The following is a 57,671-nucleotide window of genomic DNA, read 5'->3' as shown; positions in this document are numbered from 1 at the left end:
CCTTGTCCCCCGACTCGACCGGGCCCACGCTAAACGGGACGAGCCCCAGGCTACTCGCTGGATCTCCCAAGAGAAGGCTCGACATCCCCGACTCTTCGACAAATCGCTGCGCATAGCCAATTGCGCGACCAGGATCAAACGGCGAAAGTCCGCGCAGCGCACCGACAGCCCTAGCCGGAACCCTAGCCCAAGACAAATCCCGGCTTCGCAGTGTAATGACCATTTCGTGACGACTGGCCACCCCGCCTCCGGGACTTGAAAGCGAGAGCCCGTACGTAACCCCAGTCAGGAGACCGGGGCCCGGCACGTCCCTGTATCCGAGGGATAGAACGCGGCCATCGCTCGGGTCACGCGGCTCGACCTCCTCAATGATCGGGTCTTCACCCGTCACGGCACGCAGGTGCGCCAGGTACAGGGCAAGCCGCTCAGCGGTGTCACGACCAGTCACTTCAGACGCTCCGCAAGGAATAGACAGTGTGGCGAATGATAGCCGCTCCGATCTCTTCTATGGAGCTAGCCGAGATCACCCTCATCCCACCACCCCTGATAGGAAGGCACCCATTTGGTTCGAGAATGATCAATAAACGAATTGAACTCGTCAGCCCGCCCCGCTGGAATCCTGAACTCAGTTACACCCTGGAGGCCATTCTTGTTCTCAAGGGGGAATTCAAGATCTCCGAATGTCTTTTCCATAGTTCCTCCTGCATTCGAATCCAGGAATGCAGAATCCATATAGAATACATGGAATCCGGGATCGTGCCCATTCCCCGCATACTGCGCCGCACCCTCCGGCATGTTGGAGAGGTAAATAGTCGCATGATTTCCGCTGTGATTAGCAGGGTTCAAACCATTGGCTTCACTCGCTTGATTTCCCACTCCAGGAGATCGGTAGAGTGGGATCGTACATCTCTCACCGCCACCCCCTTCGGTATTGTGGACCAAGATCGGCGTGCCGCCTGCCACCACATAGTACGTGTGGAGTTGCTGGACGGTGAGGTTCCAGCGATCGGCAGTACCGGGTGTGGGCCGGGTGGCGACGACAGGGGCGTGGTGACCGGTGGAAGTGTTGAGCCTGTCGCCGGGGTGGAGTTTGCCGGCAGGGACCCAGGTGTGTGTGGTGTCGTCCCAGAAGGGGTGGTTGGCGGTGGTGTGGATGGTGGCGCTGCGGCCGTCCTTGGTGCGGATGGTGACGTCGAGCAGGTCGTGGTCGTGGTTGATCCACACGTGTTGGACCGCGCGCGAACCAGCGTGCTTGCCGGTCTTCTGATCGGCTGATTCGACCTTGTCGCCGATCTTGATCTTGCCGATCGCCTTGGTCTTGCCGCTGGCCATGAGGACGGGCGTGTCAGGGGAGAAGCTGCACCGGGCCGATTCCGCGGGCTTCGTGCCCGCGTTACCCGCTTCCGGCTTGCTCGGCCTGGTCGCCTTCGCGCTCGCCTCCGAGGCATGCTCCTGTGCGTTCGCCCGCTTCAGCGCCGCCAGGTCCCCCACGTCGGATGCTGCCTCGTCGACGGCCTTGGCGCTCGCGCCGGCTGCTGCCGCCGCGTCGGCGTCCGCTCCGGCTCTGGCCGTATTGACCAGCGCGCTTTCCCCCTCGCCCACGGCACCGCGCTCGAGAGCTCCGACGCCGCCACTGTCCATGCCTCCGGAGTAGACGCCGCCGGCTATCTTGCAGGCCTGCTCGTGGTCCGCTCCCCCTCCCGTGAGCCAGAACTCGCAGACGGATAGGGAGCGGATCGCCACACCGAAATCCAAGAAGATGCTGTAGATGGAGTCGCCGCCGGCGTTCGGGTCGGGCGGTGTCGCGGGCGGCGTGACCCCGGGAGACGGCTGCGGAGTGGAGTTGCCATTGCCGTTGCCGCTGGAGGTGCTGGTGGGCGCGGGCGCCGGTGACGGGGAAGGCTCCGGATCGCAGTCGACGGCGCACTTGTTCATCGACGGGTCGTTGTACCAGTCGTCGTAACCCGTGGGGTCGCTGCTGCTGGCGGGGTTGTCGGCGGCGTAGGTGTAGCCGCCCATCTGGTTGGGGTCACCGGCCTGGAAGATCGGGTCCGGGGTGAGGAAGCGGCCGATGACGGGGTCGTAGTTGCGGGCGCCGAGCAGGTTGAGACCGGTGACGGGATCGGCGGGCTGGCCGAGGAAGCCGTGGTTCTCGTCCGGTGCCACCCAGGAACTGGGCTTGGTGCCACGCGTGTTGCCCCAGGGGTCGAAGGAGCGGCGGGTGGCGACCAGCGTGGCGGCGTTGACGGCGGTCAGGGCGGTGCCCTGGCCGTTGGCGACCTGGTAGGTGACCGTGCCGCTGCTGGAGCGGGTCACGGTGGTGCCGTCCGGGCCGGTGATCTTGCGCAGGCCGGTCCAGGTCTTGGCGGCGACGTTGAGGGTGATCTGCTCGGCGCCGCCGAAGAGGTAGAGGATGCGGGTCTTGTCCACGCCGTCGACCGCGGCGGTCTGCTCCAGCAGACCGCCCTTGGCGTCGTACAGGTACTTGCTGGTGTTGGTGTGGGTGCCGGAGGTCGTGGCGACCGTGGCGGTGCGGCCCTCGGCGTCGTAGGTGAAGGTCTGGGTCTGGCCGGCCGGTACGGCACCGGTAGCGGCGTTGGTCCAGGTCTGGCCGCTGCCGCCGCAGGTGGCGATGGTCAGCTGGGTGCCGTTGGTGGCGGAGGCTCCCGGGTCGGTCAGGCACATCGCGCTGTTGGCATTGCTGACCAGGGTGCCTGCGGTGGTGACCTTCCACTTCTGGGTGGCGGTGGTGCTGCTGCAGGTGTCGATCACCACGAGGGTGCCCGAGGCCGTCGCGTTGCCGGACGTGTCCAAGCACATGCCGAGGACCTTCACCGTGCCGTCGGTGCCGATCGTCCACTTCTGGCTGGTGGACCCGTTGCAGGTGTAGATCTGCACCTTGGTGCCCGCGGTGGTCGACCCGCCCGCGTCGTCGACGCACCGCTTGCCGCCGCCGGAGATGGTGAAGGCGCTGGTCAGCGGGCCGGTGGTCGTCACCTTCCGGCTGATGGTGTCGCCGGCGTTCACGTTGCCGTGGGCGGGGTCGGTGTACGTCGAGGTGATGGTCGCCGTACCGGCCGGGTTGGTGAGAGTGGCCTTCCCCGCCTGGTCGGGCAGCGTCGCGCTCGCCGTGCCGTTGACGCCGGGGTAGGCGATGCTCTGGGTGGTGTCGTTGAGCGCGTTGCCGGTGGTGTCGTGGCCCACCATGCCGGTGCGGTCGCCGAGTTGGTCGTAGGTGTAGGTCTGCCAGTACGGGGCCGGACCGCCGACGGTGCCGGCCGTGATGGGGGCAGTGGTGGTGGTCTGCACCCGCGCGGTGTTGCAGCCGCCGACTGCGCCGGGCGTGGCCGCGTTCGGGTCGGTGATGCCCGCGGTGTCCGTCCAGGCGGCGGTCAGGCGCTGGAAGGAGTCGTAGGTGAAGCACTGGGTGTCGTGCGTGGTGTTGTTCTGCAGGTCGTCGGTCGCGGTGAGTTCGCCGGCCTGGTTGTAGCGCAGGTTGACGACGTCCAGAGCCGTGGCCGAGGTCTGCACCATGCTGCTGGTCTGGGTGACGCGCCCGGTGGTGGCGTCGTATTGGGCAAAGGTCGCCAACTCCTTGCCGGTGGGGCCGTAGTTGGCCTGCAGCACGCGGCCGAACGCGTCGTGGACGGCGGTGTCCAGGTAGGCGGGCGTGTTGGCGGAGTTGATGAAGCCGCCGATGCCGTCGAGGTTGCCCTGCTGGGTGTAGCCGTAGTCGATGTCCTCGGCCGGCAGGTTACCGTCCGCCTGGTAGTGCGTGGTGGAGAGCAGGCCGACGTTCGGGGTGTAGCGGGCCGTGGAGGTGTAGGTGACGGTGCCGCTCGTGGGCGCGCTGCTCTGTCCGGCGGCGGCGAAGCCGTCCGCGGCCGGGATCGTCAGTGTGGTGCCCAGCGGCTGGTAGGCCGTGTTGTAGCCGGTGACGGCCTGGGTGTACGCCGATCCCGAGGCGCCCCCGACGTAACGGGTGGCCGAGGTCTCGTAGCCCTTCTCCAGCGTGTCGTACACATGGGACACCAGCAGCTTGGATGCGTCCGGGGTGGCCGACCAGGCGGCGGCGTACTCGGCCGTGGCGCGGTTGTCCCAGTCATAGGTGAAGGACAGCGCCTGGCCGCGCGCGTCGGAGGTCTGCAGCAGGTTGCCGGCCACGTCGTACTTGTCGAACGTGGTCGTGCCGGTGTTCGGGTCGGTCTGGGTCAGCTTCTGGCCGAGCAGGTTGTAGGTGTACGACCAGGTGTTGCCCGCGTTGTCCTTGATCGACTCGACCCGGCCTGCGGGGGTGTAGGTGTAGCGGGTGGTGGCGTCGGCGGCCGGGACGTTGCCAGCGGTGCCCTGCTTCCACGGCATGGCGCCGCCGGAGGCGACGACGGCCACGGTGGAGTCGTTGCGGACCTGGAAGGTGGCGCCGGTGGTGGCCGTCAGGCCGGTCGTCCACAGCTGGGCCGCGGCCGTGCTGTAGATGACCAGGTTGCCGTCGGTGCCGAACTTGGCCCAGGCGCCGGGGTGACCGCCGGTGGCGGAGGACCAGATCGTCGCGCCGGTCGCCAGGGAGGAGAGCACGAGGTTGCCGTCGGCCTGCATCGTCAGGCGCACGCTGTTGGAGGTCAGCGAGGTTCCCGAGGGGATCACCGAGCCGCCGGGCAGGGTGACCGTGGAGCCGGTGTTCTTCACCACGGTGCTGGTGGTCTGGCCGATGGCGTTGGTGAAGGAGGCGGTGGAACGGCCCCCGGCAGGTGCCGTGGTGTCGACCTCATCGGCCCCCGGGTAGCTGGTGGAGGTGTGCCACTGCTCGACGGCCTGGTGCCAGAGGGTCTGCTTGAGGGTCCGGCCCTGGCCGTCGTAGGTGGTGGTGGTCTCCGAGGGGATCTGGTTCTCGTTCGCCGCGTACAGCGTGGTCGAGGGGAAGTTGTTCGGCTCGGAGTACGGGGCGTAGGACGCGACCTGCCAGCCGTGCGAGTCGTAGAAGGTGTCCGAGATGACGCGGCCGGAGTTGGAGTCGCCCATCGCGGTGGCCTGGGTCTGCCGCGGCTGCAACATGCCGTCGTAGATCGTGATCGAGGTGGCGTACGTGCCGTCCTCGCGCAGAGTCTTCGACGTGACGGACGTCGGTGCGCCGGGCTGGGTGATCGTGTCTCCGGGCGCGGGTACGGCGCCAGGGTTGATGGCGTACTCGAAGGTGCGGTCCGCGCTCTGGCCGGCTGCCTTGTCCCGGCCGGGCAGCCACACCGCGGTGCGCCTGCCGAGCGCGTCGTAGGTCATCTCGGTCTTGCGGCCGTTGGCATCGACGTTCTCGGTGGGCAGTCCGCGCAGCGCGTCGAGGGAGGAAGTGACCGTCCAGTTCTGGGAGTTGGTGGTGGTGATGTCGGTCGGGTTGGTGTTGCCGCCCGCGGAGGTCCAGGGCGGGGTGAAGGCCGTGTGGGTGTTCTGCCCGGTGACGTCCAGCGTGTCGGTAATCCGCCCGGCGCCGTCGTACTTCATCGCCGAGTTGGTCTGCCAGTTTTCCGTGGTGCCGGTGTAGCCGGTGGCCGTGCGCACGGCGGTGACCCGGCCGATCGCCGTGCTGCCGGTCTGGTCGAGCTGCCCGAAGGTGCCCAGGTCGGTGAGGCTGCCGTCGCCGTCGTAGTAGAACTTCCTGTCAGCCAGGAGCGTGCTCGCGCTCGGCGCGGTGCCGCACGGGCCGTTGACGCTGGTGACCTGGTCCGGGAAACCGAGGGTCATCGAGTTACCGGACGCCGGCGCCGCGTAGGTCGTGGTGGTGCACTTCTCCTGGTTCGGGTCGACGCCGTCGCCGTGCTCGTTGACGGTGGACAGGCGGCCCTGGCTGTCGTACGCCATGTCGGTCTTGGTGTGCCGCCAGGTCCCGTTGGACAGGAGTGTGTACTTCAGTGAGCTGCTGGACTTGATCCGGCGCGCGGTGAGGTCGGGCAGGGTGGACAGGGCCGGCTCGGTCTCGCCGGGGTTGTCCTCCTGCGTCCAGTCCGTCCACGGGGTCTGGTTGGCGGAGGCGGTGGTGGTGAAGGCGAAGGGGCCGTTGATGTTGACGGCGTCGGCCGTGCCGCCGGCCTGGGTGTAGGTGGCGTCCTGGAGCGCGGTGCCGGACAGCTGGTCCGAGTCGGTGACGCTCAGCACGGTGTTGCCGCCGACCTTCGCGTCGACGGTGACGGAGCGGCGGGTGCCGTCGGCCTTGTAGTCTCCGTCCATGCCCTGCAGATAGGTGGTGGTCCGCTGAGTGACCGGTTCCGGAGCCTGGCCGGTCTGCACGGTGACGGTGCGGAAGCCGCGGAACTGGTCCCAGGTGCGGTACTGGTCGTCGGTCTGGGCCGAGTCGTCGCGGTGCCAGGCCGGGCCGGTGTAGCTGTAGCGGGAGATCTGGGTCTCGGAGCCGGCCGGGTTGTTCTGGGCGTCCGGCTTGTACTGGCCGGCGATCGTCAGGTCGGACACGGCCACGCTGTTGACCGTGACCTTGTTGAACCAGTCCGCGATCGGCTCGGAGGCGCCGGGGACGGTCCAGTAGACGGGATAGCAGGAGTTGGTGTTGCCGTCCGCCTGGGAGATCGAGAGGGTCTTGCCCGCGCACGGGGCCGGGTTGTACTCGACCGCGATCGACTCGCCGGTCTCGGTCTGCACGCTGGAGATGCGCGGCCGGTACAGCGGCGGGGCGGACGGGGAGTCGTCGTTGACCCGGTTGTCGATCTCGGTGCCGGTGAACGACACCTGGTTCAGCGTGATGTCGCTGTTGCCGTTGTCGTAGGTGTCCTTGCCGGTGTGCTTGATGGACTGCAGCCACATGACGGCCTGCAGCATCCCGGCGTCCTTCGGGTCCACCGTGGTGCCGGTGACCGGGTCGACGGTGCCGCCCGCGTCCGAGTAGATCTGGCCCAGCTTGTAGGAGTCGACCGCGGTGAGCTGGTCGGTCGCCTTCACATGGACCTTGGTGACGATGGAGTCCAGCCGGGTGGTGGTCCAGAAGCTGGGCCCGGAGGTGATGCACACGTCGTCGGGGACGGTCGTGGCGCCGTCCGGCAGTTTGGTCTTGTCCGTGGCGTCGCAGTGCAGGTCCCACGGCACGTCCGGCCAGTGCGTGGCGGTGCTGTCCTTCAGGTTCGAGGCCGAGCAGTCGGTGAACGTGTCGGTCGTCTGGCACCGCTGGGCGAGGCCGAAGTCCACCTGGGCCGCCGGGGTCCGCCCGGCCTGCTCGTCCGCCAGCGTGTATCCGTACGAGATCAGCGTCAGCGCGCCGCCGCGGGTGTACGGGGTGAGGGTGCCGGTGTCGTCGGGGTCGTCGGTGGCCGCCGTCTGGCCGCCGCCGAGGTCGTAGTAGTTGGATTCGGTGGTGTAGTCGTAACGCTGCACGAATCCGCCCGGCGACACCACGAAGTCGAGGTTCCAGCGCCAGCCCTCCGGCTTGTCGCACTGGGACGCCTTGCCCTTGGCGTCGTCGTGGCAGGGGTCCGTCGAGCGCGGGTGCAGGACGGGGACGCCCCAGGCGGAGTGCGTGGAGGAGTCGGCAGGGTTCGCGGGCATGGTGGCACCGGTGCCCGCACCGCTCGGGGAATGGTCGGCGCCGAAGTAGGCGGCGGTGCCGTCCGTGGTCAGGACCCGGTAGTAGACACCGTCGTGCAGGCCGTTGTCGGCGCCGGACAGCTCCTGCACGAGGGTGCCGTCGTCACCCTGCAGCCGCCACTGCCTGATCTCCCCCGGCACGTTCGAGTCCACCCCGTCGGGCACCAGCACGCCGGAGTGCGAGCCGAAGGACAGCGTGGCGTTGTCCCCGCCCCAGCACTCGTCGCCGGAGCCCTTGAGGATCTTGCTTCCGCCGGAGTCGAGCAGGGAGCCGCACTTGCGGTAAGCCCGCTCCACAGAACCGACCTGGTAGCTCCAGCCGTCCCCGACCCACGAGGTCTGGGAGTTGCGGGCGGTGGTCTCGCCGTCGACGGTCTGCGAGTCGTAACTCAGGCCGACGGACGGCGCGTTGCCACCGATCCCGGCCGGCACCGAGATCGGGTAGGAGTAGGTGAACGAGCCGGTGGCGGAGGCCTGCCAGGTGCCGGCGGCCGACAACTCCGTCGCCCCGTAGTCACCCTGGGAGCCAGAGGTGCCCGAGGTCACGGCGAGCGCCGTGGTGCCGGCGGCAGCGGCCGCGCTCAGCGGCGCGGTGCGGGCCGACATCGCCTCCGGCCCGTTCGCGCTCTCGGACGGCTTCGGGGATCCGCTGCTCCGGGCCGGCTCGGGAGACTGCGCACTCGGGGTCGGCGTGGCGGTGGCGGCGCCGTCCGGGGACTGGGACGGGGAGGCGCTCGCGGTCGGCTTGGAACTGGCCGTGCCATCAGCCGACTTGGAGTCGCCCGCGTCATCGACGGAGGCGGAGCTCATGGTGACGGTCGCCGTCAGCTGCTCGGCGGAGGCACGGTTGGTGAACTTCAGCGGGGTGGCCTTCTGGCACTCCGCCTTCTGCGGGGTGGTCAGCGCGCATCCGGGCAGCTGAACCAGCCGCAGCCGGGAGCCGTAACCGCCGCCGTAAGCACGGGCGATCGCCGAGTAGTCGATGACCACCTTGACCCGGCCGTGGGCGGACGTCGTGCCGGAGGGGGTGATGCCCAGGAGCATGCCGTTGGCGCCGGTGCGCAGCGTCTGGGTGTGGGACGCGGCCTGCACCCGCACGGCGTCGACGCCGTGCTTGGTGCCGGCGGGCGCCACCCAGACGGGCAGTGAACCCGCCTTGACCGGCTTGGCCATGCTCTGCGGGCCGAGGTCGACGACGGCGGTGCCGGCCTTGGGCCACCGGGCCGACGTCGCCCGGTACGTGCTCAGCGGCTTGTAGCCCTTGGGGTGTCGTTGTGCCTTCGGCTGCAGGAGATGCGCCCCTACGGCCTTGGTGGCGGGCAGTTTCTTGGGGCGCCACACCTCGCCGTCGAACGTGAAGCCGCCGTGGTGGCCGAAGCCGTCACCGCCGTCGTGGCCGGCAAGGAAGCCCGGCATGCCGAAGCCCGAGGCGATCGCCACCGGCAGCAGCAGCGCGAGCAGAGCAACCGGAATGGTCCACAGCCCCAGCACGCCGAAGAATCTCCGGTGCCATGTGCCCGCGAACCAGCGCCGTCTGCCACTCACGTGTAACCCCCCACAGAACGGCCCACTTGAGGGTCCGTCACACAGTCAGATCACAGGTGAGTGATCGACCGGAGGCTAGGTAGGGCCGTGATCACTACTCAAGACCCTTTGCCATTTCCAGAAGGAGACCATGCGTGTTCATGACAGATGCTGTGTAGGTTCTGTGCCGAAATTGATCACTTCTCAGATCTCTGTGGCAACCGGGCTTCCCCCACCCCGCTGCCCGCGACCCGAAGGAAGCCCGCCTACGTGCACAGACCACCGATACGCACCGGTCACAGACGCGCCGCTCCGGGGCGCAGACTGGCCCTATTCGCCGCCGTTGTGGGCCTGTTGACGATCCTTCCGGCACTGCCCGCCGTGGCCGACGACTTCAGTGCCACCCCGGCCGATCCGCTCCTTGCAGCCCAGGCGCAGGCCGAGTCCACCGGCCAGTCCGTCCCGGTGGACGCGCTGACCACGGAGGTCTCCGCCACCGAGGCGCTGCCGGACGGCACCTTCACCAACACCACCAGCGTGCTGCCGACCCGGGTGTTCAAGGACGGCGAGTGGACCCCGCTGGACGCCACCCTGGCCTCCGACGGCCACGGCGACTACGCGCCCAAGGCCACCCCGAACGGGGTCACCCTTTCCGGCGGTGGCGACGGCCCGCTGGTCACCCTCACCCACGCCGACGGCCCCAGCATGGCTCTGACCCTGCCGTTCACGCTGCCGAAGCCGGACGTCAGCGGCGACACCGCGGTGTACCCATCGGTGCTGCCCGGCGTCGATCTGTCGGTGTCCGTCACCGACCAGGGCGGCTTCAGCGACGTCCTGGTCGTGCACGACGCGGACGCAGCGGCGAACCCTCAGCTGAAGAAGCTCACGCTGGCCGCCGACACGCACGGCCTCTCTCTGGCCACCGCTGACGGCGACACCATGACCGCCACCGCGGCCGACGGCGATCTGACCTACACCAGCCCGCAGCCAGTGATGTGGGACTCCGGCCCCACACCCACGAAGACCGACGGTCCGGCCGCCGGCACGGCCTCCTCCGTCGACGGCCCGGGCCCCGGAGCCGACACCGAGCCGGTCGCCATGACCGCCACGAGCAAGGCCGTGACGCTGACCCCGGACGCGGGCATGCTCACCGACCCGGACACCACCTATCCGGTGTACATCGACCCGTACACCAACCCGGTCTCCTCCACCGCCGGCCACTACACCGAGGTCTACTCCAGCTCGGCCTGCGACAACTCACCGCAGTACGACAAGGCGCAGACCAACGGCCAGGGCGTGGGCTACCAGCGGTGGGGCGGCGCCTGCGGGGTCGGTCTGGAGCGTTCGTACTGGGCGATCAACACCAGCGGACTGCACTCCTCGTTCGTCGTCTACGACGCCTACGTGAAGATCTCCACCACGTTCGCGGCGAGCTACAACTGCAGCCAGAACCAGCCGCTCACGCTCCACACCACCAACGCGATCGGCTCCAGCACCGACTGGCTGTCCCGGCCCGGCGTCCACGACACCGCCTTCCCGCCGGTGACGGACACCGTGCCCAGCGGCGCCAACTCCGGCAGCTCCTGCAGCAACAGCACCGCCACCTTCCACGTCAAGGACCAGGCACAGAAGATCGCCGACCAGGACGGCAACGGCTATGACGCGGGCGGCACCTTCGGCGACGGCACCAACACCTGGACCATCGGCCTGTACGGCAACGAGTCGCAGACCTCGGGCAACGACGACTACCTGCGCATGTCGACCACGCTGACCCTCACCACCAAGTTCGACATCCCGCCGGGCATACCGAGCAACCTGCACACGACCCCGGCGGCCACCGGCGCCTCGGCCGCCTGCACCACCAGCGGCGTGGGCTGGATCGGCGCCACCACCTACTCGGACGCCGGCAGCGACATCACCCTGCACTCCACCGTCACCTCCCAGATCTCCGGCGAGAACGTCAGGGCGCACTACTACGTCTGGGACCGCACGGTCGACCCCGACGGCGACGGCAACGGCGCCTCCGTCTCGACCCCGGACAGCGGGTGGCTGGCCTCCGGCACAGACGCGGCGATGCAGATCGGCGCCACTCTGAAGGACGGCCACCAGTACGGCTGGGACGTCTACGCCGAGGACGACTCGCCCGACCAGAACCTGACCTCGGGCAAGTCCGAGCACTGCTGGTTCAACACCGACTTCACGGCGCCGCCCACCCCGGACATCTCCGGCAACCCCGCCTTCCCGCAGGTCGGAACCGCGCGTGAGGGCGACCCCGTCTACGCGGGCCCCGGCAAGACCACCGACTTCACCGTGGCCGGCACCGACAGCCCGGCCTCCGACGACAGCTGCGACCCCGGCGCCTGCAAGTACAGCGGCATGAAGTCCTTCCTGTGGCAGTTCGACTCGCCGCCCACCGACGCCGACGGCCAGACCGCCGCGGTCTCCGGCACCGACAGCCAGGGACGCTCCACCGCCACCATCCCCGTCCCGATCCGCGACTGGGGCGTGCACACCCTCTACGTCGCCGGCGTCGACAAGGCCGGGAACATCTCCACCAGTCCCGCCGGCTACACCTTCACGGTGCCGTGGGATCCGGCGACCAAGATCAAGCCGGGTGACATCTCCGGCGACGGCGTGCCCGACCTGCTCGCCACCACCAAGACCGGCGACCTCGACCTCGTCCCCGGCAACCAGGACCCCGCCCAGGCCACCGCCCCGGTCCACAGCGACCCCGTCACCGGCACCCCGCCGGCCGTCACCGGCCCGGTCACCGTGTCCACCAAGGAGGACTCCCCCGACGGCACCGGCTGGAACAACTACGTCATCGCCCACCGCGGCAACCTGCACGGAGCGAACGGCGACGACCTGTGGGCGTACAACAAGACCAGCAAGAACCTCTACATCGTCAAGAACGACCTGGACCCCGTCGACGACGCGTCCTTTCCGGCATCGCCCTGGTCCACCTTCGGCGGCTTCGCAGGCAAGCGGTTCGACCTCGTCGTCAAGGACACCTGCGCACTGCCTGACGTCGTCGCGGACGACACCCGCTGCCGCAGCACCGACTACGACAGCAAGAACTGGAACGTCAGCCAGCTCATCGCACCGGGCAACGTCTTCGGCAACACCAACGACTACCCCGCCGTCATCACCGTCGAGAACAAGGAGCTCTGGATCTACCAGTCCGACGGCGGCTACCACCTGAAAAACCCGATCCTGCTCGGCGACGGCGACTGGACGACCCAGACCCTCATCGCCGCGGGCACCTTCGACAACAAGCCGGTCCTGTGGTCCCGCGACAACGCCACCGGCCAGCTGTACAGCTACCCGATCACCATCGACCCGACCACCCTGGTCCCGACCCTGCTCCACCCGGGCACGCACACCAGCCTGGGGCTCACCCTGTCGCCGGCCCTCTACCCCGTGGTCGCCTCCCCGGGCGACGTCAACAGCCCGGTCCAGACCGGCGACACCAACCCCGGCGCCCCGGACGGCAACCCCGACCTGTACGCCGTCGGCCCCTTCGGCCAGCTCGTCGAATACAACTACCGGCAGAGCCCGGTCCTGACCTCCCCGCCCACCTACGGCTTCGCCCCGCCGGTCTCGCTGGGCTCGGTCACCGACACCGCCACCCACTGGTGGAAGCTCGCCGAAGGCAGCGGTGCCACCACCGCCGACAGCACCGGCACACTGAACGCCACCCTGTCCGGCGGCTACTCCTGGACCACCGACACCACCCGAGGAAACGCCGTGACCCTGAACGGCACCACCGGGTACGCCGGCACGACCGGCCCGGCCGTGGACACCTCCAAGAGCTTCACCGTCTCCGCCTGGGTCAAGCTCAACTCAACGACCGCCAACAGCACCTTCCTCTCCCAGAACGGCACCACCAACAACGGCTTCCAGCTGTACTACTCCTCCGGCGCCCAGGTCTGGGCCTTCGGCCGGCACAGCACCGACGCCTCTGGCGCCGTGTGGCGAGCCGCCTACGGCAGCAAGGCCACTACCGGTCAGTGGACCCACCTGGTGGGCGTCTACGACGCCAACGCCAAGGAGCTCCGCCTGTACGTGAACGGCAAGCTCACCGGCACCAGGGACTGGGCCTACACCCCCTGGAACGCCACCGGCCCCGTGCAGATCGGCCGCAAGCTCTCCTCCGGCACCTACGGCGAGTACGCCAACGCAGCGATCAGCAACATCCGCGTCTATCCCACCGCCCTGCCCCCCGCCGACGCAGCGACCACCGGTGACAACCCCAAGGTCGTCCAGCTCGACTGAGCACCACGGTCGGCGCTCGCCCAGGGCCCGTCCCGGCTTGACCGGGGCGGGCCCGCGTCACGCCAGGACATCCGCTGCGGCCGGACTCGGCTCGAGCGGAGGTGATCCAGATCCCCCAGCAACCCTGTCCCAGGTCGCAGCACCGTCTCCCCGGCAGCCGGAGCAGGATCTGCCGAGCTGGCATCGCAGGCAGCTCCTCGCCAGACCTGTGTCCTCACAGCGTCCCCAATGGCGCCTTCGGCTCCTCGTTGACGCCGCGAGTGCCGCTCGCTCACTCCGTGATCCAACGTATTCACGCAGGTCAGCCTGGTGTCGACCCACCGTGAGTGGAGGTGCCGTTGAACTCGCGAGCAGCGGATTCGGTCCGTTGGGGCGGAGTTGATGCTCCAGCACGCAGGAAGAACGTTTCCGCAGGTCAGGGAACGTTTCTGGTGGGGCGGGTGGGACTCGAACCCACGGCCGACGGATTATGAGTCCGCTGCTCTAACCGGCTGAGCTACCGCCCCATAGCGGCGTGTCGCGTACATGTGTGCGCGCCGTCTGCCGCAGCATAGCCGCTCATACGATCTCCTGCTTCGCATGGTCGGCTTCACATGACCTTGAGGACTCCGCCCCGGGCCGGGTGGTTCCCTCGGACATGAAAAAGGACCCCGGCGGGGTCCTCGTTCAGCATGCTCCCCCGACTGGACTCGAACCAGTAACCTGCCGGTTAACAGCCGGCTGCTCTGCCAATTGAGCTACGGAGGACCGAGCTCCCCCGACTGGACTCGAACCAGTAACCTGCCGGTTAACAGCCGGCTGCTCTGCCAATTGAGCTACGGAGGAATGCCTCGTTGCATCGAACGTACCTACCTGGGTATTCGCCAGGGGGCGCGCGCTCGCTGCGACACATACATTAGCGCAAGCAGGGGGGTGCTCCGCCAATCGGTTCCCCCCGCGCCAACGCCGCACCGCAGACCTACACAAGGGAAGGGTGGCCGCCATGCGCTACCGGCTCACGTTCATCGCCGGACTCGCCCTGGGTTACGTCCTCGGCACGAGGGCCGGGCGCGAGCGCTACGAGCAGCTGAAGAAGTCCGCACGGCAGGTCGCGCAGAATCCGGCGGTCCGCAACACCGCGGAGTCGGCCGCCCAGCAGGGGCGCGTCCTGGCGGGCCGGGCGGCCCACGCGGTCGGCGAGAAGGTCAGCGATCACGTACCCGACGCGGTGACCCAGCGCATGCGCGCCATGCGAGCCCACCACCCGAACGGCGCAGGCACGGACGACTGGGGCACGAGCAACACCTAGCGGTCCCTCTCAGCACCGGGCACCCCCATATCCCCAGGGCGCGCGGCTGTGACATTTGCGGCTCCGCCGCGGGGCGCGACCGGCCCAGGACGGCCCGCGCCCGAGATACGACGTCACCCCAACGGCGCCCAGCGGCGAAACCCCGCGGCGCGGTACGGCAGAATTTTCCCATGGGGATAGTCGCCGGGTTGGACAGCTCGCCCGATTTCACACGCATCGTCGTCTGCGACACGGACACGGGAGCCGTGCTGCGGCAGGGCTATGCGCCGCACCCGGTGGACAACCCCGAGAGCGGCCGGCCCTCCGACATCGATCCGCAGGCCTGGCTGCTCTCCCTCGGCGAGGCCGCCGGCGGCGGGCTCCTGGAGGGTGTGCAGGCCATCGGGGTCTCCGCCCAGCAGAACGCACTCGTACCGCTGGACGCACAGGGCAACACCGTGCGGCCCGCCATGGTCGGCGGCGACAAGCGGGCGCAGGTCGCGGCGGCCGACCTGGTCGACGCGCTCGGCGGCCGCGAGGCGTGGGCGCAGGCGGTGGGCTCGGTGCCGCAGGCGGCGCAGTCGGTGACCAAGCTGCGCTGGCTCGCCAAGAGCGAGCCCGAGAACGCCCGGCGGACGGCGATCCTGCTCCAGGCGCACGACTGGCTCGTCTGGCAGCTGCTCGGGCGGCCGGTGCGAAGGACCACCGACCGCGGCGGGGCCTCCGCCACCGGGTACTGGTCCGCGGCCATCGGTGGCTACCGGCCCGAACTGGTCGAGCTGGCGCTCGGTCACCAGGCCATGCTGCCGGAGGTGATCGGTCCCTCCGACGCGGCCGGTACGACCCCGGAGGGGCTGCTGATCTCCGCGGGGACCGGCGAGACGATGGCCGCCGCGTTCGGGCTCGGCCTCGGGCTCGGCGACGCGGTGGTGTCGCTCGGCGCCTCCGGGTCCGTGATGGCGGTGCACCCCGAGGCCCTCGTCGACCAGACCGGCATGATCACCTCGCTGGCCGACGCCACCGGCATGCACCTGCCGGTCGTGACCACCCTGAACGCCGTACGGACCCTGCGCGGCACCGCCGAACTCCTCGGGATGCCCGACCTGGAGAGCCTGTCCGACCTGGCGATGAAGTCCACGCCCGGGTCCCACGGACTGGTCCTGCTGCCCTATCTGGAGGGCGAGCGGACGCCGAACCTGCCGCACACGGCAGGCACCCTGGCGGGCCTCAGACGCGAGTCCATGAGGCCCGAGCACCTGGCGCGGGCCGCCTTCGAGGGCATGCTCTGCGGGCTCGCGGACGCGCTCGACGTGCTGCGCGGGCGGGGCGTCGACGTGCGGCGGGTCTTCCTGCTGGGGCAGGCCGCCGAGCTGTCGGCGGTGCAGTCCGCCGCGCCCTCGCTGTTCGCTGCGCAGGTCGTCGTACCGCAGCCCGCCGACTACGCGGCGATCGGCGCCGCCCGCCAGGCGGCCTGGGCGCTCGGCGTCTCCCAGGGCGCGCTCGATCCGCGCACCCCGCCGGCCTGGCAGGGCGCGGCGGCTCAGATCCTGGACCCCGGTGACCAGCTGGCGGTGGGGCAGGCGGTGCGGCAGCAGTTCATGTCGGTGCGCGAGCAGACCCATCCCGGGGCGTTTCGGTCGTAAGGTCCGCAAAGGAGTCGCAAGAGGCCCGCTGGAGCCGGACTGTCGGGTTAATCGGTTGAGGTAACGCGGGTGGAGTGTCCGACGATAGGGGCCACGGGCAACCACCTCGCCCCCCACCGCCGACTCCGAGAGACGTAGCGTGCTCATACGACTTCTGCGGACCTATCTCAGGCCCTACAGGAAACCCATCTCCGTCCTGGTGCTGCTGCAGTTCCTGCAGACCTGCGCCACCCTCTATCTGCCCACCCTGAACGCGGACATCATCGACAACGGTGTCGTGAAGGGTGACACCGGTTACATTCTGTCCTTCGGTGTCCTGATGATCGGCATCTCGCTGGCGCAGGTCGTGTGCAACATCGGCGCCGTGTACTACGGCGCGAAGACCGCGTCGGCGCTCGGCCGGGACGTCCGGGCCGCCGTCTTCGACAAGGTGCAGTCCTTCTCCGCACGTGAGGTCGGTCACTTCGGCTCCCCCTCCCTCATCACCCGTACGACCAATGACGTCCAGCAGGTCCAGATGCTGGCCCTGATGACGTTCACGCTGATGGTGTCGGCGCCCATCATGTGCGTGGGCGGCATCGTCCTGGCCCTCGGCCTGGACGTACCGCTGTCCGGGGTCCTGGTGGCGGTCGTACCGGTGCTGGGCATCTGTGTGACGCTGATCGTGCGCCGACTGCGCCCGCTGTTCCGGTCCATGCAGGTACGCCTGGACACGGTGAACCGGGTGCTGCGCGAGCAGATCACCGGCAACCGGGTGATCCGCGCCTTCGTCCGCGACGAGTACGAGCAGGGCCGCTTCGGGAAGGCGAACGGCGAGCTCACCGACATGCAGCTGGCGACCGGCCGGATGCTCGCGCTGATGTTCCCGATCGTGATGACGGTGGTGAACCTGTCGTCGATCGCGGTCGTGTGGTTCGGCGCGCACCGCATCGACAGCGGCGGAATGGCGATCGGCGATCTGACCGCCTTCCTCGCCTATCTGATGCAGATCGTCATGTCCGTGATGATGGCCACCTTCATGTTCATGATGGTGCCGCGCGCGGAGGTGTGCGCCGAGCGCATCCAGGAGGTCCTGGAGACCGAGTCCAGCGTGGTGCCGCCACTCGCGCCGGTCACCGAGCTGCGCCGGCACGGCCATCTGGAGATCCGCGGGGCCGGGTTCCGCTACCCGGGGGCCGAGGAGCCGGTGCTGAAGTCCGTCGACCTGGTGGCCCGGCCGGGTGAGACGACCGCCGTGATCGGCTCCACCGGCAGCGGCAAGTCGACCCTGCTCGGACTGGTCCCGCGGCTGTTCGACGCCACCGACGGCGAGGTGCTCGTCGACGGCGTCGACGTGTCGGGCCTCGACCCGGTGCTGCTCGCCAAGACCGTCGGGCTCGTCCCGCAGAAGCCGTACCTGTTCGCCGGCACGGTGGCCACCAATCTGCGCTACGGCAATCCGGACGCCACGGACGAGGAGCTCTGGCACGCGCTGGAGGTCGCGCAGGCCAAGGACTTCGTGCGGAAGCTGGAGGGCGGTCTGAACGCCCCCATCTCCCAGGGCGGCACCAATGTCTCCGGCGGTCAGCGCCAGCGCCTGGCCATCGCCCGCACGCTTGTGCAGCGCCCGGAGATCTATCTGTTCGACGACTCCTTCTCCGCGCTCGACTACGCCACCGACGCGGCCCTGCGCACCGCGCTCGCCCGGGAGACCGCCGAGGCGACCGTGGTGATCGTGGCCCAGCGCGTGGCGACCATCCGGGACGCCGACCGGATCGTGGTCCTGGACGAGGGACTGGTCGTCGGCACCGGCCGGCACCACGAGCTGATGGCCGACAACGAGACCTATCGGGAGATCGTGCTCTCCCAGCTGACGGAAGCGGAGGCCGCCTGATGGCAGGGCCCATGGGACGCATGATGGCCGGGGGCGGCCCCGACCAGCGCTCGATGGACTTCAAGGAGTCGGGCAAACGGCTCATCGCCCGGTTCAAGCCCGAACGGCTGACCATCTACGCGCTGCTGCTGTGCGTCGTCGTCAGCGTGACCCTGAGCGTCATCGGGCCGAAGATCCTCGGCAAGGCCACCGACCTGGTCTTCGCGGGCATCATCGGCCGGCAGATGCCGGCCGGGGCCACCAAGGAGCAGGTCCTCGACTCCATGCGCGAGCGGGGCCAGGGCTCCGTCGCGGACATGCTGCAGAGCACCGACTTCACCCCCGGCAAGGGCATCGACTTCGACGCCGTCGGGAACGTGCTGCTGTTCGCGCTCGGCACCTTCCTCGTCGCCGGTCTGCTGATGGCGGTGGCGACGCGGCTGGTCAACCGGGCCGTGAACCGCACGATGTACCGGATGCGCGAGGACGTGCAGGGGAAGCTGTCGCGGCTGCCGCTGTCGTACTTCGACAAGCGCCAGCGCGGCGAGGTGCTCTCCCGGGCCACCAACGACATCGACAACATCGGCCAGACGCTGCAGCAGTCGATGGGGCAGCTCATCAACTCGGTGCTCACCATCATCGGTGTGCTGGTGATGATGTTCTGGGTGTCATGGCTGCTGGCCCTGGTCGCGCTGGTCACCGTGCCGCTGTCGTTCGTCGTGGCGACCCGTGTCGGCAAGCGCTCGCAGCCGCACTTCGTGCAGCAGTGGCGCTCCACCGGCAAGCTGAACGCGCACATCGAGGAGATGTACACCGGGCACACCCTGGTGAAGGTGTTCGGCCGGCAGCAGGAGTCGGCGCAGCAGTTCGCCGAGCAGAACGACGCGCTGTACGAGGCCGGGTTCAAGGCGCAGTTCAACAGCGGTGTGATGCAGCCGCTGATGATGTTCGTGTCGAACCTGAACTATGTGCTCGTCGCCGTGGTCGGCGGTCTGCGGGTGGCGTCCGGCGCCCTGTCGATCGGTGACGTGCAGGCCTTCATCCAGTACTCGCGGCAGTTCTCGATGCCGCTGACCCAGGTCGCCTCGATGGCCAACCTGGTGCAGTCGGGCGTCGCTTCGGCCGAGCGGATCTTCGAACTCCTGGACGCGGAGGAGCAGGAGGCGGACCCGGTGCCGGGCGAGCGGCCGGCGGAATCGGCCGGACGCGTGGCGCTGGAGCACGTGTCGTTCCGGTACGAGCCCGAGAAGCCGCTGATCGAGGATCTGTCGCTGAAGGTGGAGCCGGGGCACACGGTCGCGATCGTCGGCCCGACGGGCGCGGGCAAGACCACGCTGGTCAATCTGCTGATGCGGTTCTACGACGTGTCCGGCGGGCGGATCACCCTCGACGGCGTCGACATCCGCAGGATGTCCCGGGACGAACTCCGGGCCGGGATCGGCATGGTGCTGCAGGACACCTGGCTGTTCGGCGGCACGATCGCGGAGAACATCGCGTACGGCGCCTCCCGCAAGGTCACCCGGGGCGAGATCGAGGAGGCGGCGCGGGCGGCCCACGCCGACCGTTTCATCCGTACCCTGCCCGACGGCTACGACACCGTGATCGACGACGAGGGCACAGGCGTCAGCGCCGGTGAGAAGCAGCTCATCACCATCGCGCGGGCGTTCCTGTCCGACCCGGTGATCCTGGTGCTCGACGAGGCGACCAGCTCCGTCGACACCCGTACCGAGGTGCTGATCCAGAAGGCGATGGCCAAGCTGGCGCACGGGCGGACGTCGTTCGTCATCGCGCACCGGCTGTCCACGATCCGGGACGCCGACACGATCCTGGTGATGGAGAACGGCTCGATCGTCGAACAGGGCGCGCATGCGGAGCTGCTGGCCGCGGACGGTGCCTATGCGCGGCTGTACAAGGCGCAGTTCGCGCAGGCGGTCGCGGAGGTGGACTGAGCGGTGCCCTCGGCTTGCGCGGGCGGGTGGGTTCGCTCGCCCGCGCACCCGTGCCGCCTGGGGGTGCCCCCTGCTCGAAGAGCTTGGGGGAGGCACGACTGCCCGCAGCCACGGCGGCCGACAGCTCAGTCCAGGTAGCCCCGCAGCTGGTCGGCGAATGCGTGGTCCCGGAGCTTGTTGAGGGTCTTCGACTCGATCTGGCGGATCCGCTCCCGGGTGACGCCGAAGATGCGTCCGATCTCCTCCAGGGTGCGGGGGCGGCCGTCGGCGAGTCCGTAGCGCAGTTGTACGACCTTGCGCTCGCGCTCCCCCAGGGTCGACAGCACGGCCTCCAGATGCTCCCTGAGCAGCAGGAAGGCGGCCGACTCCACGGGGCTGGTGGCGTCGCCGTCCTCGATGAGGTCGCCGAGGGCGACGTCGTCCTCCTCGCCCACGGGCGCGTGCAGCGAGACGGGCTCCTGGGCGAGCCGCAGCACCTCGCTGACCCGCTCGGGCGGCAGGTCGAGGTGGGCGGCGACCTCGTCGGGCGTGGGCTCGTAGCCGCGCTCCTGGAGCATCCGGCGCTGCACCCGCACGACCCGGTTGATGAGTTCGACGACGTGCACGGGCACGCGGATGGTGCGGGCCTGGTCGGCGAGGGCACGGGACATGGCCTGCCGGATCCACCAGGTGGCGTAGGTGGAGAACTTGTAGCCGCGGGCGTAGTCGAACTTCTCGACGGCCCGGATGAGCCCGAGGTTCCCCTCCTGGACCAGGTCCAGCATGGTCAGCCCGCGCCCGATGTACCGCTTGGCGACGGAGACCACGAGCCGGAGGTTGGCCTCGATGAGCCGGCGCTTGGCCATCCGCCCCATGACGACCAGCTTGTCCAGGTCGAGGGCGAGCCGTTCGTCCAGGTCGGGGGTGCTGCCGAGCTTCTCCTCGGCGAACAGCCCGGCCTCGACCCGGCGGGCGAGCTCGACCTCTTCGGCCGCGGTGAGCAGCGGGATACGGCCGATCTCGCGCAGGTACTGGCGGAACAGGTCCGAGGAGGGGCTGCCGGTGTCGGGGCGGGGAGCGGGCGGTTCGGCGGGCTCGGGGGCCTGTGCGGCCAGTGCCTCGGCGGGTGGCTCCGCCGGTTCGGACGGGGCCTCCGGCTCCGTCTCGGGGTGCAGCGCGACACGGCCCTGCGGGGGCACGGCCGCGAAGACGTCGGTCTCCGCGTCCGGCTCCTCGGTCGTGCCGACGCCGGTCTGTGTGAGGGTCTGGGTCTGCACGGGGGCGACCTCCAGGATGATCGCTGCCAAGGAGTACGGCAGCGGTACTTCGGGGACGGAGTCGACGGCCTCGCCGCTGTCCGTCCCGTACGCGATGAGAGGAACCGCGGGGGTGTGGGACCCGTGGGGGACGGATCGGCCGCGCTCCGAGGACTCAGGCACCGGAACCCAGTGTGGGGTAAGACACATCGCCGCCACGAGGGGCGTGCGGTGACTTTTTGCGTCCGAGTCGTGACCGCGTGGTAACCCTGGCGTATGCGAACCACTCAGAGAGCGGCCGCACCCTGCTCTTGAAGCGCCTGGCCGTACTGCTGCAACACCCACAACTCGTTCTGTACGGCGGCCAGATGGGCCGGGTCGGCGTTGCTGCCGAGGCGGGTGAGGGTGATCTGGATGTCGTGGATGCGGCGGTCCACGGCTCGGCGGCGGACCGTCACGAGTTGGTCGCCCGCGTACGCCTCGTCGACCGTGCGGCGCATGATCGCCTCGACAGCCAGCTCCGTGACCATCGCGCGGACCGTGTCGTCGGGGGCCGCCTCACGGACCCGGACCAGATACTCCTGCGGGTCCTGTACGCCGTACTCCGCGCCGCCCGCGTCCAGGACGGCCTGGCGTACGGCGGCGTAGGGCGGGGCGGTGAACTCGTCCACGCCGTACGCGTCGAACGCCGGGGAGACCAACTCCGGGCGCTGGAGTGCCAGTTTGAGCAGCTCGCGTTCGGTGGCGTACACCGGGTTGCGGAGGTTCAGGGCCGGGCCGGGTCCTGCGGGGCGGGCGGAGGCCGCCGCCTCGTACTGCTGGGGGGTGCGGGAGGCCGGGGCCTGGCCCCTGCCGCCGCCGCCCCGTTCGCGGGCCCAGCGGGCCAGCTGGGCGACCCGCTTGACCACGAACTGGGTGTCCAGGATGCCCAGCATCCCGGCCAGCTCCACCGCGACCTCGTGCTGCGCGCCGCTGTTCTTGATGCGGGCGACGATCGGGGCGGCCTCGTCCAGCGCGGCCGCCCGGGCCGCCGGGGTGTCCAGGTCGTAGCGGTTGACGATCTGGCGGAGGGCGAACTCGAAGAGCGGGGTACGCGGTTCGACCAGGTCGGCGACCGCCTCGTCGCCCTTGGCCAGGCGCAGCTCGCAGGGGTCCATGCCGTCGGGCGCGATCGCGATGTACGTCTCGGCGGCGAACTTCTGGTCGTCCTCGAAGGCGCGCAGGGCCGCCTTCTGGCCGGCCGCGTCGCCGTCGAAGGTGAAGATCACCCGGGCGCTGCCGTTGTCCATCAGCAGCCGGCGGAGGATCTTGATGTGGTCGCCGCCGAACGCCGTGCCGCACGTGGCGATCGCGGTCGTCACCCCGGCGAGATGGCACGCCATGACGTCCGTGTAGCCCTCGACGACGACCGCGCGGCTGGCCTTGGCGATGTCCTTCTTCGCGAGGTCGATGCCGTAGAGCACCTGGGACTTCTTGTAGATCGCGGTGTCGGGCGTGTTGAGGTACTTGGGGCCGTTGTCCGCCTCGTACAGCTTGCGGGCGCCGAAGCCGACGACCTCGCCGCCGATGTCGCGGATGGGCCACATGAGGCGGCCGCGGAAGCGGTCGATGGGGCCGCGGCGGCCCTCCTGGGAGAGGCCGGACAGGAGCAGTTCCTTGTCGGTGAAGCCCTTGCCGCGCAGATAGCGGGTGAGGTGGTCCCAGCCCTGGGGGCTGTAGCCGACGCCGAAGTGGACGGCGGCGGCCTGGTCGAAGCCGCGCTCGGCGAGGAAGACCCGGCCGGTCTCCGCCTCCGGGCCGGTGGCGAGCTGTTCGGCGTACCACTGCGCGGCGATCTTGTGCGCCTCGACCAGGCGGATGCGCTCGCCTCGCTGGTGGGCGGGGTTGTATCCGCCCTCCTCGTAGCGCAGGGTGATGCCGGCCTGGGCCGCGAGGCGCTCGACCGCCTCCGAGAAGGAGAGGTGGTCGACCTTCATCACGAACGTGATGGTGTCGCCGCCCTCCTGGCAGCCGAAGCAGTGGAAGAGTCCCTTGCTCGGGCTGACCTGGAAGGACGGCGACTTCTCGTCGTGGAACGGGCACAGCCCCTTGAGGTTGCCGCCGCCCGCGTTGCGCAGCTGGAGGTACTCGGACACCACGGCGTCGATCGGGACCGCGTCCCGAACCGCCTTCACGTCCTCGTCGTTGATCCGTCCTGCCACGTGGTGATTCTACGGGGCCGAACTGACACTCCTGGGGCGTGACGTCCTCACGGACCGGCACTCACGGGACAAGGCTTTCGAGTGGAGTGTGCGGGTCCGCCAGGGCCTCCGTGTTCACCCGGGTCGTGGACCGGATCAGCCGCTGGATCGGCTCTGTGACGTCCCACACATTCACATTCATCCCGGCCAGCACCCTCCCCTCCTTCACCCAGAACGCGATGAACTCGCGCTTGCCCGCGTCGCCCCGGATCACGACCTCGTCGTACGACCCCGGGGGCGCCCACCCGCTGTACTCCATCCCCAGGTCGTACTGGTCGGAGAAGAAGTAGGGCACGCGGTCGTAGAGGACGTCCTTGCCCAGCATCGCGCGGGCCGCCGCCGGGCCGCCGTTGAGCGCGTTGGCCCAGTGCTCCACCCGCAGCCGGGTGTCGAACAGGGCGTGCGGGAAGGACGCCACGTCGCCTGCCGCGTGGATGTCGGGGTCGGAGGTGCGCAGCCGCTCGTCGACCGCGACGCCGCCGCCGTGGGCACGGCCGGCGATCTCCAGCCCCGCGGCCTCCGCCAGACCGATGCGCGGCGCCGCGCCGATGGCCGCCAGCACGTCGTGCGCCGGGTACTCCTCGCCGTCGTCGGTCCGCGCGGCCAGCACCATGCCGTCCTGGCCGACGATCTCCGTCAGCCGGACACCGAAGTGGAAGCGGACGCCGCGCTCGCGGTGCAGTTCCTCGAAGAGATTGCCGAGCTCGGGGCCGAGGACGCTGTGCAGCGGGGTCGGCAGCGGCTCGATGACGGTCACCTCCGCGCCGTACTCGCGGGCCGCCGCCGCGACCTCCAGGCCGATCCAGCCGGCGCCCGCGATCACCAGATGGCCGTTGTCCCGGCCGAGGGCGGTGAGGACGCCCTTGAGGCGCTCGGCGTGCGCGAGACGCCGCAGATGGTGGACGCCCACCAGGTCGGTGCCGGGGATGTCGAGGCGGCGGGGCTCGGCACCCGTGGTGAGGAGCAGCTTGTCGTAGTGGACGAGGGTGCCGTCGTCGCCGAAGCGCACGGTCTTCGCGGTGCGGTCGATCGCGTCGACGGTCTGGCCGAGGTGCAGCTCGATGTCGTTCTGCGCGTACCAGGCGGGCTCGTGCACGAAGACGCTGTCGCGCTCCTCCTTGCCGAGCAGATAACCCTTGGACAGGGGCGGGCGTTCGTACGGGTGGTCGCGTTCGTCGCTGATCAGTATCACCCGGCCGGTGAAGCCCTCGGCACGCAGCGTCTCGGCCGCCTTCGCGCCGGCCAGACCTCCTCCGACGATGACGAATGTCTGATCCGCGTCGACCACTTGATGCCTCCTCGTAAGGGTGCCGCCACATCCGAGCGTCCCGCACGCAGCGTGATGCGGGAAGAGGGAGTGCCCCGATCAGGCCACGGAGGGTCACTTCCTTGTCACACGTACCTCGTCAGTCTCACGTGTCGGTCACACGCGCCCCGTCAGGCGCGCGTGGAGCGAGCGGGCCGAGGCGTCGGTGAGGGAGGCGATCTGGTCGACGATCACGCGTTTGCGGGCGTGATCGTCGGGTGCCCCGTCGAACAGGGCGCGAAACTGCGGATCCAGTCCGTCCGGCGCGCGGGCGGTCAGCGCCTCGGCGAGTTCGGCGACGACGACCCGCTGGTCGGCACGGAGCAGCTCCTGTTCGGCGCGCTGCATGACATACCGGTCGGCGACCGCCTTGAGGACCGCACACTCCATGCGGGCCGGTCTCGGTACGACGAGTTCGGCGCCGTAGCGGGTGAGGCCGCCGCTGCCGTACGCGGCGCGCGTGGCGCCCTCTGCGGCCAGGCAGAAGCGGCCGATGAGCTGGCTGGTGGCGTCCTTGAGGCGGGCCTGGGCGACCGCCGTGCCGTCGTACCCGTGCGGCCACCACTCCTGGTCCTGGAGCCGGTCGAGGGCCTCGGCGAGTTCGGCCGGGTCGGTGTCCGCCGGGACGTACCGGCCGACGGCGACCGCGAAGACCGCCTGCCGCTCGGGCTCGGCATGCAGGCAGTTGGGGTCGATGTGGCCGGCGTGCAGGCCGTCCTCGACGTCGTGCACCGAGTACGCCACGTCGTCGGCCCAGTCCATCACCTGGGCCTCGAAGCACGTGCGCGTGCCGGGGGCCTCCTTGCGGACCCAGTCGAAGACGGGCCGGTCGTCCTCGTAGACCCCGAACTTGCGGGACTTGGGGTCGGTGGGGTGGGCGCCGCGCGGCCAGGGGTACTTGGTGGCGGCGTCCAGCGCGGCGCGGGTGAGGTTGAGGCCGACGGAGCCCTGCGCGGTGAAGCGCTTGGGCTCGATGCGGGTGAGGAGCCTGAGCGACTGGGCGTTGCCCTCGAAGCCGCCGCAGTCCTCGGCGAACTCGTTGAGCGCCTGTTCGCCGTTGTGACCGAAGGGCGGGTGGCCGAGGTCGTGGGAGAGGCAGGCGGCCTCGACGAGGTCGGGGTCGCAGCCGAGGGCCGCGCCCAGCTCGCGGCCGACCTGGGCGCACTCCAGGGAGTGGGTCAGCCGTGTCCTGGGACTGGCGTCCCACGCCTGGCTGCTGGTTCCCGGGGTGACCACCTGCGTCTTGCCCGCGAGGCGGCGCAGGGCCGCGGAGTGCAGGACGCGTGCGCGGTCTCGCTGGAAGGCGGTGCGGCCTGGGCGTTTGTCCGGCTCGGGCGCCCAGCGGTCGGCTGACGCCGGGTCGTAGCCAGGGAGGGGTTCGGGTTCGGTGCCTGTGCCTTCCATGGTTCGACAGTAAGCGTCGGCAGTGACAATTGGGTGTTGATGTGCCTACTCGTCTGCCACGTTGTGCTGGTTTGCGGCTGCGCGTCGTTTGTGGCGTGTCGCGCCCACGCGGCGGAGCCGCATACCGACACAGCCCCGCGCCCCTCAGGCGGCTGTCGTTGCCGGTGTCGACAGTGCCTGGTCATAGCGGTGCAGGACCAGGCGGGTCATCGCCTCGTGGGCGCCCAGGGGGGCCGAGGCCAGCCACGGGGCTGCTTCGGCGCACTGTGTCGCGAAGCGGCCCGGGGCCGTGAAGCAGGAGGCCACGGCTATGCGGTGGCGGCCTCGGGCGGTCAGGGAGTGTACGGCCGCTTCGACGGTCGGTGTCGCGGCGGAGGCGTAGGCGGGCACCACGGGCACGCCCAGGCGCTCGGCGAGGAGGCGGGCGGTGCGGCGGGTGTCGGCCGCGGAGTCGGGGTCGCGGGAACCGGCCGCGGCGAGGACGACGGCGCCGTTGCGGCGGACGGGGTCGTCGGCGCCGGTGCGCCAGCCGGCCTCGACGAGGCGGGCGTACAGGGTCTCCACGAGGAGCGGGTGCGGGCCGAGCGGGGCTGCCACGCGCGTGCGTGCCGCGGCGGCGGCCGCCATCTCGGGAATGTCCCGCTTGACGTGGTAGCCGCGGCTGAGCAGGAGCGGTACGAGCACGGCGGGCGCGTCACCGAGGGCGGCGAGGGTGTCGGGGAGCAGGGGCTCGTTCAGCTCGATGTGCCCGAGGTGCACCGGCACGCCGGGGCGCAGCTCCCGTACCCGTTCCATGAGCAGACGGACGGTCTTCAGCGCGCGCGGGTCCCGGCTGCCGTGCGCCACGAGCACGAGGGCGGGCGGGGCGGGGCGGCGCCTGCCCTGGAGCGAGACGAGGCTGAGCCGGCCGGCCAGCTCGCTGCCGATGCTGCTCATGATGTCCGCCGTGCTGTCGAGGTGGATGCGGGACTCGTCGCGAGGAGGGTTCGACGCCGTCATGGAAGGATCCTGGCGGCCGGAGATTGCACCCCCGTTGCGCCGCGGTGACAGGTATTTTCCGCGGGTTCACCGCACGGGCCCCGGCGGTGTGAGGCGAACCGGATCACTGCGCGCCGCGTCTTCCATGGTCGAAGGGGACCGGGGAGCTGAGGGGACCGCATGAAAATCCGTCGACCGCGCCTGCCGCGCACCCGTGCCGGGCGGCGGCGGCTGGTGCAGGGTGTCATGGCCGGGTGCGTGCTCGCGCTGCTGCCGGCGACCTGGCTGTACGTGTCCACGGCCGACCGGCTGCGCACGACGGCCGACGCGCCCCGTACCGAGGTCGCCATGGTGTTCGGGGCGGGCCTGTGGGGGGACGGCAAGCCGTCGCCGTACCTCGCGCACCGGCTGGACGCGGCGGCGAAGCTGTACCGCGCGGGCCGTATCGAGGTCGTGCTCGTCACCGGGGACAACAGCCGCAAGGACTACGACGAGCCCGACGCGATGCGGACCTATCTCACCAGGCACGGGGTGCCGGACGCCCGCATCGTCAGCGACTACGCCGGCTTCGACACCTGGGACTCCTGTGTCCGGGCGAAGAAGATCTTCGGCGTCGACCGGGCCGTGCTGATCAGCCAGGACTTCCACATCCGCCGCGCGGTCGCCCTGTGCGAGGCGGCGGGGGTCGACTCGTACGGCATCGGGGTCGACGCCAAGCACGACGTCACCTGGTACTACGGCGGCACCCGCGAGATCTTCGCGGCGGGCAAGGCGGCCCTGGACGCGGTGTTCGAGCCGGATCCGACCTTCCTGGGCCCGAAGGAACCGGGAGTGGCACGGGCGCTGGCGAGCGGACGCTGAGCCGGGGCCGGGCTCGCCGCGCCTCACGGTGGCGGGGGCGCGGCGGGGAGGCCGGGTTCGCGTCCGTGTAACAAAGGGCCGTCATGGGACGTAACACGCCCGAAGCACGCTGAGCGGTATGCAGACCGCCTCGACGCCCACCCACTGCCCGTACTGCGCCCTGCAGTGCGGGATGAATCTGTCGCCCCTGCCGCAGGGGGGCGTCGAGGTGACCGAGCGGGCGGACTTCCCGGTGAACCGGGGAGCGCTGTGCGGCAAGGGGCGTACGGCTCCCGCGGTGCTCTCGTCCGGGGTGCGGCTGACCTCGCCGTTGGTGCGCTCCGGCGGCGCGCTCGTGCCCGCGAGCTGGGACGAGGCGCTCGACCGTGTCGCCGCGGGCCTGTCGTCGGCGCGGACCGGGTACGGTCCCGACGCCTGCGGGGTGTTCGGCGGGGGCGGGCTCACGAACGAGAAGGCGTACTCGCTCGGCAAGTTCGCGCGGGTGGTCCTCGGCACCTCGCAGATCGACTACAACGGCCGCTTCTGCATGTCGTCCGCGGCGGCCGCCGGGACCAGGGCCTTCGGCCTGGACCGGGGGCTGCCCTTCCCGCTGGAGGACATCCCGCGGACGGGGTGCGTGATCCTGGTCGGCTCCAATCTCGCGGAGACGATGCCGCCGTCACTGCGGTTCTTCGGCGAACTGAAGGAGAACGGCGGCACATTGATCGTCGTCGACCCGCGCCGCACGAAGACCGCCGAACAGGCCGACCTGCACCTGGCACCGCGCCCGGGGACCGATCTCGCGCTGGCGATGGGGCTGTTGCACCTGGTGGTGGCGGAGGGCCGGACGGACGAGGCGTTCATCCAGGAGCGCACGGCCGGCTGGGAGGACGCGCGGGCCGCGGCGATGGCGCACTGGCCGGAGTATGTGGAGCGGATCACGGGGGTGTCCGTTCCACAACTCCGGGAGGCCGTACGGCTGTTCTGTGAGCCGGAGACCGCGATGGTGCTCACGGCGCGCGGGCCGGAGCAGCAGTCCAAGGGCACCGACACGGTCGGGGCGTGGATCAACCTGTGCCTGGCGACGGGCCGGGCGGGCCGTCCGCTGTCCGGGTACGGCTGTCTGACCGGGCAGGGCAATGGGCAGGGCGGGCGTGAACACGGGCAGAAGGCCGACCAGTTGCCCGGCTACCGCAAGCTGACCGACCCGGCCGCGCGGCGGCATGTCGCCGAGGTGTGGGGCGTGGACCCGGACAGCCTGCCCGGGCCGGGGCGCAGCGCGTACGAACTGCTGGACGCGCTGGGCACCGACATCCGCGCGCTGCTGCTGATGGGTTCCAACCCGGTGGTGTCGGCGCCGCATGCGGCACATGTGGAGGAGCGGCTGCGGTCGCTGGACTTCCTGGCGGTGGCGGACGTGGTGCTCTCGGAGACGGCGGAGCTGGCCGACGTCGTCCTGCCGGTCACCCAGTGGGCGGAGGAGACGGGCACGACGACCAGCCTGGAGGGCCGTGTGCTGCTGCGCCGGCGGGCGATCACACCGCCCGCGGGGATCCGCAGCGACCTGGAGGTCCTGCACGGGCTCGCGGCCCGCCTCGGCGTGGAGAAGGGCTTCCCGACCGACCCCGAGGAGGTCTTCGACGAGTTGCGCCGGGCCAGTGCCGGGGGCCCCGCGGACTACTCGGGGATCACCTACCGGCGGCTGGCGGAGGAGAACGGGGTGTTCTGGCCGTGCCCGTCCGTCCCAGGTGGCGAACCGGACGACGGCGAGGACGCGGCGCTCGACCCGGCGGAGGCCGACCCGGTCGGAGAAGCCACGGAACCGGACGACCTCACGGGCCCCACCATTCACCCCGGCACCCCGCGCCTCTTCCTCGACGGCTTCGCCACCGATGACGGACGGGCCCGGTTCGTCGCCGTCTCCCACCGCGACTCGGCCGAGGAGCCGGACGCCGAGTACCCGCTGCTGCTGACGACCGGCAGGGTCGTGTCCCAGTACCAGTCGGGCGCCCAGACGCGCCGCGTGGACGAGCTGAACGCGGCCGCCCCCGGCCCGTTCGTGGAACTCCACCCACGGCTGGCCGCCCGGCTCGGAGCAGCCGACGGCGACCTGCTGGCCGTCGTCTCACGCCGGGGCCGCGCGGTGGCCCCGGCCCGCGTCACCACCACGATCCGCCCCGACACGGTCTTCATGCCGTTCCACTGGCCGGGCGAGGGCCGCGCCAACACCCTCACCAACCCGGCCCTCGACCCCACCTCCCGCATGCCGGAGTTCAAGGCATGCGCGGTACGCGTGGAGCCGGCGAAACCCTGACCCCACGAGCGCCGCGCGCGACACGCGGTACGACGTCTCAGCGCAGATCGTCCGGCTTGCGTGCCCCCGGTACCCCGTCGTCGTCCCCGAGCATCGACTCCGTTCCCGTTGCGTCCTGTGTGGTGATCAGGTCCGCCGTCTCGACGTCGGAGAGCGCGGTGTCCGTGCCCTGTGCCTCCATGGTCAGTTCCTGGCGTCCCGGGCCCGTGGAGAGCTGTTGGTCGGTGCGGAGCTGGCGCAGGCGGGCCAGGAGGTCCTGCATCGCGGGCAGGGGCAGGGTCTGGATGTAGGCCGAGATGTCGCCGCCCCCGCCGATGTACTGCGGGACGTCGAAGCCGGCGAACTCGCGGACGATGCGGATCATCGCCACGTTGTCCTTGCCCAACGCCTCCACCTCGGCCTTGAGTTCGAGGCCGGCGCGGCGGGCCTCCGCGCGCGCCCGGTAGGCGTCGATGAGGTCGTCCAGCTTGGCGTTCTCGACGGCCACGCCGAGCTTTTCGCCCCGGCCCTCCTCGATGAACTTGGCCTTGAGCGTGTCGAGCAGGGCCGGATCGCTCGGCGTGAACCGACCGAGGCTGGTGTCCAGCGTCTCCACGCCCCACTTCTCCAGCGCGTGCCTGACCCGGTCGGTGAGGTCCTTGCGGACGTGCTCGTAGCTGGCGAGGAACTCCAGCACGGAGTTGGTCATGACGATCTCGTTGAAGTACCCGGCCACCGCCGCGCCGAGGACGTCCCGCACGAACCGCTTCATCGGCGCGGGGTCGTCGACCAGCCCGCCCAGTCCGGCGGTGCTCACGCCACCGAACCGGCTGACCAGCTTCGGCGCCACGTCCGGCGGGATCTGCAGGTTCTGCCAGAGGTCCACGGACAGGTCGAAGCCCTGGACGTTGACGGTGATCCGGCCGAGGTCGGCGTCGTAGTTCTCGGCCTCGGACGCCCGCTTGTCGTGCCACTTGAGGATCAGCACCCGGGTGGGGATCACCATCACCCGTACGAACCACGGGTTGAGCGCGCACGTCGTGCCCTTGCCCAGGGTCTCCTCCTGGACGCCCCGCTGTCCGCCCTTCTCCAGGAAGACCCAGGGCAGCCGGAAACTGCTGTGCCCCGCCACCCTCGGCGCCACCGCACCGTCCACGTCCTGGCCGGGCTCGGCGCCGTCCAGGGTGATGACCACTCCGGTGTAGTCCTCCCCGATGGAGATCTCCCGGAGATGCGCCTCGGTCAGCCCGTCGCGGGCGGCGGTCACATTGTCGACCGTGACGACGTCGAAGAGCTCCGGATTGATGTCGTAGTACGCCCCGCCGCCGAGGATGGCCAGCTGCCTGCCCTGCTCGCCGCCGCCCGCGAGGAAGGCCTCCCCGTCCTGGAAGCTGTCGCACTCCATGTGCCGGCCGAACCTACGGTCCGGCGGCCGCACGGCACCCTCCTTCGCCTGCACCAGGCCGATCGTGCCCGGCGGCACAAAGGTGCGCGGCCTCATCTCGACGCGGAACAGCCGGGGGTTGATGTAGTACGACTGACCGCCGCTCAAGGTCGTGACCTGGACGCCCTGTTCGCCCTTGCGCCTGCCGTCGCCGAGCAGGAACTTCTCGCCGTCCTGGAAGTCGTCGCAGTCCACGTGCCGGGCGAGCCTGCCGCGGTCGGACCGGTTGTGCCCCTCCAGGGCCGTCACCACGCCGATCATGTCCGTCGGCACATGCACCCTGGGCACGAGGTCCACCGAGTTGACCACCGGCCACATCCAGTGGGTCCCCGGGAGCAGCGTGCGGGCCAGGACTCCGCGTGCGTCGGCCGGGTTGACCTGCTTGAACGTGCGGTCCGGATGCGGGGCCACATAGCGCCGGGTGATGATCCCGACGTGGTCGGCGGGCACCACGACCCGCCCCCTCAGGGCCGCCGCCCCGGCGATGGCCAGCAGGATCAGGATTAAGAACACCAGAACGATCACAGGTCGATCCCCCATTCCCGTAGCCGCGCGTGCAGCGCCAGCACGGTCGAACTCCAACGGTCGTACCAGTCCGGGTCGTTCTCGTGACCCGGGTCGCGCAGCGTGGGGTAGAAGCCGGCCCGTCCGCCGGGTCCCACCCGCCGTGCGAAGTCGCGGTAGCGCCGGGGCACGGCGTCCTCGGCCGTGTCGCGCCAGCCCAGTGCGGCGCCCAGCTCGGGGAAGCGCGGCCCCCGCGGCCCCCCGGCGGGGGCGAGCGCGAGCTGGCGCCCAAAGCCCTGCCGGCCGTGGGAGCGGTGGGCCCACAACGCGTCGATGCCGGCCAGCAGTTCCCGGGGCACGGTGGCGGCGTGCCGTGCGCTCAGCCAGCCCTCGGCGAGCCGGCCCGCCGACTCCATGACGAGCCGGGTGGTGAGCAGGTCGGCGTGCTCGTACTCGTCCTCCGCGAGGTGGGCGCGCAGCCGTTCCAGACCGGCGGAGGCCGTCAGCCGCACCGGGGACGTGCCTCGGCCGCCGCGTGCCCGGCGCGGTTCGGGCAGCCGCGGCGGCCGGCCGCGGGCCGCGTCCTCGTGCAGCCGGCGCAGCAGGTCGAGGTGGGCGTCGTCGAGCGGCGCGCCGTCGCGGGCGTCGATGTGCCAGGCGGCGGCGAGGTGGTAGTTGACCTCTCCGTCGAGCAGGACGGGGACGAACGGCCGCCCGTGCACCTGGCCTTCGAGGATCATGCGGGTGATGTCGTCGGAGTCCTGCGACCGGGGCGTCATCACGACGACGACGGCGACGGCGTGCCGCAGTTGCTGCCGGATGGTCCAGAAGTGGGCGTCCCCGGGCCGCAGATCGCCGATCGACCAGACCGGCAGCCCGGCCTCGCGCAGCCGGCCGGCCAGCGCGCGGCCGTACACGGCGTCGGCGGGGGCGTAGCAGACGACGAAGGACGGGCGGTCGGGTGCGGTGAGCGGGCGGGGCGGGGAGGGGCTGGCGACGTCTTCGTTGTCCCGGGCGGCCGCGGCACCGGGCGCGGCGGGGCGGCCCGCGACGACGGCGGCGAGTTCGGCGGCCTTCTCCGTGAACTCCTCGTCGGTCACGTCGCTGAAGTCCCGCCAGACGCGGTTGGCGGCGAACGGCGGTACGGCGACATGGCCGAGCAGCACCGGGATGAAGCGCAGTCCGCGCTCGGCCGATGCGGTGGCCAGCGCCGCGTACTCGTCCATGGCGCGGCCGGAGCGCACGGACGCCGGGCTGATCACGGCGATGCCATGGGCGGAGGCCAGCAGTTCGGCGTCCAGGCGGTGGACGACGACCTCGCTCGGCTCGATGCTCCACTCGGCGAAGAAGGGCCGTAGTCCGTGCGCGGCGAGCTCCTCGGCCAGCCGTTCGGTCCAGGCGGCGTCGTCGGCCGCGTAGGAGAGGAACACGTCGCTCGACCGGTTGTTCAACAGCGTGGACCTCCTGGGCACGGCCGCCCGGGGCCGTACGGCCACCGGACCGGGCCGCCGGTTGCGAGGGGGACCAGGCTAGGGCTGGAACCACCCCCTCCACCCAGGCATTGAGTAAGTCGCACTAACCCGATTCCTTCGCGTACGGGACTTTGCGGCGCGAGGGCGGGCCGAGGGCAGCCGCGGGCCGGGCGGGTCGGATGGGCCGGAGCGGCGGCCGCGGTGCCGGGGGCGTGCGCGGCGGGGTGCGCGGCAGCGGCTCGACCAGCGGTGCGGCGAGTGCGCCCAGCCCCGCCCTGCCCGTCTCCTCCCAGTCGCTCTTTGCCGACCGCTGCATCTCGGCCAGCAGGGCGGCTGCGCGCGGGCGCGGTTCCGGGTCCTTCGTCAGACCGGCGGCCAGCAGTTCGCGCAGGGGGCGGGGTACCCCCGTCAGCGGTACCGGTGCCGTGGTGTGCCGGGCCATCAGACTGAACAACTGCGGTACGGGAAAGGGCGGCCGCCCGGTCAGGCAGCGGTACAGGACGCATGCGGCCGCGTACACGTCGGCCTGGTGGGTCGCGTCCCCGGTGCCCTGCCACAGTTCGGGGGCGCGCAGTTCCGGGGCGCCGGTGGTGAGCGCCGCGAGTCCCAGGCCGGTCACCGTGACCGTCCCGTCGGCGCCGACCAGCACCTTGCCGGGCCGCAGGTCGCCGTGGGCCGTGCCCCGCTCGTGCGCGGCCGCCAACGCGCGCAGGACTGCCCGGAAGAGCACCGCCGAGGCGGGCCCGGACAGCGCTCCGTGCCGGTCCAGCAGGCGCGCGAGGGTGACGCCCTCGACCGCGTCGCTGATCAGTGCCCCGCCGGCGGCCACGGCCGACCGCTCGTACGCCGTCCGGAACGCGGGGGCCTGCACGAACCGGTACGGCACGGCCGCCTCGGGGATCCGCAGCCCGGCCAGCCGCCGGACGTCCGCCCGGAACGCGGCCTCGCGCGGCCGGTGGATCAGCGGCCGGGCGGGCACGTATCGCACCACGGCCAGGCGCGCGGGCCCGTGGGCGGCGCCGGTCGCACGGGGCACGGCAGGGGACCGGGCCGACACGCCGCCCTCGTTCCCCGATTCGTAGGCGGGCCACGCCAGTACGACGCGCCCGCACCGCCCCGTGTGCAGTTCACGCACCTCCGTCCAGCGCGGCAGTCGCCACGGCCGGGTGACCACCATCTCAGGCCCCCGCCGTGCGCCGCGGTGTGCGGACGACCCGGACCAGGCGGGCGACCTCGCGGTCGTAGTGGGCGGTGCCGGGCCGGGTGAGGTCGAGCGGCTGGTGGATGGCGGCGAGCGGGGGCAGCGCGACGTCCGCGATCCGCGCCGGTACGAACCGCAGGCCGCCCTCGTACTTGCGGTGCAGCAGCGCGGCGTACTCGTCCCGGGCGCGGGGGTCGGCCGTCGTGCCGGAGCCGAACAGCAGGACTCCCAAACCGGCCTCGGTGAGCGCCCGTTCGGTCTCCAGGAGCGAGACCAGTCCCGGCGCCACCCAGCACACCAGGAACACATCCAGATCCGCCGCGCGCAGCCGCCCGGCCAGCAGCTCCGCCGCCGCCGTGTCCCCGTCCGCGTACGACACGAAGACGTCGTACGGGCCCTGTCGCTCGGGCGGCTCGGACGCTCCGCCGCTGCCGGCGCCGCCGTCGTCGGCACGGGCGCCCGCTCGCCGTTGGCGGTATTCGTGGAATCCGAAGTACGTGCCCGCCACCGTGAGCAGCAGACCGGCGAACGCGATCGCCAGGTTGACCCCGTCAAGCCCCGTCATGGCTGGAGTGTAGGGGCGATACCCGCACTAGGGACGGGGTTTGCCCTCAGTGGACCCGGTTCAGCCAGTCGCCGCCCGCGATGCGCGTGCCGCGTGCACGCAGGAGGGCGGCGACGTGCGGCGCGGCCACGTACACCCAGGCGCGCACGGTGGTGCCGTCGCCGCGTACGACATTCCGGTCGACCCGTTCGTAAAGGCTGCGCGGGTCGCCCGGAACGTACTCCTCCAGCCGGTCGAGCTCGGCGAGCAGTTCGGGGTACGCCTCGGGCAGCGCGGCGACGAGTTCCCCGCTGACGACTCCCCCGGATTCCTCGACGGCGTAGGGATATCCGGGGCCGTCGTACAGCACCGCGTCCGTCAGCCGGCCGGGTTCCTCGGAGCGCGTACGGCCGCGAAGGAACAGGTCATGGTTGGGCTCGCCGGGGCGGAGCGTGCCGTAGACGAAGAACGGAAGGGTCACAGGAACGATTCTGCATCCCCTCCGACCCCTCACACATCTCCTTGAAGGCGCTATGGACATGACATGTCATGGCCCTTTAAATCGTCTGTCGACATCAGCGCCACCCCCACGCCTTCGAGGCGCCTTCCCAAGGAGACCGATGAGTCGGACACGACACATCCGAGGATCCCGTCTCGCCACGGCCGGCATAGCCGCCACCACAGCGACCCTGCTGGCCGCCGCTCTCTCCCCCGCCGCCCACGCCGACGGCAGACCGACCCGGGCCACCGCGATCGAGAACGCGGCCTCGGCGCTCGTACAGCACGCCACGAGCCTGGGCCTGACCTCCACGCAGGACACCAGCGTCCGGGACGTGATCGTCGACAAGGACGGCACCCAGCACGTCCGCTACGACCGCACCTACCGCCAACTGCCGGTTCTCGGCGGTGACTTCGTGGTCCACCTGACCCCGAACGGCACGTTCCGCAACGCGAACCGCGCCACGAAGAGCCAGATTTCCCTGTCCTCGATCACCCCGAAGCTGTCCGCCCCCAAGGCCGCCGACCTCGCGGTGAACGCGCTGCGCGCCGCGAACCTCGGCGACAGTCTGAAGCGGGTCAAGGCCAAGCCGGAGCTGGTCGTCGACGCGCTGCACGGCGCCCCGAAGCTGGCCTGGCGCACCAACGCGGTCGGCCAGGACTCCCTCGGCAACCCGGTGGCCCGCACGGTGCTCACCGACGCCCGCACCGGCGCCCAGATCGACGCCTGGGACAGCATCGAGACGGCGACGGGCGACGGCCAGTCGCTGTACAGCGGCACGGTGCCGCTGGAGACGACGCAGTCGGGGTCGACGTACCAGCTCAAGGACCCCACCCGCGGCAACACGTACACCGGCGACGCCGCCAACAAGACCGACCTGTGCATCTTCGGCATCTGCTTCGTCCGTGCCCCCGCGACGCTGTTCACGGACGCCGACAACCACTGGGGCACGGGGGCGAACGCCGACCGCTCCTCGGCGGCGGTGGACGCGCAGTACGGCACCAACGAGACCTGGGACTACTACAAGAACGTCCACGGCCGCAACGGCATCGCCAACGACGGCAAGGGCTCGTACAACCGCGTCCACTACGGCAACAACTACAACAACGCCTTCTGGGACGACAGTTGCTTCTGCATGACGTACGGCGACGGTGACGGCTCGGTCTTCGGTCCGCTGGTGGCGCTGGACGTCGCGGGCCACGAGATGTCGCACGGCGTGACGTCCAAGACGGCGGCGCTGACCTACTCGGGCGAGTCCGGCGGCCTGAACGAGGCCACCTCGGACATCATGGGCACCCTCGTCGAGTGGTACGCCAACAACTCCTCCGACCAGGGCGACTACCTCATCGGCGAGGAGATCGTCCGCCCCGGCTTCGGCAAGCCCGCCCTCCGCTTCATGGACCAGCCGTCCAAGGACGGCAACTCCGCGGACTACTGGAGCTCCTCGGTCGGCAACCTCGACGTCCACTACTCGTCCGGCGTCGCCAACCACTTCGCCTACCTCCTCGCGGAGGGCAGCGGCGCGAAGGTCATCAACGGCGTCAGCTACAACTCGCCCACGTACAACGGCTCGACGGTGACCGGCATCGGCCGGGACAAGCTCGGCAAGATCTGGTACCGGGCGCTGACGGTCTACATGACGTCCTCCACCAACTACAAGGCCGCCCGCACGGCCACCCTGAACGCGGCCAAGGACCTCTACGGCGCGGGCAGCACGGAGTACAACGCGGTGGCGGCGGCGTGGAGCGCGGTCAACGTGAACTGACCGCCACGCGCGGCAGGAAGGCCGGTGCCCTGGCGGGCACCGGCCTTGTTGTGTGCGGTGGGGTCAGGCGGCCAGTTCCTGCTCCCGGTCCGGGGACTCGGCGGGCTGTTCCTGCTTGTCGTCCCGCATCACCAGCGTGGCCAGGAGCGCCGCGGCAAGGACGCCGAGGGCGCTGAGGGTGAAGGTGGTGGACATCGAGGAGGTGAAGGCCTCTCGGGCCGAACGGAGGAGGGTCGGGTGGGCCGCGGCGACGGCTCCGGCGATGGAGTGGCGGGCCTGGTCGGGGGCGTCCGCGGGCATCCGGTCCGTGTAGCCGCTGGAGAGCAGCGAGCCGAGGATCGCGATGCCGAGGGCGGTGCCGGCCTGCTGGACGGTGTCGTTCAGGGCCGAGCCGACGCCCGCCTTGTCCGCCGGGATGGTGGCCATCAGCGCGCCGACCGCCGCCGGCATGGCCGCACCGGCACCGAGACCGAGGAGCCCCAGGGCGGTCGCCGGGACGGTGAGGCCGGAGCCGGCGTCGACGGTGGTGAGCAGGGCGAAGCAGGCCACCATGATCAGCATGCCGGTCAGGATCACAAAGCGGTTGCCGATCTTCGCGGCCAGCTTCACACCCGCCGTGTTGCCGACGATCGCGGTCACGGCCAGCGGCAGGAAGGCCAGGCCCGCCTCGATGGCCGAGTAGCCGAGGACGAACTGCAGATACTGGGTGAGGACCAGCAGCAGACCGCCGTTGCCGATCTGGACCAGGGCCAGGGAGAGCGAACCTCCGCTGAAGTTGCGGTGCTTGAAGAGGACCAGCGGAACCATCGGGGAGGAGGTCACGTTCTCCCAGATCACGAAGGCCGCGAGGGCGAGGACCGCGACGGTCAGGCCGATCAGGGAACGGCCCTCGAACGCGCCGTGCTGCGGGATCTCGATGATCCACCAGACCAGCGCGGTCATCCCGGCCGCGGACAGCACCGCGCCCAGCGGATCGGCCTTCTGCCAGGGCGCCTTCGACTCCGGCATCAGGGTCACACCGGCGAGGACGGCCAGGACGACCACGGGGACGTTGAGGAAGAAGATCGAGTGCCAGGTGAAGTGGTCGACGAGGACACCGCCCAGCACCGGGCTGCCGACCAGACCGAGCATCGACACCGAGCCCCATGCCGCCATCGCCCTGCCGCGCTCCGCCTCGTCGAAGACCGTGATGAGGATGGAGAGGGTGGACGGCATGATCAGCGCCCCGCCGACCCCCATCGCCACCCGCACGGCGACGACCTGTCCGGGGTCGGCGGCGAACGAGCCGGCCAGTGAGGCCGCGCCGAACAGCATCAGGCCGATCAGCATCACCCTGCGGCGGCCGAAGCGATCACCGAGGCTGCCCGAGGTGAGCAGCAGACCGGCGAAGACCAGGACGTAGGAGTCGAGGATCCACTGGACGTCCTGGGCGCTCGCGCCGAGGTCCTCGGTCATCGCGGGCACCGCGACGGTCAGCGCCATGCTGTCGACCACCAGGACCAGCGTGCTCAGGCACAACACGACGAGGATCCACCAGCGACGTGGGTTGCGGGTTTCCATCGGGGTTCTTCCTTTCGGGCTTCACCGTCCGCGCACAGGCCGAGCGGCTGCGCACGCTGTTCCTGCGATGCGAACACCGTTCCTAGCGATGCGAACACTGTACGCAGCTCGGAACAGTGTTCGCAAGCCCGTTCGCTGTACGCTGGTTGCGCACGACGTACGCAGGAACGCACACCCGCCCCTGAGCACCCAGAGGAGCGCCATGGCAGCCAAGGCCAAGCCGAACCCGATCCCCTCCGTCTGGGCCCGGCAGCAGCCCGAGCCCGACCAGCCCGCGCTCAGCCGGGCCGTGATCGTCCGCGAGGCGATCGCCATGCTCGACGCGGAGGGCATCGAGGCGCTCAGCATGCGCAAGCTCGGCGCCCGCCTGAACGCGGGCGCGACCTCCCTCTACCGGCACGTCGCCACCAAGGACGAGCTGATGGAGCTGGCCGTGGACGAGGTCGCCGCCGAGATCCACGTACCGCCCTCCGACAGCCCGGACTGGCGGGCAGCGGTCACCGAGGCCGCGGCCTCCTTCCGCGCCACCGCCCTGCGGCACCCCTGGCTGTCCTCGGTCCTCGGCCAGGCCGGTCTCGCCTATCTCGGCCCCAACCTGATGGCCTTCTCCGAGCGGCTCGCCGCGCTGTTCACGGCGATCGGCTTCCCCGAGCCCAGCGGGGCGATCGACGCCGTGCTGTCGTACACGATCGGCATGAGCAGCACGGAGGCCGCCTGGCTCACCACGGTCGCCCGCTCCGGCGAGACCGAGGCCGAGTTCATCAACCGGCTGCTGCCCGCCGCCCAGCAGGCCGCGGCCGGCCACGACCATCTCTCCGGCGCCTACACCGACGCCGTCGCGGCGACCACGGACCCGGCCGCGGTCCGCGACGACAAGTTCGCGTACGCCCTGGAGATCGTGCTCGACGGCCTGGCGATGAAGCTGCCCCACTAGCCGCGCCGTCCCAGGCGGCCCGGTGCACCCCGGTCACCCGTTCACACCCGCCGCCCGCGCCGTTCGTGTTCTCTTCCACGGCAGCCCCGCCCACGCCCATGACCTGCCGGAACACCTTCCTGGCAGCCCTTGCGCACCCGACCGGAGACACCCGTTCATCCCATTTCTGACGCCTTGTCAGGAAGCGGGCCCGACCGACTCCCACTTACCTCGGAAGGGCAGGGACGCGACCGACTCGGCGGCACATGGGGGTGCCGCGGGCGTGCCCCCGTGAACTCGAGGGAGCATCATGCGCCGCACCGCCCGCATGCTGACCGGTACCGCGCTCGCCGTCGCCGCGGCGGGGCTCGCCGCCGCCCCCGCCCACGGTGGCGTCCGGGTGTCCTCGGTGGCCGAAGGCCTGGAGGTGTACCCCTCCACGGTGGTGCCCGGCGGTCAGGTGACGGTGAACACGAAGGCGTGCGGCGACAAGGGGACGGCGGCGGGTGACGCGAGCGCGGTGGGCGCGGGCGCGTTCATGCTGGCGCCCAGCGCGCACGAGGGCGATGCGATCGGCCAGTTCCGGGTGCCGCCGAGCGCACAGCCGGGGACGTACGAGATCGTCGCGCGGTGCGCCGTGGGCGGTCGGCAGGTGGCGGGCGACCTCATGGTGACGCTGAGCACGGCGCGCGAAGGGGCGCAGCCGCGCGGAAGTGTGAAGACGGGGGTCGGCGGCGCGTTGGGCCCCGACCCCGTGCAGACCGCGGCGGGCGTGGCGGCTCTGGCCGTCGCCGCCGCGGGCGGTACCTGGCTCCTGCATCGCCGGGCGAGAGGCGACGGGATCTGACGGACACCCTCCGCTGTCCGTCCGCCGGTACCGCAAGTCCCGCCCCCTCCGGGTCCGACGCCCCTCGCGGCCCGGAGGGGGAGGGGGTCAGTTCCGGGAGAGGGGTTCGCATGCGCAGGATCGGCGACACCGCCATAGCCGCCGTCACCGTGGTCGCCCTGGGCTCCGGTGTGTTCCTGCTGGGAGGCGGCGCCGGCACGCACGCCCCGCCCCAGCCGTCCGTCGCGGAAGGCCGCCCGGACCCCGCCGAGGAGCGGCTCGCGTCCGCGGCGCTGCCGCCCTCCCCGCCCACCCGCATCCGCATCCCCGCCATCCGTGTGAACGCACCGCTCATGGGTCTCGCCCTGACGAAGTCCGGCAGCCTCGACGTCCCGCCCGCCGGCCAGAAGAACCTCGCCGGCTGGTACGAGTCCGGCACCACCCCCGGCGAGAGAGGCACCGCCATCGTCGCGGGGCACGTCGACAACACCGAGGGCCCCGCCGTCTTCTACGACCTCGGCGCCCTGAAGCGGGGTGCCACCATCGAGGTGGACCGGCGCGACGGCGGTGTCGCGGTGTTTACGGTGGACGCGGTCGAGGTCTACCAGGCGCGGAACTTCCCCGACGACAAGGTGTACGGCGCGGCCGAGCGTCCCGAGCTACGGGTGATCACCTGCGGCGGCACCTACTCGAAGGCCACCGGCTACCAGGCGAACGTGGTCGTGTTCGCGCACCTGACCGGGAGCCGCTGAGCGGCCGAGCGGTTGAGCGGCTGTGAGCTGCTGTGAGCTGCTGTGAGCTGCTGTGAGCTGCTGAGCCGACTCGGTCACGCCCGCCTCACAGCCCGCACCGGCCCGCCCCCGGTACCCTCACACCCCTTCCCCGCTCCCGCTGAGGGCAGCGTTCCTCGCGGGAAACAACGGTGATGCTGCCGGGTAACGTCGGCACCGCACGCTGCGTTGCATGACCTCGAATACGCGTGTGGTGGTGATCGGCGCCGGCCTCGCGGGCGTACGTCTCGCCCGCCGGCTCGGTGAGCTCGGCACGCCCGCGCTGCTCGTCGGCGAAGAGGAGCACCGCCCGTACAACCGGGTCCTGCTCGCCGAGGTGCTGGCCGGCCGGTACAGCCCGGAGGTGATCGCCCTCCCGGCACCCGCGGAGCTGACCCGCGCCCGGGTCACCGGCATCGACCGCGCCCGGCGCACCGTCGAGTGCGCGGACGGCTCGGTGATCGCATACGACCGGCTGGTCCTGGCCACCGGCTCCAACCCGGTGCTTCCGCCCCTGCGCGGTCTGTTCAGCGCGGGCGGGCACGAACTCCCCGAGGGCGTGCACGCGTTCCGCACCATGGACGACTGTCTGGGCCTGTCCAAGGCGGTGCGGCCGGGCGTACGGGCGGTCGTCATCGGCGGCGGGCTGCTCGGTGTGTCCGCGGCCCGCGCGCTCGCCGTGCGCGGCGCCCAGGTGGTCCTCGCCCAGCAGGCCGAGCGGCTCATGGAGCGCCAGCTCGACCCGAACGCCTCGAAGCTCGTGCTGCGGCACCTGAAGGACCTGGGCATCGAGGTGCACACCGAGTGCCGGGTGCGGGACGTGCGCTGTGTGGGGGGCGCGGTCCGTTCGGTGGAGATGGCCGACGGGTACGCGCTCGACGCCGACCTGGTGGTCCTCGCCTGCGGCATCCACCCGCGCGCCGGCCTGGCCCAGGACGCGGGACTCACCGTCCACAAGGGCATCGTCGTCGACGACGAACTCCGTACGTCCGACCCGTACATCCACGCCATCGGCGACTGCGCCCAGCACGACGGCACGGTCTACGGCCTGGCCGCTCCGGCACTCGAACAGGCCGATGTGCTGGCCGAGTTGCTGGCCGGGAGGGCCGACTCCCGCTACACCGGCACCCGTTCCCTGACCCGGCTCACCCTGACCGGGCAGGACCCACCCTTCGACCTCGCCGCGTTCGGCGAGACCGAGCCCCGCCCCGGCGACGACGTCGTCCAGCTCACGGACGCCACCCGGGGCACGTACCGCAAGGTCGTCGTCCGCGACGACCGCCTGGTCGGCGGGGTCCTCGTCGGCGAACTCGGCACTGTCGGCGCGCTCGCCCGTGCCTGGGAGGGAGCAGAGCCGCTCCCGTCCGACGGCGGCCCCCTGCTCCACCTGCTCACCAACGATGGAGGCTCCTGATGTCCACGACCGCACTCGGTGGGGACCGGTCCCACCCCACGATCGTGCTCGTCGGCCATGGCATGGTCGGCCAGCGCTTCCTCGAAGCGCTGGCCGAGCGCGGCCTGACCGCCACGCACCGCGTGGTCGTGCTGTGCGAGGAGCCGCGTCCGGCGTACGACCGTGTGCAGCTCACGTCGTACTTCTCGGGCCGGACACCCGACGAACTGTCCATGACCGACATGCAGTTCATCGAGGACCACGGCATCGAGCTGCACGTGGGCGACCCGGCGGAGAAGGTCGACCGTGAGGCGCGCAGGGTGACCGCCCGCTCCGGTCTGGTCGTCGAGTACGACACCCTCGTGCTGGCCACCGGCTCTTACCCCTTCGTACCGCCGGTCCCGGGCAAGGACGCCGAGGGCTGCTTCGTCTACCGGACCATCGAGGACCTGCTCGCGATCGAGGAGTACGCCGGGTCGCGGGCGACGACGGGTGCGGTGGTCGGCGGCGGCCTGCTCGGTCTGGAGGCCGCGGGCGCGCTGAAGGGCCTCGGACTGACCAGCCACATCGTGGAGTTCGCGCCGCGTCTGATGCCGGTGCAGGTGGACGAGGGCGGTGGCGCGGCGCTGCTGCGCACGATCGAGGACATGGGCCTGGCCGTGCACACCGGCGTGGGCACGCAGGAGGTCATCGTCGGCCCCGATGGCGCCGTCACCGGCATGAAGCTGTCGGACGGCTCCGAACTCGCCACCGACATGGTGGTGTTCAGCGCCGGTGTGCGCCCCCGCGACCAGCTGGCCCGGGACTGCGGCCTCGCGGTCGGCGAGCGCGGTGGCATCAGCGTCGACGAGCAGTGCCGTACGGTCACCGACCCGCGTGTGTTCGCGATCGGCGAGTGCGCGCTGGCGGCGGACGGCCGGGTGTACGGCCTGGTGGCGCCGGGTTACGAGCAGGCGGAGACGGCCGCGGCGACCATCGCGCGGGACGAGGCGGCGTTCACGGGCGCCGACCTGTCCACCAAGCTCAAGCTCCTCGGTGTCGACGTGGCGTCGTTCGGCGACGCGCACGGCAAGGCCGAGGACTGCCTGGACGTCGTCTACTCCGACTCCCGCGCGGGCCTGTACAAGAAGCTGGTCATCGGCCGGGACGGCACGCTGCTCGGCGGCATCCTGGTCGGTGACGCGGAGGCGTACGGCACGCTGCGCGCCTTCACCGGCTCCGTCCCGCCGGTCTCGCCGGAGTCGCTGGTGCTGCCCGCCGGCGCGGGCGCCCCGGCGCAGCTCGGCCCCTCCGCCCTGCCCGACGAGGCGGTCATCTGCTCCTGCCACAACGTGTCGAAGGGCACGATCCGCGGCGCGGTGACCGAGCACTCCTGCACCACCGTGCCCGAGGTGAAGAAGTGCACCAAGGCCGGTACGGGCTGCGGCAGTTGCGTCAAGGTGCTCGGCCAGCTGGTCACCGCCGAGCTGGAGGCGAGCGGCGTCGAGGTCGACAAGGGCCTGTGCGGCTGCTTCTCCCAGACCCGCGAGGAGCTGTACGAGATCGTCCTCGCGCTGCGCATCAACACCTACCGGGACCTCCTGGACCGCTACGGTCGTGAGGGCGCCCGGGGCGGTGACGGCTGCGAGGTCTGCAAGCCCGCGGTGGGGTCGATCATCGCGTCCCTCGCCCCGACGATCGGCGCGAGCGGCTATGTCCTGGACGGCGAGCAGGCGGCGCTGCAGGACAGCAACGACCACTTTCTCGCCAACCTCCAGAAGAACGGCTCGTATTCGGTCGTCCCGCGCATCCCCGGCGGTGAGATCACCCCGGAGGGGCTCATCGTGATCGGGGAGATCGCCCGCGACTTCGGCCTGTACACAAAGATCACGGGCGGTCAGCGGATCGACATGTTCGGCGCGCGCGTCGAACAACTCCCACTGATCTGGACGCGGTTGGTGGATGCCGGCTTCGAGTCCGGGCACGCGTACGGCAAGGCGCTGCGCACGGTGAAGTCCTGTGTGGGCCAGACCTGGTGCCGCTACGGCGTCCAGGACTCCGTGCGCATGGCGATCGACCTGGAGCTGCGCTACCGGGGACTCAGGTCGCCCCACAAGCTCAAGTCGGCGGTCTCCGGCTGCGCCCGCGAGTGCGCGGAGGCCCAGTCGAAGGACTTCGGCGTCATCGCCACCTCCAACGGCTGGAACCTGTACGTCGGCGGCAACGGCGGCGCCACTCCGCGCCACGCGGACCTGCTGGCCCAGGATCTGTCGGACGCCGAACTGATCCGCCTGATCGACCGTTTCCTGATGTTCTACATCCGCACCGCGGACCGTCTGGAGCGCACCTCGACCTGGCTGGAGCGGATCCCGGGCGGCCTGGACCATGTGCGCGACGTGGTCGTGGAGGACTCCCTCGGCATCTGCGAGGAGCTGGAGTCCCTGATGAAGGACCACGTCGCGCACTACGCCGACGAGTGGGCGACCACCATCAACGACCCCGAGAAGCTCGCCCGGTTCGTGTCCTTCGTGAACGCGCCTGACACCCCCGACCCGGTCGTCGGCTTCGTCCCCGAGCGCGACCAGATGAAGCCCGACCTCCCCCTGCTGACCATCGGCCACCGTCCCCTGGAAGGAAGCGCCCAGCGATGACCCTGGCACCCGAGACGACCGCCCTGAAGATCCGGCTGCGGCTGGACGAGGACTGGTTGACCATCTGTGATCTGACCGCGCTGACGCCGGGCCGCGGGGTTGCGGCGCTGCTGCCCGACGGGCGCCAGGCCGCGATCTTCCTGGACCGCGAGGGCCGAATCTACGCGATCGACAACCGCGATCCGTTCGGCGGCGCGGCGGTCCTCTCCCGCGGCCTGACCGGCACCCACCAGGGCCGCCCGTTCGTCGCCTCACCGCTGCTCAAGCAGCGCTTCGACCTGACCTCCGGGCAGTGCCTGGACGACGAGGCGGTGCGGGTGGCGACGTACGAGGTGCGCGCGGCCTGACGCAACGGGGGGTCACCCCTTGAGCGCGTCGTAGCGCACGCCCGTCAGCCGCTCCGAGGCGTCCCAGAGCCGCGTCCCCGCTTCGTCGTTGCGCGTCCAAGGCGCCCGCCGGGACGGCTCCGGGGCACCGCGCCACATCGCGAACGAGGGGCCGAAGAAGGAGTCGGGCCGGACGTCGGGGGCGGTCGCCGCGTACAGCGTGGGCAGGGCGCCCGCCTCCGCCGGCTGGGCGAAGAGGCGGTTGCCGAGCTCCATGAGCCGCTCGGCACCCCGCCGCCCCTCGGAGCGCGGCCCGGCGGTCTGGAGATTGGTGGCGGCGTAGCCGGGATGGGCGGCGGCCGCGACCACGTCCGCACCGGTGGCCGCCAGCCTGCGCGCCAGCTCGTGCGTGAAGAGCAGGTTGGCGGTCTTGGAGCGGGCGTAGGCGATCCAACGCCGGTACCGGCGCTCGCTGTTGAGATCACGGATGTCGATGTTGGCGAGCGCGTGCATCATGCTCGACACGGTCACCACGCGAGCGCCGGGCGCGGCGAGCAGCGCGGGCATCAGCAGTCCGGTGAGGGCGAAGTGCCCGAGGTGGTTGACCCCGAACTGCGTCTCGAACCCGTCCGCCGTCGTCCCGTACGGCGGCGCCATCACCCCGGCGTTGTTGACGAGCAGATCGAGACGGTCGTACGACAGCCCGCCCGCGAAGTCCCGCACCGACGCCAGGTCCCCCAGATCCAGCCGCCCGAACCGGGCGTCGGCCCCGGGCACCTCCGCCAGGACACGGTCCACGGCCGCCCTCCCCCGCGCCTCGCTCCGGCACGCGAGCACCACCCGGGCCCCCTTACGGGCGAGCTCCCGCGCGGTGACGTACCCGAGCCCGCTGTTGGCCCCGGTGACGACGGCGGTACGGCCGGCGAGGTCGGGGATGTCGTGCGCGTTCCAGCCTGTCATGGGGCTCCTCCTCGACCGCTCGGGACCGGCTCGCCTCTGGCCGCAGGGCTTCAGCCTAGGGGCGGCGGCGACTCGGCCGCACTCGGCACGGTCCGATTGCCCAGGGAGAACCACCCGGCCGCGCGCTACAACTTTTCCCGCCGAAGGTGCATCCAACATGACGACCTGCATCCACCCATTCGCCCGATGGAGGCGGATTGGCCATGTCTCTGCATACTCGACTCCTCTCCCGGCGCGGCCTGACGGCCGCCCTGACCGCCGTCGCGGCGGCGCTCGCGACCGCGGGCGTCGCAGGGAGCGCGACGGCAACGACGACGGCTCAGGCGTCGGCCGGTCCGCGCACCTGTGCCGTGAAGGACCTGTACCTGTCCATGGGCCGCGCGGAAGGCGCGGCCGGCTCGCTCTACCAGCCCATCCGGTTCACCAACACCAGTACGAGCAAGTGCGCCCTGCGCGGCTACCCGGGCGTCAGCGTCCTCGACACCGCGCACCGGCAGATCGGCCCGGCCGCCACCCGTTCCGGCTCACATTACGGCACGGTCACGCTCGCCCCGGGCCACTCCGCGTCGGCAATCGTCCGCACCACCAACGGCCCCATCGGCGGACCCTGCCTGCGCACCGGCACCTATCTGCGGATCTACCCGCCGGGCTCGTACACCTCCACCCTCGTCCCCACACGCTGGACCACGTGCTCCCACCTCTTCCAAGTCGGCCCGATCAACACGGAGGGCACCTTCTGAGCGAGCGTGTCACCTGAGAGGTGGGGCACGTCATGTTGGCATCGACTGCTGACAACTGCACCTGGTGTGAGCGAAGTTGGCTACCTTGATTCACCACTCCGCTCGGGCATCGCGCCTTCCACATCACCCGGTGTAGCCCGTCCCGATCGGGACGGGCTACACCGGGTGTTGCCTCTGCTGACTGGTCGCCGCAGAGGCAATCCGTCTCAGACCAGGTGCTGAAGGAAGTGGCAGATCAGAGGAGCCACCTCCTTCACGAAGTCCCATGCAGGATCAATGGCCTTGTGAACGATTCCCTCCACGGTGCCGCCCACGATGGCCACCTTCAGATAGCTCGGCTCGGAGCGGGGCACCAGCGGGGGAACGTAGACCGCTCCCTGGCTCTCTCCCCGCTTACGGCGCGTAACCTCTTTGATCTTCGTAGTGATCTTTTTGAACATCGCCAGCTGAGCCTCTCGCCTCATCTGAGGGGGGCTCAGGCGCGCGCTTTAGCAGCGCTCCCGGTAGGCGCACACGCCTGAGACACCACCCCTGATTCCGCACGGGAGGGAGCGCTCAGCAGTGCGCAGGCAGGCTGGCAGCGCGCTTGAGCAGGGCGGCAAGGATGGCGTTCAAGGCATCGGAACGCCGCAACGCATGGGGAGATGACGAAAGCTCGAACCCGAAGACAAGGAGCAGCGCCAGCACGACGAAGGAGTCGGTGGACAGCGTCGCGAAGAGGTGGGGGCGCCGTGCCGCCCGCCCTCGCTTACCGTCTGGCTTACTCATGTAGCCGAGTGTGGCAGGGCGTTGGCGCTCCGTGCAAATCGCATCGCGGCGGGCTACCGGAGACGTCGCGGTCTGTCTCATTTCCGTCTCGTTCAGCGCCGTACGCGAGCGTTCGGGGGCGTTTCGTCAGCCCCAGCCGACACGGCCCAACACCTGCCTGAATCCACCTGCCCCCGGTCCCCCTAGCCGCCCCTGGATGGCACAACGAGGGCACAACGCCTTCATGCGGGCGTCATTTTTGCCTGGTCAGCGCCGTAACTAGACAGCCCCCGCAGATGATGCCCGAAGGGGCGGCACCCCCGCACAGGGTGCCGCCCCTCCTTTTTCGTGCGCCGGAGCCGTCGTCGATCGGTCTTGAGGGTCGGGGACCGACGACGGCTCCGGGGTCCGGTGGCCGTGAGGCCTGGGCCTAGCGGTGGTCGCTGCCCGCCGACTGGGTCGCCGCGCGGCCGGCTTCGAGGCGGGCGACCGGGATGCGGAACGGGGAGCAGGAGACGTAGTCCAGACCCACCTCGTGGAAGAAGTGGACCGACTCGGGGTCGCCGCCGTGCTCGCCGCAGACGCCGAGCTTCAGGTCGGGGCGGGTCTCGCGGCCCGCCTTGGCCGCCGACTTCACCAGGGAGCCGACGCCGTCCTTGTCGATCGTCTCGAACGGGGAGACTCCGAAGATGCCCTTCTCCAGGTAGGCCGTGAAGAAGGAGGCCTCGACGTCGTCGCGGGAGAAGCCCCACACCGTCTGGGTCAGGTCGTTGGTGCCGAAGGAGAAGAACTCGGCCGCCTCCGCGATCTGGCCGGCCGTGAGGGCGGCGCGCGGGAGTTCGATCATCGTGCCGATGGCGAGCTTGAGCTGTGTGCCCGTCGCCGCCTCCACCTCGGCGATGACCTGGTCGGCCTCCTCGCGGACGATCTCCAGCTCCTGGACCGTGCCGACGAGCGGGATCATGATCTCGGCGCGCGGGTCGCCCTTGGCGTTCTTGCGCTCGGCCGCGGCCTCGGCGATGGCCCGGACCTGCATGGTGAACAGACCGGGGATGACCAGGCCGAGGCGTACGCCGCGCAGGCCCAGCATCGGGTTCTGCTCGTGCAGGCGGTGGACGGCCTGGAGCAGTCGCAGGTCGTTCTCGTTGGAGTCCTTGCGGGACTCGGCGAGGGCGACGCGGACCGACAGCTCCGTGATGTCGGGCAGGAACTCGTGCAGCGGCGGGTCGAGGAGACGGACCGTCACCGGCAGCCCGTCCATCGCCGAGAACAGCTCGATGAAGTCCTGCTTCTGGAGCGGGAGCAGCTGCTTGAGGGACTCCTCGCGCTCCTCCTCCGTGTCGGCCAGGATCAGCCGCTCCACCAGCTCACGCCGGTCGCCCAGGAACATGTGCTCCGTACGGCACAGGCCGATGCCCTGCGCGCCGAAGCGACGGGCACGCAGCGCGTCCTCGGCGTTGTCCGCGTTGGCCCGCACCCGCAGCCGGCGCTTGCGGTCGGCGAAGGCCATGATGCGGTGCACGGCCTCGACCAGTTCGTCGGCGTCGTGGGCGCCCGCGTGCATCCGGCCCTCGAAGTACTCGACGACCGGGGAGGGGACCACCGGGACCTCGCCCAGGTAGACCTTGCCGCTCGACCCGTCGATCGAGATGATGTCGCCTTCCTCCACCACATGCCCGCCCGGCACGGTCATCCGGCGGCGCTTGGTGTCGACCTCCAGCTCCTCGGCGCCGCAGACACAGGTCTTGCCCATGCCGCGCGCGACGACGGCCGCGTGGGAGGTCTTGCCGCCGCGGGAGGTGAGGATGCCCTCGGCCGCGATCATGCCGTCCAGGTCGTCGGGGTTGGTCTCGCGGCGGACCAGGATGACCTTCTCGCCCGAGCGGGACCACTTGACGGCGGTGTACGAGTCGAAGACCGCCTTGCCGACCGCCGCGCCCGGCGAGGCCGCGATGCCCCGGCCGACCTGCTCGGTCTTGGCGGTGTCGTCGAAGCGCGGGAACATCAGCTGGGCCAGCTGGGCGCCGGTGACGCGCTGGAGCGCCTCGGTCTCGTCGATCAGGCCCTGGTCCACCAGCTGGGTCGCGATACGGAAGGCGGCACCGGCGGTGCGCTTGCCGACGCGGGTCTGGAGCATCCAGAGCTGGCCGCGCTCGATGGTGAACTCGATGTCGCAGAGATCCTTGTAGTGGTTCTCCAGGGTCTCCATGATCTGCATCAGCTGGTCGTACGACTTCTTGTCGATCTGCTCCAGCTCCGCGAGCGGGACCGTGTTGCGGATGCCCGCGACCACGTCCTCGCCCTGCGCGTTCTGCAGGTAGTCGCCGTAGACGCCCTGGTGGCCGGAGGCCGGGTCACGGGTGAAGGCGACGCCCGTGCCGGAGTCGGGGCCCAGGTTGCCGAAGACCATCGAGCAGACGTTGACGGCCGTGCCGAGGTCGTGCGGGATGCGCTCCTGGCGGCGGTACAGCTTGGCGCGGTCGGTGTTCCACGAGTTGAAGACCGCCTCGATGGCGAGGTCCATCTGCTCGCGCGGGTCCTGCGGGAAGTCCCGGCCGGCCTCGGTCTTGACGATCTTCTTGAACTTGGTGACGAGCTTCTTGAGGTCGGCCGCCTCCAGGTCCGTGTCGACCGTGACCTTCTTGGCCGCCTTGGCCGCGTCGAGGGCCTCCTCGAAGAGCTCGCCGTCGACGCCGAGAACCGTCTTGCCGAACATCTGGATGAGGCGGCGGTAGGAGTCCCAGGCGAAGCGGTCGTCGCCGGCCTGCTTGGCCAGGCCCTGCACCGACTTGTCGGAGAGGCCGATGTTCAGGACGGTGTCCATCATGCCGGGCATGGAGAACTTCGCACCCGAGCGGACCGACACGAGCAGCGGGTCGTCGGCCTGGCCGAGCTTCTTGCCCATCCGCTGCTCCAGCGCGTCGAGGTGCGCACTCACCTCGTCACGCAGTGCCACCGGCTCCGAGCCACTGTCCAGGTAGACCTTGCAGGCCTCGGTGGTGATCGTGAAGCCGGGAGGGACCGGGAGACCCAGGTTGGTCATCTCGGCGAGGTTGGCACCCTTGCCGCCCAGGAGGTCCTTGAGGTCCTTGTTTCCCTCGGTGAAGTCGTAAACGAACTTCGCTACGTGGGGTTCTTTGTTTTCCGACACGGGTCTCGACTCCTTGAGGCCGCGGTGGCTGCCCTGACGGCGAGGAACATACCCAGATCGAAGGCGCCTGGGTACGTCTACTTGTGCGTCATGCGCCTGTAACCAGTCGTCCGCCAGTGGATCGAAAGTCAAAGCTTGGCAAGCGAAGACACGCTGATGTTTTCACTTCTTGAACGCATCCATGCCCATAGGCGCTGTTTTCTGCTCAGATGAGCGCCTCCTGGCACGTCTGTTTTCGATCGATGAACGATCACGGGGTGGCACCGAGTGCCACCCCTTGGAGAAGTGCAGTCGCCCAAGATTCGCTCATCTGAGCGCAACCCTTATCAAGGGTGGCGAGAATCACGCTGTCACAGCGCGCCGGATTTCACCATGCGGACGTGACGTGGGACGGAAACGCGGACGTCACAGGGGTGCGACGCGGAGCGCGGCGCTCACACCCCGAGCGCCGTCAGCCGCTGCTCCACCCGCTCAGGTGCGTACAGGTGCTCCACGACCAGCGCACCCGCGCCGACCAGCCCGGCCCGATCCCCGAGCCGCGAGGTGACGACGTCCAGATGAGCCGTCGAGCGGGGCAGCGCCCGCTGGTACAGCAGTTCCCGGACACCGGTGAGGAAGGGAGTTCCGGCCAGATCGCCGGCGATCATCAGCACACCGGGGTTGAGCAGGGTCACGACCGTCGCCAGGACGTCCCCGACCCGGCGCCCGGCCTCCCGGGCGAGCGCGGCCGCCTCCGGGTGCCCGGAGGCCAGCAGATCCCGTACGTCCGAGCCCGAGGCCGCCGGGACACCGGCCTCCGCGAGCCGCCGGGCCACGGCGCCACCGCTGGCGACGGCGGCGAGACAGCCGTACGAACCGCACCGGCACAGCGCCTCCGCACCCACCCGTATGTGCCCGATGTCCCCGGCGCCGCCGTCGACGCCCCGGAAGATCGAGCCGCCCACCACGACGCCGGCACCGATACCGGTCGACACCTTGATGAGCACGAAGGCCGAGCAGCCGGGGTGTCCGGTGCGCTGCTCGCCGTACGCCATGAGGTTCGCGTCGTTGTCCACGAGCACCGGCACGGCGGCGGCGCCGGTGTGCTCGGTGAAGGCGCGGGAGAGGCGGCCGCGTATGTCGTAGCCGTCCCAGCCCGGCATGATCGGCGGCTGTACGACCCGGCCGGTCTCGCTGTCGACGGGACCCGGCACCGCGAGCCCGATCCCGCACACCTCGTCGGCCCGGTGCCCCGCCTTCTCCAGCAACTCGGCGAACCAGTGGCCGAGTTCGCCGAGCACGACCTCGGGGCCGTCCTCGATGACCAGCGTGCCGGAGTGCTCGGCGAGGATCTCGCCGGTCAGGGACAGCACGGCCGCGCGGGCGTGCCGGGTGTCGAGGTCGGCGGCGAGGACGACGGCGTGGGAGTCGTCGAACTCCAGGGTGATGGAGGGGCGTCCGCCGAGCGGCGAGTCGACCGGACCGCCGGCTCCCTCGCGCAGCCAACCAGCCCGGAACAGCCGGTCGAGGCGCTGTCCGACGGTGGCCCGGGACAGCCCGGTGGCCTGCTGCAGGGCACCGCGTGTGATCGCCCGCCCGCTGCGCACCAGTTCGAGCAGATCGCCGGCGCTGGCCTGACTGCCGCCTCTGCCGGTCCTGCCGGGCTGTCCGGTCATGCACACCCCCTTGTGTTTCTCAAGTTTGCATTACATATTGAGTTTTGCGTGTTAAATAGACGTAACCCTACGGTAGCCACAGCCGAACCTGGTCGGCCGGACGTCTTTTCGGGGAGCCCCGAGTGGATCGCACTGCCCAGCTCACCGCCCGCCCCACGGAGCGTGCCATTGCATACGATCCGCCACTTTCGGCGGATGCGCCGCACGTCAGGGCCGCCCGGGTGCTGGCGGACAACTGGACCGGCACCTCCACGGTGCCCTCGCGCAGTCTGTATCCGCACCAGTGGTCGTGGGACTCCGCGTTCATCGCGATCGGGCTGCGGCATCTGTCGCCCCTGCGGGCCCAGACGGAGCTGGAGACGCTGCTGGCCGCCCAGTGGGCCGACGGGCGCGTCCCGCACATCGTGTTCAACCCCTCCGTACCGCTCGACGCCTACTTCCCGAGCCCCGACTTCTGGCGCTCCTCGACCGCGGGGCGCGCTGCGGGCGCCCCGCGCACCGTACAGACCTCGGGCATCGTGCAGCCACCGGTGCACGCGCTGGCGGCCTGGCTGGTGCACTGCGCCGACCCGGGGCTGTCGCGGGCCCGCGGCTTCCTGGCCCGCAGCTACCCGCGGCTGGCCTCCTGGCACCGCTATCTGCTGCACCGGCGGGACCTGGGCGGCGGCGGGCTCGCGTCCGTCGTGCACCCCTGGGAACAGGGTATGGACAACAGCCCCTGCTGGGACGCCCCGCTGTCCCGGATCACCCCGGCCCCGGCCCGCTCCTTCCGCCGCGCCGACCTCGACCACGGCGCGCCGGAGGACCGGCCGACGGATCTGGACTACGGGCGGTACGTGCGGCTGGCGGCGGACTACCGGGACGCCGGATACGCCGACGGGAAGGGCGAGTTCGCCGTCGAGGACCCGGCGTTCAACGCGCTGCTCATCGCCTCCGAGCACGCGCTGGCGCGGATCGCGCAGGAGCTGGGGGCGCCCGGCACCGCCCGGCACGCGCGCGCGGAGCGGCTGACGGCGGCGCTGGTGGAGCGGCTGTGGGACCCGGCGGCGGGCATCTTCCTGTGCCGGGACGTGCGCGACGGCGCTCTGATCCCGGAGCGCGGCGTGTCCGGTCTCGTCCCGCTGCTCCTGCCCGAGCTGCCGCGCGAGGTCGTCACGGCCCTCCTCGCCACCCTCGGCGGCCCGCACTTCGGGCTCGGGGACAGCACCCGCCTGGTGCCCAGCTACGACCTCCTCGGCGAGGCCTTCGACCCGCACCGCTACTGGCGCGGTCCGGCCTGGTTCAACACCGGCTGGCTGCTGGAGCGCGGGCTGCGCACACACGGCGAACGGGAGCGGGCGGACGCGCTGCGGGAGGCGGTCGTGGAGACGGCCGACGCGACCGGTTTCGCCGAATACGTCGACCCGTACACCGGCGAGGCATGCGGCGCGACCGGCTTCGGCTGGACCGCCGCCCTCGCGCTGGATCTGCTGCAGGAGCCACCAGGACTTGGCAAAACCCCGGCACACGACGTGTCCGGGGCGGGCACCGGAACGTTCCACAGGAGTGACAAGGGAGGGGACCGGGGATGACGGACCGGCATCACCTGCTCGTGCACGGCGAGACCTTCGCCGCCGTCGGCGACCGCGGTGACATCAGCGGCGTACGGGGCAACAGCTCCCCGGACGGGTTATTCGTGCGCGACGCCCGGCACCTCAGCCGCTGGCAGCTGACGATCGACGGCGCGGTGCCCGAGGCGCTCACACCGGTCGCGGACGGGGACGGGGCGCGCTGTGTACTCGTACCGCGCGGTGGCCGCACGGAGCCGCCCGCGCACACCCTCTTCCGTGAACAGGCCGTCGGCGACGCGTCGTTCGTCGAGTCGCTGCGGGTGACCAGCAACCGCCCGGTGCCGACCACGGTGCGCCTGGCCATCACCGCCGACGCCGACTTCGTCGACCAGTTCGAGCTCCGCTCCGACCACCGCACCTACACCAAGACCGGCGTCGTACGCTCCCGCCAGGTCCTCGACGACGGCGTGGAGTTCACCTACCGGCGCGGTGAGTGGCGCTCCTGTACGACCATCACGTCCGACCCGGCCCCGGACGGCGTCGAGGAGACCGGCACCGGCGCCCGGCGGCTCGTATGGACCCTGGACCTCGAACCGCACGGCACGACGGAGCTGGTGCTGCGCGTCATCGCCCGCCCGCACGGCGAGAGGCGCGCGCTGCGCGTGCCGCGGTCCCCGGCCGCCGTGAACGAGCAACTCCTGGCGCTGGAGGGCGAGTTCGTGGAGGGCGTGGCCTTCCCGACGGGCTGGCCGGAGCTGGCGGCGGCCTGTGCCCGCGGCCTCGCCGACCTCGCCGCGCTCCAGGTCCCGGCGACCGGCCCCGACGGCGAGGAACTGCGCGTACCGGCGGCCGGGGCGCCCTGGTTCCTGACCCTCCTCGGCCGGGACGCCCTGCTCACCTCCCTCTTCGCCCTCCCCTACCGACCCCGGCTGGCCGCCGCCACACTGCCCGCGCTCGCCGCCACCCAGGCGACGGAGACGGGTACGTCCTCGGTGGCCCAGCCCGGCAAGATCGTGCACGAGGTGCGGCACGGGGAGCTGGCGCACTTCGGGCAGGTGCCGTTCCGGCGCTACTACGGCTCGGTCGACGCGACCCCGCTCTTCCTGATCCTGCTCGGCGCGTACGTCGAGCGGACCGGGGACTCGGCCCTGGCCCGCCGTCTGGAGCCGCACGCCCGCGCGGCGGTCGGCTGGATGCTGGACCACGGCGGGCTGACCTCGCGCGGCTATCTGGTCTACCGGGCCGACCGGGGCGGTCTCGCCAACCAGAACTGGAAGGACTCCCCCGGCGCCATCTGCTCGGCCGACGGCACCCGCGCAACCGGCCCGGTGATGGCGGCGGGGGCCCAGGGGTACGCGTACGACGCGCTGCGCCGCACGGCGTCGGTGGCCCGCGCCGTGTGGGAGGACGAGACCTACGCGGCCCTGCTCGAACAGGCCGCCGCCGACCTGCGCGACCGCTTCCAGCGGGACTTCTGGATGCCGGAGCACTCCTTCCCGGCGCTCGCGCTGGACGGGGAGGGCCGCCAGGTCGACGCGCTGGCGTCCGACGCGGGGCATCTGCTGTGGTCCGGCCTCCTGGACAAGGAGTACGGCGAGGTGGTGGGCCGACGGCTCGTCGAACCGGACTTCTTCTCGGGCTGGGGCGTACGCACCCTGGCGTCCGGTCAGGCGGCGTACCACCCCCTCTCGTACCACCGGGGTTCGGTCTGGCCGCACGACAACGCGCTGATCACCCTGGGCCTGGCCCGATACGGCCTGCACGACGAGGCCCGCACGGTCGCCCACGCCCTGGTCGACGCGGCCACCGCGACCGGCCACCGGCTCCCCGAGGTCCTCGCCGGCTACGGCCGCGACACCCATGCGGAGCCGGTCCCCTACCCGCACGCGTGCGTCCGGGAGTCCCGTTCCGCGGCAGCCCCGTTGGCGCTGCTCACGGCCGTCGGGGGCGCCTAGCACGAGTGTTGACGAGCCGTTTGCCGGGTGTTTGCCCGGGGCCCTGAACAGGCACCGGCGGCGAACCGTACGGGAAGGCGGCGGGCCAGGCGGGCCGGGGCGTTCCCGGCCCTGCCCAGCCTCCCCAGCGTGGCCCGCCGCTCCGTCACGGGCCTCGCACGGAAGGACCTCCGGGTGCCTCAGCACACGAGCACGCGCCAGTCAGGCAGTACGGCCGTGGAACCCAGCGGCTCCGCAGAGGGGACCGCGGTCAGGGAGCCGGAGGACGGGGCGACGGAGGTCGTTCCCGCCGCCCTGGCGGGGGCAGCCGAGCCGGAGGCCGCCGGTACGGCGAAGACCGCGGAGGCCGAGCCGAAGGCCGTCCGGGCGGCGCGAGCAGGAGCGACAGCGGGCGGTAGGCCGCGGGCCGAGGCGCCCGGTACCGAGGAAGCCGAGCCCACGGCGGCCGCGGCAGCGAGCGGGGCCGAGGCCGAGGAGAGCGGCACCGCAGCGGGGAAGCCCCGGGACGACGCGGCTGCGTCAGCCGGCGCGGAGTCTGCCGTTACGGCGCCTGCCGGTGCGGCGTCCGCCGGTGCCGGGTCGACGCGAGCCGAGCCCACGGCGGCCGCGGCAGCGAGCGGGGCCGAGGCCGAGGAGAGCGGCACCGCAGCGGGGAAGCCCCGGGACGACGCGGCTGCGTCAG

35 protein-coding genes, 3 tRNA genes and 1 pseudogene (1 of these 39 only partly in view) are annotated in these 57,671 nt (G+C 70.9%); 18 read left to right on the top strand and 21 right to left on the bottom strand.

All coding sequences use genetic code 11. The features are described 5' to 3' along the window. Together ACZ4EG_RS03035 and ACZ4EG_RS03030 are read right to left on the bottom strand one after the other, a co-directional pair. Window positions 1–391 carry the 5' portion of a suppressor of fused domain protein gene (locus ACZ4EG_RS03035; protein ID WP_467789470.1) on the bottom strand. The gene continues 137 nt to the left of window position 1, outside the view, so only the first 391 of its 528 coding nucleotides appear in the window; it begins with the start codon at window positions 389–391; its stop codon lies beyond the left edge, outside the window. Window positions 392–513: 122 nt separating this feature from the next. Then, window positions 514–9,123 carry a ricin-type beta-trefoil lectin domain protein gene (locus tag ACZ4EG_RS03030; protein WP_467789304.1) on the bottom strand — a complete coding sequence of 2,870 codons (8,610 nt, stop codon included), beginning with the start codon at window positions 9,121–9,123 and terminating at the stop codon, window positions 514–516. A gap of 333 nt (window positions 9,124–9,456) precedes the next feature. Between ACZ4EG_RS03030 and ACZ4EG_RS03025 the strand changes: the two genes are divergently transcribed. Continuing rightward, window positions 9,457–13,377 carry a LamG domain-containing protein gene (locus tag ACZ4EG_RS03025; RefSeq protein ID WP_467789303.1) on the top strand — a complete coding sequence of 1,307 codons (3,921 nt, stop codon included), beginning with the start codon at window positions 9,457–9,459 and terminating at the stop codon, window positions 13,375–13,377. Window positions 13,378–13,806: 429 nt separating this feature from the next. Here ACZ4EG_RS03025 and ACZ4EG_RS03020 read toward each other — a convergent pair. The 3 genes from ACZ4EG_RS03020 to ACZ4EG_RS03010 all read right to left on the bottom strand — a co-directional run bounded on the left by ACZ4EG_RS03020 (window position 13,807) and on the right by ACZ4EG_RS03010 (window position 14,202). Then, window positions 13,807–13,883: transfer RNA gene (locus ACZ4EG_RS03020), tRNA-Ile, on the bottom strand. A 168-nt stretch (window positions 13,884–14,051) separates the two neighbouring features. Next, window positions 14,052–14,124: transfer RNA gene (locus ACZ4EG_RS03015), tRNA-Asn, on the bottom strand. A 5-nt stretch (window positions 14,125–14,129) separates the two neighbouring features. Continuing rightward, window positions 14,130–14,202 (bottom strand) — tRNA-Asn (locus tag ACZ4EG_RS03010). Between the two features lie 157 nt (window positions 14,203–14,359). On the opposite strand from ACZ4EG_RS03010, the gene ACZ4EG_RS03005 reads away from it, so the two are divergent. The 4 genes from ACZ4EG_RS03005 (at window position 14,360) to ACZ4EG_RS02990 (ending at window position 20,088) form a co-directional block, all read left to right on the top strand. After that, window positions 14,360–14,665, top strand: coding sequence for a YtxH domain-containing protein (locus tag ACZ4EG_RS03005; protein WP_263208446.1), 306 nt, complete (start codon window positions 14,360–14,362; stop codon window positions 14,663–14,665). Window positions 14,666–14,835: 170 nt separating this feature from the next. Then, entirely contained in the window at window positions 14,836–16,287 is a 1,452-nt protein-coding gene (locus ACZ4EG_RS03000) for an FGGY family carbohydrate kinase (RefSeq protein WP_453552043.1), read from the top strand. A gap of 139 nt (window positions 16,288–16,426) precedes the next feature. Then, window positions 16,427–18,160, top strand: a complete 1,734-nt coding sequence (locus tag ACZ4EG_RS02995; protein ID WP_467789302.1) for an ABC transporter ATP-binding protein — start codon at window positions 16,427–16,429, stop codon at window positions 18,158–18,160. Further along, on the top strand, window positions 18,160–20,088 hold the full coding sequence (locus ACZ4EG_RS02990; protein ID WP_453552037.1) for an ABC transporter ATP-binding protein: 1,929 nt from the start codon (window positions 18,160–18,162) through the stop codon (window positions 20,086–20,088). Before ACZ4EG_RS02995 ends, ACZ4EG_RS02990 begins: the two co-directional genes overlap by 1 nt. A gap of 125 nt (window positions 20,089–20,213) precedes the next feature. Here the strand turns inward: ACZ4EG_RS02990 and ACZ4EG_RS02985 are convergent, their stop codons facing one another. From ACZ4EG_RS02985 to ACZ4EG_RS02965, 5 genes are all read right to left on the bottom strand, one after another. After that, a complete protein-coding gene (locus ACZ4EG_RS02985; RefSeq protein WP_453552034.1) occupies window positions 20,214–21,506 on the bottom strand; it encodes an RNA polymerase sigma factor in 1,293 nt (430 codons plus the stop codon). A 104-nt stretch (window positions 21,507–21,610) separates the two neighbouring features. Next, window positions 21,611–23,524 (bottom strand): DNA primase, encoded by a 1,914-nt coding sequence (gene dnaG, locus ACZ4EG_RS02980; protein ID WP_453552031.1) that lies wholly within the window; start codon window positions 23,522–23,524, stop codon window positions 21,611–21,613. Window positions 23,525–23,585: 61 nt separating this feature from the next. Then, window positions 23,586–24,851 (bottom strand): NAD(P)/FAD-dependent oxidoreductase, encoded by a 1,266-nt coding sequence (locus ACZ4EG_RS02975; protein WP_453552028.1) that lies wholly within the window; start codon window positions 24,849–24,851, stop codon window positions 23,586–23,588. 135 nt (window positions 24,852–24,986) lie between these two features. Then, window positions 24,987–26,273, bottom strand: coding sequence for a deoxyguanosinetriphosphate triphosphohydrolase (locus ACZ4EG_RS02970; protein ID WP_467789301.1), 1,287 nt, complete (start codon window positions 26,271–26,273; stop codon window positions 24,987–24,989). 144 nt (window positions 26,274–26,417) lie between these two features. Beyond that, a complete protein-coding gene (locus ACZ4EG_RS02965) occupies window positions 26,418–27,272 on the bottom strand; it encodes a sirohydrochlorin chelatase (RefSeq protein WP_467789300.1) in 855 nt (284 codons plus the stop codon). Window positions 27,273–27,431: 159 nt separating this feature from the next. Between ACZ4EG_RS02965 and ACZ4EG_RS02960 the strand changes: the two genes are divergently transcribed. Then, the gene (locus tag ACZ4EG_RS02960) at window positions 27,432–28,112 is read left to right on the top strand and encodes a SanA/YdcF family protein (RefSeq protein ID WP_453552020.1); all 681 of its coding nucleotides are present in this window, start codon (window positions 27,432–27,434) and stop codon (window positions 28,110–28,112) included. A gap of 118 nt (window positions 28,113–28,230) precedes the next feature. After that, window positions 28,231–30,405: a molybdopterin oxidoreductase family protein gene (locus ACZ4EG_RS02955; protein ID WP_467789299.1), complete on the top strand. Its 2,175-nt coding sequence runs from the start codon at window positions 28,231–28,233 to the stop codon at window positions 30,403–30,405. 37 nt (window positions 30,406–30,442) lie between these two features. On the opposite strand, the gene ACZ4EG_RS02950 is transcribed toward ACZ4EG_RS02955, so the two are convergent. The 5 genes from ACZ4EG_RS02950 to ACZ4EG_RS02930 form a co-directional block, all read right to left on the bottom strand. Beyond that, window positions 30,443–32,353, bottom strand: a complete 1,911-nt coding sequence (locus ACZ4EG_RS02950) for an SPFH domain-containing protein (protein WP_453552014.1) — start codon at window positions 32,351–32,353, stop codon at window positions 30,443–30,445. Continuing rightward, window positions 32,350–33,783 carry a TIR domain-containing protein gene (locus tag ACZ4EG_RS02945; RefSeq protein WP_467789298.1) on the bottom strand — a complete coding sequence of 478 codons (1,434 nt, stop codon included), beginning with the start codon at window positions 33,781–33,783 and terminating at the stop codon, window positions 32,350–32,352. The genes ACZ4EG_RS02950 and ACZ4EG_RS02945 overlap by 4 nt, the downstream gene beginning before the upstream one ends. Window positions 33,784–33,907: 124 nt before the next feature. Further along, on the bottom strand, window positions 33,908–34,981 hold the full coding sequence (locus ACZ4EG_RS02940; protein WP_467789297.1) for a protein kinase domain-containing protein: 1,074 nt from the start codon (window positions 34,979–34,981) through the stop codon (window positions 33,908–33,910). Window position 34,982: 1 nt separating this feature from the next. Further along, a complete protein-coding gene (locus ACZ4EG_RS02935; protein ID WP_453552006.1) occupies window positions 34,983–35,570 on the bottom strand; it encodes a toll/interleukin-1 receptor domain-containing protein in 588 nt (195 codons plus the stop codon). Between the two features lie 46 nt (window positions 35,571–35,616). Beyond that, window positions 35,617–36,030 carry a gamma-glutamylcyclotransferase family protein gene (locus ACZ4EG_RS02930; protein ID WP_453552003.1) on the bottom strand — a complete coding sequence of 138 codons (414 nt, stop codon included), beginning with the start codon at window positions 36,028–36,030 and terminating at the stop codon, window positions 35,617–35,619. Between the two features lie 139 nt (window positions 36,031–36,169). Here ACZ4EG_RS02930 and ACZ4EG_RS02925 point away from each other — a divergent pair, with 139 nt between their 5' ends. Next, a complete protein-coding gene (locus ACZ4EG_RS02925; protein ID WP_467789296.1) occupies window positions 36,170–37,813 on the top strand; it encodes a M4 family metallopeptidase in 1,644 nt (547 codons plus the stop codon). 63 nt (window positions 37,814–37,876) lie between these two features. On the opposite strand, the gene ACZ4EG_RS02920 is transcribed toward ACZ4EG_RS02925, so the two are convergent. After that, on the bottom strand, window positions 37,877–39,373 hold the full coding sequence (locus tag ACZ4EG_RS02920; RefSeq protein WP_467789295.1) for an MFS transporter: 1,497 nt from the start codon (window positions 39,371–39,373) through the stop codon (window positions 37,877–37,879). Window positions 39,374–39,575: 202 nt separating this feature from the next. Between ACZ4EG_RS02920 and ACZ4EG_RS02915 the strand changes: the two genes are divergently transcribed. The 6 genes from ACZ4EG_RS02915 (at window position 39,576) to nirD (ending at window position 46,252) form a co-directional block, all read left to right on the top strand. After that, window positions 39,576–40,307: a TetR/AcrR family transcriptional regulator gene (locus tag ACZ4EG_RS02915; RefSeq protein ID WP_467789294.1), complete on the top strand. Its 732-nt coding sequence runs from the start codon at window positions 39,576–39,578 to the stop codon at window positions 40,305–40,307. 289 nt (window positions 40,308–40,596) lie between these two features. Next, window positions 40,597–41,133, top strand: coding sequence for a hypothetical protein (locus ACZ4EG_RS02910; protein ID WP_467789293.1), 537 nt, complete (start codon window positions 40,597–40,599; stop codon window positions 41,131–41,133). 110 nt (window positions 41,134–41,243) lie between these two features. Continuing rightward, window positions 41,244–41,864, top strand: coding sequence for a class F sortase (locus ACZ4EG_RS02905; protein ID WP_453551990.1), 621 nt, complete (start codon window positions 41,244–41,246; stop codon window positions 41,862–41,864). Window positions 41,865–42,075: 211 nt separating this feature from the next. Continuing rightward, on the top strand, window positions 42,076–43,296 hold the full coding sequence (locus tag ACZ4EG_RS02900) for an NAD(P)/FAD-dependent oxidoreductase (RefSeq protein ID WP_467789292.1): 1,221 nt from the start codon (window positions 42,076–42,078) through the stop codon (window positions 43,294–43,296). After that, complete coding sequence (gene nirB, locus ACZ4EG_RS02895; protein ID WP_467789291.1) at window positions 43,296–45,905, top strand: nitrite reductase large subunit NirB; 2,610 nt, start codon at window positions 43,296–43,298, stop codon at window positions 45,903–45,905. Before ACZ4EG_RS02900 ends, nirB begins: the two co-directional genes overlap by 1 nt. Then, window positions 45,902–46,252, top strand: coding sequence for a nitrite reductase small subunit NirD (nirD, locus tag ACZ4EG_RS02890; protein WP_453551982.1), 351 nt, complete (start codon window positions 45,902–45,904; stop codon window positions 46,250–46,252). The genes nirB and nirD overlap by 4 nt, the downstream gene beginning before the upstream one ends. 12 nt (window positions 46,253–46,264) lie before the next feature. Here nirD and ACZ4EG_RS02885 read toward each other — a convergent pair whose 3' ends face one another. After that, entirely contained in the window at window positions 46,265–47,191 is a 927-nt protein-coding gene (locus tag ACZ4EG_RS02885) for an oxidoreductase (RefSeq protein ID WP_467789290.1), read from the bottom strand. A gap of 203 nt (window positions 47,192–47,394) precedes the next feature. On the opposite strand from ACZ4EG_RS02885, the gene ACZ4EG_RS02880 reads away from it, so the two are divergent. Continuing rightward, window positions 47,395–47,931 (top strand): DUF4232 domain-containing protein, encoded by a 537-nt coding sequence (locus ACZ4EG_RS02880; RefSeq protein WP_453551976.1) that lies wholly within the window; start codon window positions 47,395–47,397, stop codon window positions 47,929–47,931. Between the two features lie 206 nt (window positions 47,932–48,137). Here the strand turns inward: ACZ4EG_RS02880 and ACZ4EG_RS02875 are convergent, their stop codons facing one another. From ACZ4EG_RS02875 to ACZ4EG_RS02860, 4 genes are all read right to left on the bottom strand, one after another. Then, on the bottom strand, window positions 48,138–48,371 hold the full coding sequence (locus tag ACZ4EG_RS02875; protein ID WP_467789289.1) for a hypothetical protein: 234 nt from the start codon (window positions 48,369–48,371) through the stop codon (window positions 48,138–48,140). A gap of 115 nt (window positions 48,372–48,486) precedes the next feature. Beyond that, on the bottom strand, window positions 48,487–48,699 hold the full coding sequence (locus tag ACZ4EG_RS02870) for a hypothetical protein (protein ID WP_467789288.1): 213 nt from the start codon (window positions 48,697–48,699) through the stop codon (window positions 48,487–48,489). A 409-nt stretch (window positions 48,700–49,108) separates the two neighbouring features. Then, on the bottom strand, window positions 49,109–51,829 hold the full coding sequence (gene ppdK / locus ACZ4EG_RS02865) for a pyruvate, phosphate dikinase (protein ID WP_467789287.1): 2,721 nt from the start codon (window positions 51,827–51,829) through the stop codon (window positions 49,109–49,111). Between the two features lie 434 nt (window positions 51,830–52,263). Then, on the bottom strand, window positions 52,264–53,484 hold the full coding sequence (locus ACZ4EG_RS02860) for an ROK family protein (protein ID WP_453551961.1): 1,221 nt from the start codon (window positions 53,482–53,484) through the stop codon (window positions 52,264–52,266). 122 nt (window positions 53,485–53,606) lie between these two features. Here ACZ4EG_RS02860 and ACZ4EG_RS02855 point away from each other — a divergent pair, with 122 nt between their 5' ends. The 3 genes and pseudogenes from ACZ4EG_RS02855 to ACZ4EG_RS02845 all read left to right on the top strand — a co-directional run. Beyond that, window positions 53,607–55,055: an MGH1-like glycoside hydrolase domain-containing protein gene (locus tag ACZ4EG_RS02855; RefSeq protein ID WP_467789286.1), complete on the top strand. Its 1,449-nt coding sequence runs from the start codon at window positions 53,607–53,609 to the stop codon at window positions 55,053–55,055. Next, window positions 55,052–56,989 carry an amylo-alpha-1,6-glucosidase gene (locus tag ACZ4EG_RS02850; protein WP_467789285.1) on the top strand — a complete coding sequence of 646 codons (1,938 nt, stop codon included), beginning with the start codon at window positions 55,052–55,054 and terminating at the stop codon, window positions 56,987–56,989. The genes ACZ4EG_RS02855 and ACZ4EG_RS02850 overlap by 4 nt, the downstream gene beginning before the upstream one ends. A gap of 174 nt (window positions 56,990–57,163) precedes the next feature. Beyond that, window positions 57,164–57,671, top strand: a pseudogene (locus ACZ4EG_RS02845) (hypothetical protein); the annotation flags it as partial.

Source organism: Streptomyces sp. NPDC025638, assembly GCF_055558775.1.
Note: the sequence above shows the minus strand (reverse complement) of the source record. Positions and strands in the feature narration are given on the sequence as shown.

Bases quoted from the DNA above. Each gene is read 5' to 3' on its own strand.
- ACZ4EG_RS03005 (WP_263208446.1), top strand. From the start codon at position 14,360: ATGCGCTACCGGCTCACGTTCATCGCCGGACTCGCCCTGGGTTACGTC.
- ACZ4EG_RS03000 (WP_453552043.1), top strand. From the start codon at position 14,836: ATGGGGATAGTCGCCGGGTTGGACAGCTCGCCCGATTTCACACGCATC.
- ACZ4EG_RS02990 (WP_453552037.1), top strand. From the start codon at position 18,160: ATGGCAGGGCCCATGGGACGCATGATGGCCGGGGGCGGCCCCGACCAG.
- ACZ4EG_RS02970 (WP_467789301.1), bottom strand. From the start codon at position 26,273: ATGGAAGGCACAGGCACCGAACCCGAACCCCTCCCTGGCTACGACCCG.
- ACZ4EG_RS02965 (WP_467789300.1), bottom strand. From the start codon at position 27,272: ATGACGGCGTCGAACCCTCCTCGCGACGAGTCCCGCATCCACCTCGAC.
- ACZ4EG_RS02960 (WP_453552020.1), top strand. From the start codon at position 27,432: ATGAAAATCCGTCGACCGCGCCTGCCGCGCACCCGTGCCGGGCGGCGG.
- ACZ4EG_RS02955 (WP_467789299.1), top strand. From the start codon at position 28,231: ATGCAGACCGCCTCGACGCCCACCCACTGCCCGTACTGCGCCCTGCAG.
- ACZ4EG_RS02940 (WP_467789297.1), bottom strand. From the start codon at position 34,981: ATGGTGGTCACCCGGCCGTGGCGACTGCCGCGCTGGACGGAGGTGCGT.
- ACZ4EG_RS02935 (WP_453552006.1), bottom strand. From the start codon at position 35,570: ATGACGGGGCTTGACGGGGTCAACCTGGCGATCGCGTTCGCCGGTCTG.
- ACZ4EG_RS02925 (WP_467789296.1), top strand. From the start codon at position 36,170: ATGAGTCGGACACGACACATCCGAGGATCCCGTCTCGCCACGGCCGGC.
- ACZ4EG_RS02920 (WP_467789295.1), bottom strand. From the start codon at position 39,373: ATGGAAACCCGCAACCCACGTCGCTGGTGGATCCTCGTCGTGTTGTGC.
- ACZ4EG_RS02915 (WP_467789294.1), top strand. From the start codon at position 39,576: ATGGCAGCCAAGGCCAAGCCGAACCCGATCCCCTCCGTCTGGGCCCGG.
- ACZ4EG_RS02910 (WP_467789293.1), top strand. From the start codon at position 40,597: ATGCGCCGCACCGCCCGCATGCTGACCGGTACCGCGCTCGCCGTCGCC.
- ACZ4EG_RS02905 (WP_453551990.1), top strand. From the start codon at position 41,244: ATGCGCAGGATCGGCGACACCGCCATAGCCGCCGTCACCGTGGTCGCC.
- ACZ4EG_RS02900 (WP_467789292.1), top strand. From the start codon at position 42,076: ATGACCTCGAATACGCGTGTGGTGGTGATCGGCGCCGGCCTCGCGGGC.
- nirB (WP_467789291.1), top strand. From the start codon at position 43,296: ATGTCCACGACCGCACTCGGTGGGGACCGGTCCCACCCCACGATCGTG.
- nirD (WP_453551982.1), top strand. From the start codon at position 45,902: ATGACCCTGGCACCCGAGACGACCGCCCTGAAGATCCGGCTGCGGCTG.
- ACZ4EG_RS02885 (WP_467789290.1), bottom strand. From the start codon at position 47,191: ATGACAGGCTGGAACGCGCACGACATCCCCGACCTCGCCGGCCGTACC.
- ACZ4EG_RS02880 (WP_453551976.1), top strand. From the start codon at position 47,395: ATGTCTCTGCATACTCGACTCCTCTCCCGGCGCGGCCTGACGGCCGCC.
- ACZ4EG_RS02875 (WP_467789289.1), bottom strand. From the start codon at position 48,371: ATGTTCAAAAAGATCACTACGAAGATCAAAGAGGTTACGCGCCGTAAG.
- ACZ4EG_RS02870 (WP_467789288.1), bottom strand. From the start codon at position 48,699: ATGAGTAAGCCAGACGGTAAGCGAGGGCGGGCGGCACGGCGCCCCCAC.
- ACZ4EG_RS02860 (WP_453551961.1), bottom strand. From the start codon at position 53,484: ATGACCGGACAGCCCGGCAGGACCGGCAGAGGCGGCAGTCAGGCCAGC.
- ACZ4EG_RS02850 (WP_467789285.1), top strand. From the start codon at position 55,052: ATGACGGACCGGCATCACCTGCTCGTGCACGGCGAGACCTTCGCCGCC.